At 62.9% G+C, this 56476-nt stretch carries 51 protein-coding genes and 1 tRNA gene (2 of these 52 only partly in view); 28 read left to right on the top strand and 24 right to left on the bottom strand.

From position 1 onward, the window contains the following. On the top strand, positions 1-33 hold the 3' portion of the coding sequence (locus tag ASC86_RS04550; RefSeq protein ID WP_056316631.1) for a GMC family oxidoreductase. 1623 nt of this gene lie to the left of the window's left edge; 33 of the gene's 1656 nt are visible here — the last part of the coding sequence; its start codon lies beyond the left edge, outside the window; the stop codon is at positions 31-33. A gap of 68 nt (positions 34-101) precedes the next feature. Further along, positions 102-175: transfer RNA gene (locus tag ASC86_RS04545), tRNA-Gly, on the top strand. Positions 176-182: 7 nt separating this feature from the next. On the opposite strand, the gene ASC86_RS04540 is transcribed toward ASC86_RS04545, so the two are convergent. Continuing rightward, positions 183-2087 (bottom strand): glycosyltransferase family 2 protein, encoded by a 1905-nt coding sequence (locus tag ASC86_RS04540; protein WP_244477519.1) that lies wholly within the window; start codon positions 2085-2087, stop codon positions 183-185. A gap of 99 nt (positions 2088-2186) precedes the next feature. Here ASC86_RS04540 and ASC86_RS04535 point away from each other — a divergent pair, with 99 nt between their 5' ends. After that, entirely contained in the window at positions 2187-3074 is an 888-nt protein-coding gene (locus ASC86_RS04535) for a transporter substrate-binding domain-containing protein (RefSeq protein ID WP_056316624.1), read from the top strand. A gap of 103 nt (positions 3075-3177) precedes the next feature. On the opposite strand, the gene ASC86_RS04530 is transcribed toward ASC86_RS04535, so the two are convergent. From ASC86_RS04530 to ASC86_RS04520, 3 genes are all read right to left on the bottom strand, one after another. Continuing rightward, on the bottom strand, positions 3178-3588 hold the full coding sequence (locus ASC86_RS04530) for a tellurite resistance TerB family protein (protein ID WP_056316621.1): 411 nt from the start codon (positions 3586-3588) through the stop codon (positions 3178-3180). 73 nt (positions 3589-3661) lie between these two features. Further along, on the bottom strand, positions 3662-4396 hold the full coding sequence (locus ASC86_RS04525) for a thermonuclease family protein (protein WP_082509868.1): 735 nt from the start codon (positions 4394-4396) through the stop codon (positions 3662-3664). Positions 4397-4410: 14 nt separating this feature from the next. Further along, a complete protein-coding gene (locus ASC86_RS04520; RefSeq protein WP_056316618.1) occupies positions 4411-5073 on the bottom strand; it encodes a helix-turn-helix transcriptional regulator in 663 nt (220 codons plus the stop codon). A 211-nt stretch (positions 5074-5284) separates the two neighbouring features. Between ASC86_RS04520 and ASC86_RS04515 the strand changes: the two genes are divergently transcribed. Both ASC86_RS04515 and ASC86_RS04510 read left to right on the top strand, forming a co-directional pair. Then, positions 5285-6373, top strand: a complete 1089-nt coding sequence (locus ASC86_RS04515) for a calcium:proton antiporter (protein WP_056316615.1) — start codon at positions 5285-5287, stop codon at positions 6371-6373. Positions 6374-6469: 96 nt separating this feature from the next. Then, positions 6470-7348 (top strand): DMT family transporter, encoded by an 879-nt coding sequence (locus tag ASC86_RS04510; RefSeq protein WP_082509866.1) that lies wholly within the window; start codon positions 6470-6472, stop codon positions 7346-7348. A gap of 7 nt (positions 7349-7355) precedes the next feature. Here the strand turns inward: ASC86_RS04510 and mntR are convergent, their stop codons facing one another. Next, positions 7356-7799, bottom strand: coding sequence for a manganese-binding transcriptional regulator MntR (mntR, locus tag ASC86_RS04505; protein WP_056316613.1), 444 nt, complete (start codon positions 7797-7799; stop codon positions 7356-7358). 205 nt (positions 7800-8004) lie between these two features. On the opposite strand from mntR, the gene ASC86_RS04500 reads away from it, so the two are divergent. The 3 genes from ASC86_RS04500 to ASC86_RS04490 all read left to right on the top strand — a co-directional run bounded on the left by ASC86_RS04500 (position 8005) and on the right by ASC86_RS04490 (position 11343). After that, entirely contained in the window at positions 8005-9363 is a 1359-nt protein-coding gene (locus tag ASC86_RS04500) for an Nramp family divalent metal transporter (RefSeq protein ID WP_056316610.1), read from the top strand. A gap of 72 nt (positions 9364-9435) precedes the next feature. Next, on the top strand, positions 9436-10170 hold the full coding sequence (locus ASC86_RS04495) for a class I SAM-dependent methyltransferase (RefSeq protein WP_056316607.1): 735 nt from the start codon (positions 9436-9438) through the stop codon (positions 10168-10170). A 153-nt stretch (positions 10171-10323) separates the two neighbouring features. Continuing rightward, a complete protein-coding gene (locus ASC86_RS04490; RefSeq protein ID WP_156386931.1) occupies positions 10324-11343 on the top strand; it encodes a Tim44 domain-containing protein in 1020 nt (339 codons plus the stop codon). Positions 11344-11434: 91 nt separating this feature from the next. Here ASC86_RS04490 and ASC86_RS04485 read toward each other — a convergent pair whose 3' ends face one another. The 4 genes from ASC86_RS04485 to ASC86_RS04470 all read right to left on the bottom strand — a co-directional run bounded on the left by ASC86_RS04485 (position 11435) and on the right by ASC86_RS04470 (position 18034). After that, on the bottom strand, positions 11435-12496 hold the full coding sequence (locus tag ASC86_RS04485) for a GH25 family lysozyme (RefSeq protein ID WP_056318268.1): 1062 nt from the start codon (positions 12494-12496) through the stop codon (positions 11435-11437). 195 nt (positions 12497-12691) lie between these two features. Then, positions 12692-14902 carry a 3-hydroxyacyl-CoA dehydrogenase NAD-binding domain-containing protein gene (locus ASC86_RS04480; RefSeq protein ID WP_056316601.1) on the bottom strand — a complete coding sequence of 737 codons (2211 nt, stop codon included), beginning with the start codon at positions 14900-14902 and terminating at the stop codon, positions 12692-12694. A 17-nt stretch (positions 14903-14919) separates the two neighbouring features. Then, entirely contained in the window at positions 14920-16128 is a 1209-nt protein-coding gene (locus ASC86_RS04475) for an acetyl-CoA C-acetyltransferase (protein ID WP_056316597.1), read from the bottom strand. Positions 16129-16237: 109 nt separating this feature from the next. Beyond that, positions 16238-18034 carry an acyl-CoA dehydrogenase C-terminal domain-containing protein gene (locus ASC86_RS04470; RefSeq protein WP_056316594.1) on the bottom strand — a complete coding sequence of 599 codons (1797 nt, stop codon included), beginning with the start codon at positions 18032-18034 and terminating at the stop codon, positions 16238-16240. A 365-nt stretch (positions 18035-18399) separates the two neighbouring features. Between ASC86_RS04470 and ASC86_RS04465 the strand changes: the two genes are divergently transcribed. The 5 genes from ASC86_RS04465 (at position 18400) to ASC86_RS04445 (ending at position 25327) form a co-directional block, all read left to right on the top strand. Then, positions 18400-22320, top strand: a complete 3921-nt coding sequence (locus ASC86_RS04465; RefSeq protein WP_056318266.1) for a peptidoglycan-binding protein — start codon at positions 18400-18402, stop codon at positions 22318-22320. A 266-nt stretch (positions 22321-22586) separates the two neighbouring features. After that, a complete protein-coding gene (locus ASC86_RS04460; protein ID WP_056316592.1) occupies positions 22587-23513 on the top strand; it encodes a sulfite exporter TauE/SafE family protein in 927 nt (308 codons plus the stop codon). Beyond that, positions 23513-24295: a TIGR02186 family protein gene (locus ASC86_RS04455; RefSeq protein WP_056316589.1), complete on the top strand. Its 783-nt coding sequence runs from the start codon at positions 23513-23515 to the stop codon at positions 24293-24295. The genes ASC86_RS04460 and ASC86_RS04455 overlap by 1 nt, the downstream gene beginning before the upstream one ends. 59 nt (positions 24296-24354) lie before the next feature. Further along, entirely contained in the window at positions 24355-24591 is a 237-nt protein-coding gene (locus ASC86_RS04450; RefSeq protein ID WP_056316586.1) for an Lrp/AsnC ligand binding domain-containing protein, read from the top strand. 172 nt (positions 24592-24763) lie between these two features. After that, positions 24764-25327: a dihydrofolate reductase family protein gene (locus ASC86_RS04445; protein WP_056316583.1), complete on the top strand. Its 564-nt coding sequence runs from the start codon at positions 24764-24766 to the stop codon at positions 25325-25327. Between the two features lie 9 nt (positions 25328-25336). Here ASC86_RS04445 and pdeM read toward each other — a convergent pair whose 3' ends face one another. Both pdeM and ASC86_RS04435 read right to left on the bottom strand, forming a co-directional pair. Then, positions 25337-26065 carry a ligase-associated DNA damage response endonuclease PdeM gene (gene pdeM, locus ASC86_RS04440; protein ID WP_056316580.1) on the bottom strand — a complete coding sequence of 243 codons (729 nt, stop codon included), beginning with the start codon at positions 26063-26065 and terminating at the stop codon, positions 25337-25339. A 28-nt stretch (positions 26066-26093) separates the two neighbouring features. After that, positions 26094-28622 (bottom strand): ligase-associated DNA damage response DEXH box helicase, encoded by a 2529-nt coding sequence (locus ASC86_RS04435; protein ID WP_056316577.1) that lies wholly within the window; start codon positions 28620-28622, stop codon positions 26094-26096. Positions 28623-28708: 86 nt separating this feature from the next. Between ASC86_RS04435 and ASC86_RS04430 the strand changes: the two genes are divergently transcribed. Beyond that, entirely contained in the window at positions 28709-30118 is a 1410-nt protein-coding gene (locus tag ASC86_RS04430) for an adenylate/guanylate cyclase domain-containing protein (RefSeq protein WP_056316574.1), read from the top strand. A 3-nt stretch (positions 30119-30121) separates the two neighbouring features. On the opposite strand, the gene ASC86_RS04425 is transcribed toward ASC86_RS04430, so the two are convergent. Together ASC86_RS04425 and ASC86_RS04420 are read right to left on the bottom strand one after the other, a co-directional pair. Then, the gene (locus ASC86_RS04425) at positions 30122-30757 is read right to left on the bottom strand and encodes a YitT family protein (protein ID WP_056316572.1); all 636 of its coding nucleotides are present in this window, start codon (positions 30755-30757) and stop codon (positions 30122-30124) included. Between the two features lie 185 nt (positions 30758-30942). Next, positions 30943-31908: a methyltransferase domain-containing protein gene (locus ASC86_RS04420; protein ID WP_056316570.1), complete on the bottom strand. Its 966-nt coding sequence runs from the start codon at positions 31906-31908 to the stop codon at positions 30943-30945. 116 nt (positions 31909-32024) lie between these two features. On the opposite strand from ASC86_RS04420, the gene ASC86_RS04415 reads away from it, so the two are divergent. Genes ASC86_RS04415 through ASC86_RS04405 form a run of 3 tightly spaced genes read left to right on the top strand, consistent with a single transcriptional unit; the run spans position 32025 to position 34193 of the window. Continuing rightward, entirely contained in the window at positions 32025-32291 is a 267-nt protein-coding gene (locus ASC86_RS04415; protein WP_056316566.1) for a DUF6460 domain-containing protein, read from the top strand. Between the two features lies 1 nt (position 32292). Beyond that, positions 32293-32793 (top strand): CAP domain-containing protein, encoded by a 501-nt coding sequence (locus tag ASC86_RS04410; RefSeq protein WP_056316563.1) that lies wholly within the window; start codon positions 32293-32295, stop codon positions 32791-32793. Between the two features lie 47 nt (positions 32794-32840). Continuing rightward, the gene (locus ASC86_RS04405; protein ID WP_056316559.1) at positions 32841-34193 is read left to right on the top strand and encodes an MATE family efflux transporter; all 1353 of its coding nucleotides are present in this window, start codon (positions 32841-32843) and stop codon (positions 34191-34193) included. Here ASC86_RS04405 and ASC86_RS04400 read toward each other — a convergent pair. Then, on the bottom strand, positions 34190-35275 hold the full coding sequence (locus ASC86_RS04400; protein ID WP_056316556.1) for a quinone-dependent dihydroorotate dehydrogenase: 1086 nt from the start codon (positions 35273-35275) through the stop codon (positions 34190-34192). The two genes, ASC86_RS04405 and ASC86_RS04400, sit on opposite strands and share 4 nt — an antisense overlap. Then, positions 35275-35619 carry a DUF952 domain-containing protein gene (locus ASC86_RS04395; RefSeq protein WP_056316552.1) on the bottom strand — a complete coding sequence of 115 codons (345 nt, stop codon included), beginning with the start codon at positions 35617-35619 and terminating at the stop codon, positions 35275-35277. Before ASC86_RS04395 ends, ASC86_RS04400 begins: the two co-directional genes overlap by 1 nt. A gap of 128 nt (positions 35620-35747) precedes the next feature. Between ASC86_RS04395 and ASC86_RS04390 the strand changes: the two genes are divergently transcribed. Further along, on the top strand, positions 35748-36176 hold the full coding sequence (locus ASC86_RS04390; protein ID WP_056318265.1) for a hypothetical protein: 429 nt from the start codon (positions 35748-35750) through the stop codon (positions 36174-36176). Between the two features lie 75 nt (positions 36177-36251). Beyond that, positions 36252-36899 carry a response regulator transcription factor gene (locus ASC86_RS04385; RefSeq protein WP_056316549.1) on the top strand — a complete coding sequence of 216 codons (648 nt, stop codon included), beginning with the start codon at positions 36252-36254 and terminating at the stop codon, positions 36897-36899. A gap of 160 nt (positions 36900-37059) precedes the next feature. On the opposite strand, the gene ASC86_RS04380 is transcribed toward ASC86_RS04385, so the two are convergent. Further along, positions 37060-40551 carry a PAS domain-containing hybrid sensor histidine kinase/response regulator gene (locus ASC86_RS04380; RefSeq protein ID WP_056316545.1) on the bottom strand — a complete coding sequence of 1164 codons (3492 nt, stop codon included), beginning with the start codon at positions 40549-40551 and terminating at the stop codon, positions 37060-37062. Positions 40552-40758: 207 nt separating this feature from the next. Here ASC86_RS04380 and mscL point away from each other — a divergent pair, with 207 nt between their 5' ends. From mscL to ASC86_RS04345, 7 genes are all read left to right on the top strand, one after another. Continuing rightward, a complete protein-coding gene (gene mscL, locus ASC86_RS04375; protein WP_056318264.1) occupies positions 40759-41196 on the top strand; it encodes a large conductance mechanosensitive channel protein MscL in 438 nt (145 codons plus the stop codon). 180 nt (positions 41197-41376) lie between these two features. Beyond that, positions 41377-42543, top strand: coding sequence for a pyridoxal phosphate-dependent aminotransferase (locus ASC86_RS04370; protein WP_056316542.1), 1167 nt, complete (start codon positions 41377-41379; stop codon positions 42541-42543). 89 nt (positions 42544-42632) lie between these two features. Then, positions 42633-43625, top strand: coding sequence for a UDP-glucose 4-epimerase GalE (gene galE / locus ASC86_RS04365; protein WP_056316539.1), 993 nt, complete (start codon positions 42633-42635; stop codon positions 43623-43625). 253 nt (positions 43626-43878) lie between these two features. Next, on the top strand, positions 43879-44649 hold the full coding sequence (gene rfbF, locus ASC86_RS04360; RefSeq protein WP_056318261.1) for a glucose-1-phosphate cytidylyltransferase: 771 nt from the start codon (positions 43879-43881) through the stop codon (positions 44647-44649). Positions 44650-44654: 5 nt separating this feature from the next. After that, a complete protein-coding gene (gene rfbG / locus ASC86_RS04355; protein WP_200943768.1) occupies positions 44655-45734 on the top strand; it encodes a CDP-glucose 4,6-dehydratase in 1080 nt (359 codons plus the stop codon). Then, positions 45731-46294: a dTDP-4-dehydrorhamnose 3,5-epimerase family protein gene (locus ASC86_RS04350; protein ID WP_244477518.1), complete on the top strand. Its 564-nt coding sequence runs from the start codon at positions 45731-45733 to the stop codon at positions 46292-46294. Before rfbG ends, ASC86_RS04350 begins: the two co-directional genes overlap by 4 nt. Beyond that, positions 46291-47520 carry a class I SAM-dependent methyltransferase gene (locus ASC86_RS04345; RefSeq protein WP_056316532.1) on the top strand — a complete coding sequence of 410 codons (1230 nt, stop codon included), beginning with the start codon at positions 46291-46293 and terminating at the stop codon, positions 47518-47520. Before ASC86_RS04350 ends, ASC86_RS04345 begins: the two co-directional genes overlap by 4 nt. Positions 47521-47596: 76 nt before the next feature. On the opposite strand, the gene ASC86_RS04340 is transcribed toward ASC86_RS04345, so the two are convergent. Continuing rightward, positions 47597-47905, bottom strand: a complete 309-nt coding sequence (locus ASC86_RS04340) for a chorismate mutase family protein (RefSeq protein ID WP_056316529.1) — start codon at positions 47903-47905, stop codon at positions 47597-47599. Between the two features lie 212 nt (positions 47906-48117). On the opposite strand from ASC86_RS04340, the gene ASC86_RS04335 reads away from it, so the two are divergent. Then, on the top strand, positions 48118-49329 hold the full coding sequence (locus ASC86_RS04335) for a glycosyltransferase (RefSeq protein WP_056316525.1): 1212 nt from the start codon (positions 48118-48120) through the stop codon (positions 49327-49329). A 54-nt stretch (positions 49330-49383) separates the two neighbouring features. Here the strand turns inward: ASC86_RS04335 and ASC86_RS04330 are convergent, their stop codons facing one another. Genes ASC86_RS04330 through ASC86_RS04320 form a run of 3 tightly spaced genes read right to left on the bottom strand, consistent with a single transcriptional unit; the run spans position 49384 to position 52084 of the window. Continuing rightward, positions 49384-50103, bottom strand: coding sequence for a cephalosporin hydroxylase family protein (locus ASC86_RS04330; RefSeq protein WP_056316522.1), 720 nt, complete (start codon positions 50101-50103; stop codon positions 49384-49386). 27 nt (positions 50104-50130) lie between these two features. After that, positions 50131-50976, bottom strand: coding sequence for an NAD(P)-dependent oxidoreductase (locus ASC86_RS04325; RefSeq protein WP_056316519.1), 846 nt, complete (start codon positions 50974-50976; stop codon positions 50131-50133). A gap of 25 nt (positions 50977-51001) precedes the next feature. Then, on the bottom strand, positions 51002-52084 hold the full coding sequence (locus ASC86_RS04320) for a hypothetical protein (RefSeq protein ID WP_056316516.1): 1083 nt from the start codon (positions 52082-52084) through the stop codon (positions 51002-51004). 507 nt (positions 52085-52591) lie between these two features. Here ASC86_RS04320 and ASC86_RS04315 point away from each other — a divergent pair. Next, positions 52592-53161 carry a transglutaminase-like cysteine peptidase gene (locus tag ASC86_RS04315; protein WP_056316513.1) on the top strand — a complete coding sequence of 190 codons (570 nt, stop codon included), beginning with the start codon at positions 52592-52594 and terminating at the stop codon, positions 53159-53161. A 123-nt stretch (positions 53162-53284) separates the two neighbouring features. Here the strand turns inward: ASC86_RS04315 and ASC86_RS04310 are convergent, their stop codons facing one another. From ASC86_RS04310 to ASC86_RS04295, 4 genes are all read right to left on the bottom strand, one after another. Further along, positions 53285-54454 carry a M20 aminoacylase family protein gene (locus ASC86_RS04310; RefSeq protein WP_056316509.1) on the bottom strand — a complete coding sequence of 390 codons (1170 nt, stop codon included), beginning with the start codon at positions 54452-54454 and terminating at the stop codon, positions 53285-53287. Position 54455: 1 nt separating this feature from the next. Beyond that, a complete protein-coding gene (locus tag ASC86_RS04305) occupies positions 54456-55292 on the bottom strand; it encodes an ABC transporter permease (RefSeq protein ID WP_082509863.1) in 837 nt (278 codons plus the stop codon). Continuing rightward, positions 55289-56017, bottom strand: a complete 729-nt coding sequence (locus tag ASC86_RS04300) for an ABC transporter permease subunit (RefSeq protein WP_056316506.1) — start codon at positions 56015-56017, stop codon at positions 55289-55291. Before ASC86_RS04300 ends, ASC86_RS04305 begins: the two co-directional genes overlap by 4 nt. A gap of 205 nt (positions 56018-56222) precedes the next feature. Next, positions 56223-56476 carry the final stretch of a transporter substrate-binding domain-containing protein gene (locus ASC86_RS04295; protein ID WP_056318249.1) on the bottom strand. Its footprint extends 529 nt past the window's final position, so 254 of the gene's 783 nt are visible here — the last part of the coding sequence; the start codon falls outside the window, past its right edge — the gene reads right to left on this strand; its stop codon occupies positions 56223-56225.

Raw genomic sequence — 56476 nt, 5'->3', positions numbered from 1 at the left:
CATCGTCTGGCCGATCATCTCAAGAGCGTATGAGACATCTTTTGCGGAAGCGGGTTTCGTCTTGACACCCGCGCGCGCATGGTGGAAAGCTCAAGCCCAACGCGGGTATGATGTAATGGTAGCTTGTCAGCTTCCCAAGCTGATCGCGCGGGTTCGATTCCCGCTACCCGCTCCAGCTTTCTTTACTTCTTCACCGGCTCATGCGGCGTCTTGTTCCAGACGAACGGTTTCGTGCGCAGTTCGATCACTGCGCGCCAGGCGGCAAGCGATAATGCCAGCCAATAGACCGGCGTCAGCATCCAGCGCCAGCCGACGGCGCGGCGTTCGGCCCGGCTCATTCCCACGCGTCCGAGCGCGACGAAAACTCCGTAGCTTCCGAAGATATTGACGACATCGGCGACGAACAGCCAGAAGGAAAGCGCGCTGCTCGTATGGCTGCCCTGTTCGATCATCAGCCAGCTCAGATAGACGATGAAGCCGATGACCAGCGGGTGGCAGAGGGAGGAAAACAGCATGCCGCCAATCAGCACCTGAAAGGCTAGGAAACCGCCCCAGCCCATTTCCTTGCGCAGGCGGCGCGGTTTTCGCATCTGCACCAGCCAGGTTTGCAGCCAGCCCTTGTACCAGCGCGTGCGTTGCTTCAGCCAGATGTCGAGCGTGGTCGGCGCGTCCTCGTAGGTGGGCAGCGACACGACGCGGGCGCGATATCCCTTGCGATAAAGCCGCATGCCGAGATCGGCATCCTCGGTGACGTTGTACGGGTCCCAGCCGCCGACCTGCTTCAGCGCCGCGGTGCGGAAATGGTTGGATGTACCGCCGAGCGGCAATGGCAGACGTGCGGCCGCCAGCATCGGCAGCAGGCCGCGAAAGAGCGCCGAATATTCCAGCGCAAACAGGCTGCTCAGCCAGGATTGCTCCGCATTGGTGACGAAGAGCGGGGCCTGCAGGCAGGCCGTGCGGCTGCTCATCCGGCAGAAAGCCGCATGCGCCTGCCGCAGCTGGCCGGGGGAGGGGCGGTCCTCGGCGTCATAGACGGCAAGCAGGCTGCCGCGCACGCCGGTCAATGCGTAAGTCAACGCTTTCGGTTTGGTGCGCGGATTGCGCACCGGCACGCGCACGATCTCGTATTCCGGCGGCAGCTTCATCGATTCGAGCAAGCCGATCGTACCGTCGTCATCTTCTTCGCAGACCAGCTTGATATCGAGGCGGGAGCGCGGCCAGTCGAGCCGGTTCAGCGCCTCGATCAGTTGCGGCACCACGGCCTCCTCATGATAAAGCGCCACGAGCACCGAATAGACCGGCAGCGGATGTTCCTTGGGCAGGCTGCGTGGCCGGCGGGTGTGCTGGCGGCGTTCGCGGGCCTGGGCAGATAGGAGTGCAACGAAGCGCAGAACGAAGTTGGCGAGGAAAAGCAGGCTGAGAAGAATGTGCGTGACGAGCACCGTCAGAAACGGCATGGCGTAGATGGCCGCGAGGATGCCGCTCGCCAGCATGCCCGCATAAAAACCCTGCCGGCCCCAGAAGATGATGCGGGCGCTGTAGAGCGGCATGGTTTCCGACAGTTGTCGCCCGGTTTCCGCGACCCGCCGGGTCCGTCCCGCCTGCCAGGCGGCGCGGCGGATTTCCGAGCGGGTCGAGATCGCAAGCCGTGGGCGAAGCTCCGGGTGAAGGCGTAGCCGCTCCCGAAGCGGACCCAGTTGTGAAAGCCGCGGCGCCATCACTCGGATCGGTCGGGCAAGCGGCGGCTGCAGGAGAAGCACTTCCGGCCGGCCAAGCTGGCTGTCGAGGCCCGGCAGGTCATGGACCTCGTTCGCGGCGATGTGTTTCAGGAAGGGGAGGCCGAGGGTTTCGGAGATCGCCTCGAAATAGGTGGCTTCATCGATCAGGCCGTTCGCCAGAAGCTCTTCTTCAAGCGATGTGCCGTGATCGGTGGCAAGCCGCATGGCGCGGGCGATGGCCGGCTTGCCGATACCCATTTTCAGGAGAAGCGTGCCTTCGGCCACGAGATCCGGTGAAGGCGCGGGCGCAAGGGCATCGGCGCCTGTCGGTCCCGTTGTGGGCGCGCGGGCGTCCTTTGCGGTAGCCATTCCCGAATTGTGAGGATATTCTGTGAAGCGCATGCAGCCCCGTGGCCGGCCCCGGCGTGTTTTGTGCTCAAGATGAAATGTGACCCCGGATTGATCTTAATGCGGCCTGCCCGTTGCGCATCCTTAAAATTTTATGGGTTTTTCGTTGCTTGCGTATTTTCGCTCGCAGCGTCAGTTCACGCGCAATCGCCCGCCGTCCCGTCACCGGAGGCCAAAGCGGCCGATCTGCCGCTCCTGTTCGACGCGAGAGAGCGCATCGCCAAGCCAGATCTGAGCGGGCTCGCACGTTTGCGTTTCCTGACTACGGTCGATTTCCCGCCGTTCAATTTTATCGATCAGTCAGGCCGGCTTTCCGGCTTTAACGTCGATCTCGTGCGGGAAATCTGCCGTGATCTCGAAATCGAGGACAAGTGCCAGATCCAGGCGGTTGCCTATGCTGATCTTGTTCCGGCGCTGGAAAAGGATCAGGGAGAGGCGATCATCGCCGGCATCGGCATCACGCCGGAATTGCGCCAGCGCTTCTCTCTGTCGCGTGTCTATATGGCGCTGCCCGCCCGTTTTGCCGGCAATCGCCGCGTGGTGGGTGCGGATACCACGCCAGCCGCCTTTGCCCACAAGCCGGTCGGCGTCGTCGCCGGCACCACCCATGAGGCCATGGCCCGCGCCTTCTTTCCGGGCATGGAGATCAAGCCCTTCCCGGCGCGACCGGCCATGCTGGAAGCCCTGAAGAAGGGCGATGTCGCCGGGGTGTTTTCCGATGGCGTGCAGCTGTCCTTCTGGACGGCCGGCACAGAGGCCGGCGGCTGCTGCCTGCTGATGGACGGCGCCTATTTCTCGCAGCGGTTTCTTGGCGAGGGCCTTGCCATCCTTAACCGCAAGGCCGATCCGGCCCTGACGCAGGCGCTGAACCATGCGCTGCTCAATCTGTCACGCAGCGGCCGGCTGAACGAGATCTATACGCGCTATTTCCCGACGGGAATATACTAGAGTATGTCAGGTTCAGATTGAACCAGACATACTCTCGATTCTTTTGTTTTCGTTTGTCTTTTCTGGAAAACCGGTTCCCACTTTTCCCTGACAAACTCTAAGCTTATTTACGGAAGCGGGCGATGGCCGCGCGCTCGATGGCGGCGCAGGTCAGCTTGTCGAGGCCCAGCCGGTCGCGTAGCAATTGCAACAGCCGGATTTCCTCCTGACGGAGCGCAAGATCGGCGGCGGCGATTTCGACCGCCAGTGCATAGGCCGTATCGTGGAGCCGCGCGGGCAGTGCTTCGCGCACCAGTTCCAGCGCGATATCGAGCCCTTCGGGGCCGGACAGCAGCTGGGCGCAGTCGCGGGCTATCCGCACCAACTCCTCGTCGTCAAAACCCTCGAACACCGGCAGGAAGCGGGACAGCCGGCCGATGCGCTCCAGTTCGCCATCGGTCATCGTCCGGTCGACGGCCGACATCATGACCATGACGTGGATGAGAGCTTTATGCTGGGTAAGGCTGCTGTTCATCGGTGTTCCCTTGGTTGACTGTCCGCCACTTAGGCATGGGGCGCGCCGATTGCAATCCTGACCCAGCTTGTTTTCACGGCTCCGGCGCGGCGCCTCGCGGATCGTCACCATAGAAGCCGATCTTCTTGGCACGAGCCGCGGCAACGCTGTCACCGAGCGGAGAATTGGCGGATGCCTCCGCCCAGCCGTTCTCCGCAAGCCATTGGGCGGGATCAGCGTCACTGATGCTGCAGCGGGCGGTGATCGTGCCCTGCCACTTGTCCGCGGGCACCATGCAGCGCAGGGCGCGGGCGCGCAGATATCCGCGGAAGGCAGTGCGGGCGACCAGCCCGCAAGGCCAGGCTTTCTCGCCTTCACCGCATTGGCGCTCGGCCGATTGCGGCTCGATGCCGTCGAGCTGCAGCGTGCCGTTTTCGAACTGGATCGTGCCGGCCGAAAGCGCCGTCGGGTGGCGCAGCACCTGCAGCTCCGGCTCGGCTTTGGCGACGAGCTCAGAAAGCGGCGCGCGCGCCTCGACGCGGGTCAGCGGCTCGGCCGTCACCGCCTCCGGCATGCCGAAACTTTCGGGCTCGATGCTGCGGGTCGGTTTGTTTTCCTCCTGTCCGGCGACATCGGGAACGGTGTTTTCGGGCTCGGGAAGAGTCCCGTCGTCTTCCGCCGCCGGTATGTCATCCGGCGTTTCCAGCGTGAAATCCGGCGTCGCGGCACTTTCCCGCCCCTGGATCGTGGCTTGGCCGCCCATCAGGATCAGCACGGTGAGGCCGATAGCGGCAAGGCCGCCCAGGAATGTCAGCAAATGCCGCTTCATCGCGGAAAACGATCCTATTGGCTGGCCCAGATGATCCGCGCGATCCATTCGATCTCGTTCATGTCGAAGGTGCGGTTCGGGTGTTCGGGGTTGAGCGACAGGAGTTCGATGCTGCGCGGGGTCTGCCGCATAAGCACCTTGGCCATGACCTCGCCTTCGCCGGTCTTGACGACGACGCGGTCGCCGCGGCGGATCTGGGCGCCCGGCTCGACGATGAGCACGTCGCCGTCGCGGTAGAGCGGCAGCATGCTGTCGCCCTGGATTTCCAGCGCATAGACGCCGCCGCGGGCATCCGGCGGCGCGGGAAAATCCACCACGTCCCAACCCTGGCCGGCGGGAAAGCCGCCATCGTCGAAAAAGCCGCCCGCGCCGGCCTGGGCGAAGCCGAGCAGCGGGATCGACGAGCTTTGCGGCGGAAAGCTGCCTTCCGGCAAGCTGCCGGCGGGCTCCGGCCGCAGGAATTCCATGAACTGGCCGATGGTCGCGCCGGTGGCGTCGAGCACCTTGGCGATCGATTCCGTCGAGGGCCAACGCTCGCGGCCATCGACGGAATGGCGCTTGGACTTGTTGAATGATGTCGGATCGAGGCCGGCGCGGCGGGCAAGGCCGGATGGCGACAGCTGGTGCCGCTCGGCCAGTGCGTCGATCGCGCCCCATATCCGGTCATGTGAAAACATCGGTGCGCCTCCTGCGACGGTAAAGCCGGATGCTCTCCTTTTTGGGCACGCCACATTCTAGCGAAGCAGTCGCCGGCAGTAAAGCGGAACAGGAAAATAATCCTGTTCCCTCACTTGCCTTCCTGCGGGTAGGATCACGGCCCTTTCGATTGAAATGCGGAAGCCGGCCCCTATACTCGTTTTGCCGAAATCCCGCCCGCGAGGCCTGCCGTTGCCCGTCTCCGTAAGATCCGAATTCCTGCTTCTGTTGGCGGTGCTTGCCGCCGTCGCCGGGCTGTATCTCGAGCATGAACTGCTGGCGGCGGGAAGGCTTGCAGCCCTTGCCGGCGCGGGCCTGCTGGTCGTCGCCATCGTCATGGCCTCGATGCGGGTCGCCCACCACGCGGAGGTGCTGGCCGCTAAGGTCGGCGATCCCTATGGCACGATGATCCTGACGCTGTCGGCCGTCGTGGTCGAGGTCGTCATCCTCGCGATCATGATGGGCAAGGAAAGCTCGCCGACGCTGGTGCGCGACACGATCTATTCGGCGGTCATGCTGGATGTGAACGGCATTCTCGGCCTTGCCGCCCTGCTCGGCGGGCTCAAACACGGCGAGCAGCCCTATAACGATGATTCGAGCCGCACCTACAGCGTCATGATCCTGACGGCGATGGGCATTTCCATGGTGGTGCCGGAATTCGTGCCGGCGGCGAAATGGCACTATTATTCCGCCTTCACCATCGTCGCGATGATCACGCTCTATGCGCTGTTCCTGCGCATGCAGGTGGGGGTGCACAGCTATTTCTTCAGCTACAGCTATCCCAAGCGCGCACCGCGAAAGACGGCAAGTACAGCGCCGCGAAACGATCCGGTCTCCGTCTCCATCGCAACGCTGGTGGTCGGCGTGATCGTCATCGGCGTGCTGGCCGAGGTGATGTCGGGACTGCTGACGGAAGGGCTGAAGGGCAGCGGCGCGCCGCCCGCCATGGCGGCCATCGTGGTTGCCGCCATTTCCGCAGCCCCCGAGATCATGACGGCGATGCGGGCAGCCCTTGCAAACCGTATGCAGGCCGTCGTCAATATCGCGCTCGGTGCGTCGCTCTCGACCGTCATCCTGACGGTGCCGGTGATGGAGGCGATCGCGCTCTACACCGGCCAGCCCTTCGTCATGGCCATGAGCCCGGTGCAGACGGTGATGGTCGCCATCACCCTCATCGTCGCCGCGATCAATCTCAACGACGGCGAAACCAACGCGATCGAGGGCATGACCCATTTCGTGCTGTTTTCCACCTTCGTCATGCTGTCCGTATTGGGTATCTGAACCCGGCAAGTTTTCGCCACATTAAGGGCCCTTTCGCGGCCGCTTGCGCCGGAGTATCAGGGTTAAGGCGCGCATCTGCGCCGGGGGAAGCCTTCCGTGAACAAGTCCGTCCTGTCCGGCATCGTGCTGACGATGTTTTCCTATTTGATGTTTTCGGTGCAGGACGCCTCGGTCAAGTGGCTGGTGGCGGCGATCCCCGTATCGCAGATCCTGTTTACGCGCAGCGTCACGATCCTTGCGATCTGCCTGGCGGTCGGCCGCCGGCAGGTCGTCGTCGATGCCTGGCATTCGCCGGTGCTGAAGCCGATGTTCCTGCGCAACATCCTGCTGCTCGCCGCCTGGCTTTCCTATTACAACGCCGCCCGCGAGCTTGGCCTCGCCGAACTGACGACGTTCTACTATGCCTCTCCGATGCTGATCACCATTCTCGCCGTGCCGATCCTCAAGGAGGATGTGCCACTGCTGCGCTGGGTCGCCGTCGTCGTCGGCTTCGTCGGCGTGCTCGTCGCCTGCGATCCCATGGGAACCGGCCTGAAGCTCAGCCTGCCGGTGCTGCTTGCGCTGCAGGCGGCAACGTTCTGGGCGATTGCCACCGTGCTGCTGCGCAAGACGGCGCTGCAGGAGCGCAGCCTGGTGCAGATGACGCTGTCGAGCAGCTTCTTCATCGTCTTCACTGGCCTCGCCATGACCGTCTACTGGGTGCCGCCGACGCTGGCCGACGTCGCGCTGATGACGGGGACCGGGGTGATCGCCGGCATCGGTCAGTACGCGATGTTCGAGGGCATGCGCCGCGCGCCGGTTTCGGTGCTGGCGCCGTTCGAATATTCCTCCCTCGTCTGGGCCTTCATCCTCGGCTTCCTGATCTGGGGCGATATTCCCGATAGCGGCGTGATCTTCGGCGCCGGGCTGATCTTCTCGGCCGGCATGATCGTGCTGTTCGGCGAACGCTTCGGCCGCCGCTTGCGGGTCGGCTGAGCTTTGATCAGCTCTTGCGGGCGATGAACGCGCGGAAGGCTTCCAGCGTTTCCCGGCTGACATGGTGCTCGATGCCCTCGGCGTCGATGCGCGCCGTCTCCGGGCTGACACCGAGGCAGCGCAGGAAGGCTTCCACCGTCTGGTGCCGCGCGCGGCTTTCCTCGGCCACCTTTTGCCCAGCCTCGGTCAGGAACACGCCACGATAGGGTTTTCGCGAGACGAGGCCGTCGGCGGCAAGCCGCGCCAGCATCTTGGCGACCGTCGGCTGCGCGACGCCGAGACGGGCGGCGATATCCACCTGCCGCGCCTCGTTGCCATCCTCGATCAGGTCGGCGATCAGCTCGACATAATCCTCCACCAGCGCACCGCGCCGCGCCTCGCGGGTTTGCCGGAAACCCTCGGAATGAATGTCCGCATCGGGAAGCGGGCGGGGGGTGGAGCGGCGGGCCAAATCTCTTCTTTCGGTGAGACATCACGGTTGCTGTTTCATAGCATGGGCGAAGACTTTTCCTAACCCTTTGTCTTTTTGTCCACGGCGGCGGCATTTGACCGGGCGATAAAAAGCCTCATCGATACAATATAGCATATTGCATAATGTTGAGCCCTAGCGTAGTTTTTGGAGACCAACCCGATTTCGCCCTCCCGGAGACCAGAGCATGTCCAATTCCGACGCCGCCATTTCCGCTTCCGAAGGCTGGCGCGTGACGGATACGCCGGAGGCGCCACGCCTGAGCCTGCCGGAGGTGAACTCTACCGTCACCGTTCCGCAAGGCGGCACATGGCTGCGTCGGATGTTCGCCTTCATGGGGCCGGGCTATATGGTCTCGGTCGGCTATATGGACCCCGGCAACTGGGCGACGGACATCGCCGGCGGTTCGCAGTTCGGTTATACGCTTCTCACCGTCATCCTGCTTTCGAACCTGATGGCCATCGTGCTGCAGGCGCTGGCCGCCCGGCTCGGCATCGCGACGGGCCGCGACCTGGCGCAGGCCTGCCGCGACAGTTATCCGCGGCCGGTCAATTTCCTGCTCTGGTTTGCCTGTGAAGCCGCGATCATCGCCTGCGACCTCGCCGAGGTGATCGGCACGGCGATCGCGCTGAACCTGCTGTTCGGCATCCCGCTGATCGGCGGCGCGCTGATCACCGCGCTCGACGCTTTCCTCGTCCTGTTCCTGATGCAGAAGGGTTTTCGTTATCTCGAAGCCTTCATCGTCGCGCTGCTGATCGTCATCGCCGGCTGCTTCCTTGTGCAGATCGTCGCCGCAGCACCACCGCTGGCGGGTGTGTTGGGCGGCTTCGTGCCGTCGAGCGAGGTGGTGACCAATCCGGCGATGCTCTATATCGCCATCGGCATCATCGGTGCGACCGTCATGCCGCATAATCTCTACCTCCATTCGTCGATCGTGCAGACCCGCGCCTATGAGCGCACCGAGAAAGGCAAGCGCGAGGCGATCAAGTTCGCGACCCTCGACAGCACCATCGCCCTGATGCTGGCGCTGTTCATCAATGCCGCGATCCTCATCCTGGCCGCCGCCGTCTTCCACGCCAACGGCCGCACCGATGTCGCGGAAATCGAGACGGCTTACGAACTCCTGTCGCCGCTGCTCGGGCTCGGCATCGCCTCCACTTTGTTTGCCGTGGCGCTGCTCGCCTCGGGCCTCAACTCCACCGTGACCGCGACCCTTGCCGGCCAGATCGTCATGGAAGGCTTTCTGCGCCTGCGCCTGCCGCATTGGGCGCGCCGGCTTGTAACCCGCGGTCTCGCCATCATCCCGGTCGTCATCGTCACATGGCTCTACGGGGAAAAGGGCACGGCCGAGCTTCTGGTGCTGAGCCAGGTGGTGCTGTCGATGCAGCTGCCTTTCGCGGTTATCCCGCTCGTCCACTTCGTCTCGGACAAGCGCAAGATGGGCACCTTCGCCATCCCGAAATACGTCTCCGTCATCGCCTGGCTGATCGCCTCGATCATCGTCATGCTCAACCTGAAGCTTCTTTTCGAGACGTTCTTCAGCTGAAGGCAGCGCCTCTTGCCCGGTCCTTCATTCCATGAAAAGTGCATGGATGAAAGACAAGAACAGAGGCATGTTATGAAGCAGAACATCTACGACGACCCGACCTTCTTCACCAATTACAGCGCCATGCCGCGCTCGACGGGTGGCCTGGAGGCGGCCGGCGAATGGCCAGTCCTGCAGGCGATGCTGCCGGATCTTGCTGGAAAGCGGGTGCTCGATCTCGGCTGTGGTTTCGGCTGGCATTGCCGCTATGCCCGCAGCGCCGGTGCCGCATCCGTGGTCGGCGTCGATCTCTCGGAAAACATGCTGGCCCGCGCCCGCGCCATGACCGACGATGCCGCGATCGACTACCGCCTGATAGCGATCGAGGACATGGATTTCCCCGCCGAAAGCTTCGACGTGGTGCTGAGTTCGCTGGCGTTTCATTATTTGGCGGATATCGCGGCCGCCTTTGCCGCCGTGCGCCGCGTGTTGAAAACAGCAGGCCGCTTCGTCCTCTCCGTCGAGCATCCGGTCTTCACGGCACGGGCCGAGCAGAACTGGTTCTACGGGCCGGACGGCGACATCCTGCACTGGCCGCTGGATGATTATCAGGCCGAAGGCATCCGCCATGCGAGCTGGCTCGCCGATGACGTCGTCAAGTATCACCGCACCGTGGCGAGCTGGGTCAACACGCTGATCGACAGCGGCTTTGCCATTTCGAGGGTCGCCGAACCCGGCGTCACGGAAGAGGCCATTGCCGAGCGCCCGGACCTCCGGCACGAAAACCGCCGGCCGATTTTCCTGCTGATGTCCGCAACCGCAAACTGACGTCTTTTCCGTGCCTTGGCACAACCTCAGAGCGGAACAAAACCCCGCTTTACCGTGAAAAGAGACCTCCGAACCTTATTTTTGGAGGCCCCCATATCTATATCCCAGCAAGGGCGCGCGGATGTTCTGCGCGAAAAGGATAAAGGGATGCTGATGCGACGTTTTGGACGAACTCTTGCGATGTTGGCGATCGCGATGATGACCACCCTGATGGTGGTCGATCTGGCGGAGGCTCGCCGCGCCGGCGGTGGTTTCGGCAGCCGCGGCTCACGCACGTTTTCCCCCGCACCCGTCACCCGCACCGCGCCCAACAATGCCAATTCCATCGACCGCACCATGACGCCGCGGCCGGAAGGCCAGTCGGCGACGCAGCCCGGCTTCAACCAGCCGGGGGCGGCGCAGACCCGCCCCGGCGCCCAGCGTCCGGGCGGCCTCTTCGGCGGTTTCGGCGGATCGATGCTCGGCGGCCTGATGATGGGCGGCCTGATCGGCATGATGCTCGGCGGCGGAATGGGCGGCGGTATCGGTTTCCTCGGCCTTTTGCTGCAGGTGGCCCTGATCTTCGGCGCCATCACGCTTGCCATGCGTTTCTTCGGTCGCCGCCAGCAACCGGCCTATTCGGCGGGGCCGCAGTCCGCGACCGGCAATGGCCCGCTCCATCGCGAGCAGGCCTATGGTGGCACTTCCGCAGCCAAGCCGTCGTTCAAGATCCCGCAGATCGGCGGCGGCTCGGCCGCGCCGAAACAGGCAGTCGCAGACACCGACGAGATCGGCGTCGGTGGGGATGATCTCAGCCGCTTCGAGACGATGCTGAAGGAGGTTCAGGCCGCCTACGGTGCCGAGGATTACGCTACCCTTCGCAAGCTGACGACGCCGGAAGCCATGTCCTATCTGGCGGAAGAACTGAGCGACAACGCCACCAGCGGCCTGCGCAACGAAGTCCGCGACGTGCATCTCGTCCAGGGTGACGTCGCCGAGGCCTGGAACGAAGAAGGCCGTGACTACGCCACCGTCGCCATGCGCTACGAAAGTATCGACGTCATGCGCGACCGCAATACCGGCCGTGTTGTCGAGGGCGACCCGGACAAGCTGACGGAAGCCGTCGAACTCTGGACCTTCGTACGCCGCCCCGGCGGCGAATGGCAGGTTTCGGCTATACAGGGCGCTTCTTAAACGTCAGGACTGCAAGAAACACAAAGGCCGGCGGGATAAACTCCGCCGGCCTTTCTGCTTTTCTGAAACCGTGAAAGATCGGCCGGGGTTCTCAGCCGGCCTTGGCATCTACCCAGGCGTGCCAGTCTTCCTCGCTGCCACGGAAGACATTGAGGTCGATACGGCCTTCGACGCCACGGGAGAGGCCCGAGCCAGAATACTGCCAGAACACCCACTTGCGGTTCGGGTAGCGCTTGGACGGATGCGCGGCGACCGAGCGCAGCCAGAAGGGATGGTTCGGGAACTCGCCGGTCAGGTTGTCCTCGTAGAAATCCGGTGCGGTGTAGATAATCGGGCGCTGACCGTAGTGCTGCTCCAGCTTGTCCATGAACACGCGCATTTTTTCCAGCACCGTGGCGCGGGAAAGACGGCGCTTGCAGCTCGATTCTCCATTGTATTCGACGTCGATGACCGGGGGCAGGGCGCCCGCCTCGCGCGGCACGTTGCGGATGAACCAGTCGGCCTGCTCGCCGGCCGTACGGCACCAGTAGAAGAAGTGATAGGCGCCGCGCTTGACGCCGGCTTCCTTGGCCTTGCGCCAGTTGGTCTTGAACATCGGATCGAGATGATCGCCGCCGTCGGTCGCCTTGATAAAGGCGAAGTTGGCGCCCTGCGTGCGCAGCTTCATCCAGTCGATATCGCCTTGCCAGCGCGAAACATCGACGCCGTGAACGGCATGCTTGCGCGGCGAGGCCTTGCCGAAATTGATCGGATGCGCATCGCGGAAGCTGTGGCCGTATATCTGCAAGCGGCCGCCGCGGCGCGGCTTGATGATCGCAGGCTCCGCCTCGATCTGGGGCAGGTTCGGTGTCAGCATGGCGACGGGGCGGTCTTCGGGTAGCGGCATGCCGGCGGTTCTGTTGACGTCGCCGAAAGCCTGCGGCTCCGGCATCTGGCCGGCCCAGGCCAGCGCTTCCGGCTCGGCCTGCTGCGCTGGCGCTGCCTGCGCCGCGGCCTGCCCGACGGATGCAGCCGGAATGACGGCGGGCACGATCGAATTCGTCGTTTCCTTGGAGGTCAGGCCGGCCGAAAGGCTTTCCGGTCCTGAACTGGAGGTGCAAGCCGACAGAGCGACGCAGCAGAGAAGGAGTGCTGTGGCAGCCGAAAGACGCATGACAAACCCGTAAGCAAAACAAAAACCGAGCGGCATCCGCGCCGCCAAAACCTTTTGGCGCGAATTGCTAACGGAGTTTTACCAAAAAAGGCTGAATGCAATCTTTACAGCGTGACCGAAACGCCACGGCCTGTGCGATCTTCAAAAAAAGCGGGCTACGAGAGCCCGCTTTTCCATTTGGTAACGGATACGTGATCAGGCCGCAGCCTGCGTCCTGTAAGGATCGAAGCGGCCGTAGAAGGTCTGGCCCTTGGCGGCCATGTCCTTCAGAAGCGCGGTCGGCTTGAAGTGATCGCCATAGGAGGCCGCCAGCTTTTCGCACATCTCGACGAAGGTCTTGACCCCCATGCCGTCGATATAGGACAGCGTGCCGCCGGTATAAGGCGCAAAACCGAAGCCGAGGATCGAGCCGACATCGGCCTCGCGCGGATCGGTGACGATGCCTTCCTCGACCGTGCGGGCCGCTTCCAGCGCGATGGTGCCGAGGAAGCGCTGCTTCAGCGTCTCGACATCGAAGTTTTCTGCCGGCTTCTGCGGGAAGAGGTCCTTGAGGCCGGGCCACAGGAACTTCTTGGCGGGCTTGGCCGGATATTCGTAAAAGCCCCTGCCGTTCTTGCGTCCGCGACGGTCGAGATCGTCGACCATCTTGTTGATCAGCGCCATGTGCTTCGGATCGACGGAGGCCTCGCCGAGATCGGCAATCGAGGCCTTGAGGATCTTTTGGCTCAGATCGACGGCAACTTCGTCGTTGAGCGACAGAGGGCCGACCGGCATGCCCGCCATCTTGGCGGCATTTTCGATCATCGCCGCCGGCACGCCTTCGATCAGCATGTCATAGGCTTCGTGGATATAGCGGAAGACGCAGCGGTTGACGTAGAAGCCGCGGGTGTCGTTGACGACGATCGGCGTCTTCTTGATCGCGGCGACGAAATCGAGCGCGGTCGCCAGCGCCTTGTCGCCGCTTTCCTTGCCGAGGATCACTTCCGTCAGCATCATCTTCTCGACCGGCGAGAAGAAGTGGATGCCGATGAACTGGTTCGGGCGCCTGGAGTTTTGGGCCAAGCCGGTGATCGGCAGCGTCGAGGTGTTGGAAGCGAAGATGGCATCGTCGCCGATCACGGCTTCGACCTTCTCGATCACGTCCTTCTTGACCTGACGATCTTCGAACACAGCCTCGACGACCAGCTTCACATCCTTGAGATCGTTGTAATCGGCAGACGGCGTGATCAGCGCCAGCAGGGCTTCACCCTGTTCCTGCGTCATCCGGCCCTTGCCGATGGAATCCTTGACCAGACCTTCCGAGTGCGTCTTGCCCTTTGTTGCCGCCTCGATATCGCGGTCGATGAGGATGACGGGGATGCCGGCTGCCGCCGTCACATAGGCGATGGACGCGCCCATGAAGCCCGCGCCAACGACGCCGACAGTCTTGAACTCGCTCTTTGGGACACCGGCCGGGCGACGTGCGCCCTTGCCGAGTTCCTGCATCGAGATGAACAGCGAGCGGATCATAGAGAAGGCTTCGGTGGTCTGCAGGACTTCCGTGAAGTAACGCTGCTCGACCTTGAGCGCGGTATCGAACGGCAGCTGCAGGCCTTCATAGACGCATTTGACGATGGCGAGTGCGCCCGGAAAATTGCCGTTGGTCTCGCGGCGCAGGATGGCGGAAGCGGCCGGCCAGAGCTGGGCCGCAGCCGGTGTCCAGATGCCGCCGCCCGGCGCCTTGAAGCCCTTTTCATCCCAGGGCTGGACCGGCTTCAGGCCGTTCTTCAGCATGGCCTTGGCGGCATCGATCAGCTTGTCGGGATCGGCAAGCTCATGCACGAGGCCGAGCGCCTTGGCGCGCTGCGGCGTTAGCGCAGAGCCGGTGGTCATCATCTGCAGGGCATCCTGCGCATTGGTGAGGCGCGGAACGCGCTGCGTGCCGCCGGCGCCGGGGAAGATGCCGACCTTGACTTCCGGCAGGGCGATCTTGACCGATTTGGAATTGGAGGCAACGCGACCATGGCAGGCAAGCGACAGCTCGAACGCGCCACCCATGCAGGTGCCGTTGATTGCCGAGACCCACGGCTTGCCGGAGGTTTCCAGCTTGCGAAAGAGGCCGGTCATCTGGCCGCAGAGGTCGAACAGTTTTTGTGCGGCACCTTCCGGGTCGCGGGCCTTCTCTTCGTTGTAGAAGGTGAACATGCCCTTGATCATCGACAGGTCTGCGCCGCCCGAGAAGGTGGACTTGCCGGACGTGACGACCACGCCCTTGATGGCGGCATCGGCAACCGTCTGGTCGACGATGGCATCGAGTTCGCGCAGGACATCGGCCGTGAACACGTTCATCGACTTGTCCGGCATGTTCCAGGTGACGAGCGCGATGCCGTCCGCGTCGGTTTCGACGGTGAAGTTGGTATAGCTCATGTCTTTCTCCCGAAACCTTAGACGCGTTCGATAATCGTTGCGGTGCCCATGCCGGCGCCGATGCAGAGTGTGACGAGCGCGGTGTTGAGGTCGCGCCGCTCCAGTTCGTCGAGCACCGTGCCAAGGATCATCGCACCGGTCGCGCCGAGCGGATGGCCAAGCGCGATTGCGCCGCCATTGACGTTGATCTTGTCATGCGGAATGTCGAAGGCCTGCATATAGCGCAGGACGACGGCGGCGAAGGCTTCGTTGAGTTCGAAAAGATCGATGTCGGAAAGCTTCATGCCGGAGCGCTTCAGGAGCTTTTCCGTGACATCGACCGGGCCGGTCAGCATCAGCGCCGGATCGGAGCCTATATTGGCGAAGGCTTTGATGCGGGCGCGGGGCTTCAGGCTCATACTCTCGCCGCCCGCCTTCGAGCCGAGCAGCACGCCGGCCGCGCCATCGACGATGCCCGACGAATTGCCGGCGTGATGCACGTAGTTGATGCGCTCGATTTCCGGATGCGCCTGAATACCGACGGCCTCGAAGCCGCCCATTTCGCCGGGCATCTGGAAGGAAGGGTTGAGCGAGGCGAGGTTCTGCATCGTCGTGGTCGGACGCATGTGCTCGTCCTTGGCCAGGATGACGATGCCGTTCTGGTCCTTCACCGGAACGACGGAGCGGTCGAAATAGCCGTTGTCCCAGGAATGGCCGGCGCGCTTCTGGCTTTCGACGGCATAGGCATCGACGTCATCGCGCGAGAAACCGTATTTCGTGGCGATCAGGTCGGCGGAAACGCCCTGCGGCATGAAATAGCCGGGGAAGTTGACCGACGGGTCCATGTACCAGGCGCCACCCGACATGCCCATGCCGACGCGCGACATGCTTTCGACGCCACCGGCAATGACGATGTCATCGGCGCCTTGCGCGATCTTGCCGGCCGCGAAATTGACGGCATCGAGACCGGAGGCGCAGAAGCGCGAAATCTGCATGCCCGGAGCCTTGTTGGAATAACCGGCTTCGAAGGCCGCAGCCTTCGGGATGACCGCGCCAGCCTCGAACACCGGATCGACGCAGCCCATGATGATGTCGTCGACGGTCGAGGTGTCGAGCCCGTTGCGGTCGCGCAGTGCCTCCAGCACCTTGGCGGCGAGGCGCGGCGTCGGCACTTCGTGCAGCGCCCCATCCTTCTTGCCGCGCCCGCGCGGCGTGCGCACGTGGTCGTAAATGAAGACTTCGGTCATCGTGTCATCTCCCTTGAGCAGCTGTCGCCGCTATAATCCGTGTTTATTTGTCGCCTTGGCGTGCGCGGGGTCAACCCTCCCCACGAAGGGGGAGGGGTCTTTTACGACCTCAGAACGCGGCCGCGTCCAGTGCCATCAGTGTATCGGCGCCGGCTTCGATGCGGGCCTTGCGGAGCGCCGTTTCCGGCAGGATGCGTTCCATGAAGAACTTTGCCGTCACCAGCTTGTTCTTCAGGTAGTCGGCGCGGGCGCTGTCGCCGGAGGCCAGCGCGTCTTCCGCCGCCTTGGCGATCTTTGCCCACATATAGCCGAGAACCACGAGGCCGGAGAGGTGCATATAGTCGGTCGAGCCCGCACCGGCATTGTCCGGCTTGGCCATGGCGTTCGACATGAACCACATGGTCGCCGCCTGCAGGTCGTTCAGGCCCTTCTTCAGCGCCTTGGTGTAAAGCGTCAGCTTTTCGTCATTGCGGTTTTCTTCGCAGAAATCGCCGATTTCCTTGAACAGCGCCATGATCGCGCGACCGCCGTTGAGGCCAAGCTTGCGGCCGACGAGATCGAGCGCCTGGATGCCGTTGGCACCTTCATAGATCATGGCAATGCGCGCATCGCGCACATACTGGCTCATGCCATGCTCTTCGATATAGCCATGTCCGCCGAAGACCTGCTGGGCCATGACAGCGTGGTCGAAGCCCTTGTCGGTCAGGACGCCCTTGAGGATCGGGGTCATCAGGCCGAGGATGTCGTCGGCTGCCTGCCGGTCCTTCTCGTTGTCGCCGCGATGGGCGATGTCGGATTTCAGCGCCGTCCACAGCGTGAAGGCGCGACCGGCTTCGTTGAAGGCTTTGATCGTCATCAGCGTCCGACGGATGTCGGGATGCACGATGATCGGATCGGCCTTCTTTTCCGGCTCCTTGGCACCGGAGAGCGAGCGGCCCTGAATGCGCTCGCGGGCATAGTTCGCGGCGTTCTGGTAGGCCACTTCAGCAACCGAAAGACCCTGCAGGCCGACGCCGAGACGGGCCTCGTTCATCATCACGAACATGGCGTTGAGACCTTTGTTCTCCGCGCCGATGAGATAGCCCGTGGCTTCGTCATAGTTCATGACGCAGGTCGAGTTGCCGTGGATACCCATCTTGTGCTCGATCGCACCGCAGGAAACGCTGTTGCGCGCGCCGAGCGTGCCATCGGCTTCCACCATGAACTTCGGCACGATGAACAGCGAAATGCCCTTGACGCCTTCCGGTGCGCCCTCGATGCGGGCAAGCACCAGATGCACGATATTGTCGGACATATCGTGCTCGCCGGCGGAGATGAAAATCTTCTGGCCGGAAATCTTGTAGGAACCATCGCCCTGCGGCACGGCCTTCGAGCGCAGCAGGCCGAGGTCGGTGCCGCAATGGGGCTCGGTCAGGTTCATCGTGCCGGTCCAGGTGCCTTCGACCATCTTCGGCAGATAGGTGGCCTTCTGCTCATCGGAACCGTGGACGAGGATCGCGGCGATCGCACCCTGCGTCAGGCCGGGATACATGGTCAGCGCCATGTTGGCAGACGACATATATTCGCCGACGGCGGTGTGCAGCGTGTAGGGCAGGCCCTGACCGCCGAATTCTTCCGGCACGGCAAGACCGAGCCAGCCGCCTTCGCGATAGAGATCGAAGGCCTGCTTGAAGCCCTTGGGTGTTGTGACCGTCGCGTCGTCGTTGCGCTTGCAGCCTTCCTGATCGCCGGAGAGATTGACGGGGAACAGCACTTCCTCCGCAAGTTTGGCGGCCTCGCCGACGATCGCTTCGATCATGTCGGGGGTCGCATCGGCGAAACCGGGAAGATTGTTGTAACGCTCGATGCCGAGCACGTCGTTCAGGATGAAGAGGGTATCTTCGACCGGAGCCTTGTAGATGGGCATGTCTTTTCGTTCCTCGCCTGCAAATCCGAAAGGGGTTTCCTCGTAACCTTTGACATCATGCTACAAAACTTTGACGTTTGCGTAAACGTCAAAAAATGCGTGTCCCGCATTTTGCGCTGCACTGCGCGTCCGCGACGGCGTCTCTCCTCCCGCAAACAGAATGCGACCAAATCGTTAAAAAATTTCCGCGGCAGTTAACGGCTTGTTTACCACGTTTGGCGAAAGTGCGTGGTGAAACGGTCAATGCTGCTCCAGTCCTGTCTCCGCGTCGTCGCAGTCTTGTCCGGATCGGCAGCAGACCGGCATGGCAGATCGCCAGCCTTCGAAGCGGCCGGTCATGGCCGATGGAAGAGGCGAAGATTAAGATGAACGGATCGCGACCGCATAATTCCGGCTCTGGCACCCCGTCTTACGGCGGCGGCGAGCGTTCGTCGCTGGATGCGCTGAACCGGACGATCGAAGGTCTCGAATCGCGCATAGAAGGATTGATGGGCAACGCCGCCCGCGAGCCGAAATACCGGGCGCCCGAACGGGACGTTCCGCAGCGCCCCGATCCCGTATCCGAAATCATGCAGCGCCAGCGCGCCCTTGCGGCAAGCCGCGACGAGGTCGCCGGCCGTGGCGAGCGTTATGCCACGCAGGCCCGCCAGCCGGCGCCGCGCAACGCCTATCCCGACGAGCGGCGCACCTCGCCGCTGCGCGAAGCGCTCGCCCAGCGCGAGGCTCTTGCGCAACGCGACGCTCTTGCCCAACGCGACATGGCGCAGCGCGCAGCGGCCCCCGCTGCCGTTCGCGCGCCGCTGCGCGATCCCGCTCCCCAGCGGGAAACCTTCAGCCGTCCGGTCGAGCCGCGGCAGGATGCCGCCGTCGCCGACATCGCCCAGGCGCTGCTCGGCCTGCGCAAGGAACTGAAAGCCGATATCGCCGACGGCCTGTCGCGCGAGATGACGGCGCTGCGCAACGAAATCCGCGGCATCACCGCCGAAGCCGCGAAGGGCGAGGCCGGCCTTGCCGACATCCGCGGCGACCTGCAGTGGCTTTCCGAAAGCATCGCCCAGCTCGGCCGTCAGGCGCCGCCGGCCCAGGCCGACGCGCTGAAGGTGGAATTCGACGAGTTGCGCACCCTCATCGACGGACTTGCCCGCGAAGACGGCATGCGCCGCATGGAAGACCGCTGGAGCGCGGTCGAGGACCGGCTGTCGCATTTCGATTCCAACCGCGACGACGAGCTGGTGGCGCTCGCCTACCGCCTCGACGAGATCAAGTCGCAGATCGGCGGCATCAACAGCACCTCGGCCATCCACGCGCTGGAAGACAAGCTGGTTTCCATGGCCCAGGCCGTGGAAATGCTCAGCCGTCATGTGCAGCCGGATGACAGCCGTTTTGCCTCGCGCTTTGCCGATCTCGACATGCGCCTCGACGAGATCAGCCGCGCCATCGTTTCCAGCGGCCGCACGGCATCGAGCATCGATGCCGCCGCCGTCGATCGTGTCGAAAACCGCCTTGCCGATCTCGCCCACCAGATCGACATGCTGTCGCGCCCGGCCGACAACGGCGTGTCGAACCGCATCGAAGCGCTCGCCGTCCGGGTTGAGCAGCTTGCCAATGAAGAAGCGGCCGTTCGCCTCGAAGAACGTCTCGACCAGCTGTCGCTGATGTTCGAGCGCTCGCAGAAGAACGTCCAGCCCGATCTCACCGGCTATCTCAGCGATATCTCCCGCAAGATCGATGCGCTCGATCAGGGCGATGTCAACGAGGCGCTGGCCGAGCGTCTGGACGATCTCGCCCGCCGCATCGATGCGCTGGATGCCCCGACGGAAGCCTATCCGATCGGCGATCGCTTCGCGCGTCTGGAAGGCCAGCTGGCCGATATCGCCATCCGTCTCGAAGAGACCCATGCAGCCCCTTACGACGACAGCACGGCGCTGCGCGGCCTGCAGGATCAGATCGCCAATCTTTCCGCCCTCGTCAGCGAGCCGCGCCCGGTTGCATCAGCCGTTGCAAGCCTGCCGGCCGATCTCGAAAACCGCATGGGCGCGCTGGAAGATTATCTGGCGACCAGCGACGAATACATCATCGAAGCCGCCCGCCAGGCGGCCGAAGCGGTCATGGATGCCTATCAGCGCTCCGGCGGCATGCCCTCGGCTTCCGCCGGTAGCGATATTGCCGCGATCTCGGCGCTCGCCGGCGATCTGAAGGTTCTGGAAGAACTCAGCCGCTCCAGCGAGGAGCGCACCGCGCGCACCTTCGAAGCGCTGCACGAAACCCTCGTCCATATCGCTGAAAAGCTCGAACGCCTCGAAGACGGCGGCTATCGCGACGAGGCTCCCCGTCCGTTCGGCATGCGTGAGGCCGGCTTCGTGCCGCCGCAGATGCCGAAGGCGGCCGAGCCGGATTACGAAGACCCTTTCGCACAATATAATGATCAGGAGCCCCTGAAGCGCGACATGCGCGAACAGGCAAGCTCGGTTTCGCCCTCGGTTCTGATGCAGACGGCGGCGGATGAGGATGTGGTCACGGCGCTCCGCGACGAGGACCATATCGCCGAAGACGGCGCTATCTCCACCGAAGCCCGCCCGGTCGCGAAGAAGGGCCTGCTCGCAGGCCTCGCCCAGCGTTTCGCCGGCAAGCGCAACGAGGTTGCACGCGCCGACAGCCGCCAGACGGTCGAGCCGACGCCGTCGATCGATGCTGCCGATACGATCGCTCCCGATGTCGCCAACCAGTTGCTTGAGCCCGGTTCGGGCATGCCGGATGTGAAGAAGATTCTCGAGCGCGTGCGCGCCGGTCAGGCAAACCGCGGCGATATCGCGCCCGGCGAAGCTGACAAGGCCGATTTCATCGCCGCCGCGCGCCGTGCCGCCCAGCTTGCGGTCGAAGAATCCGATACGCTCGGCCAGCGTGGCCGTGTCGCCGCGCCGGCTTCCCCGGTCGGTGGCGCCTTTGCCCGCCATCGCCGCCCGATCCTTATGGCGGTCGGCGCCGTGTTGCTCGCCATCATGTCCTATCCGCTGGTCAACACGCTGATCCGTGGCGAGCGCGCTCCGGTCGCAGCCCCGGTTGCCATCGAACAGCAGGCCGAGGCGCCGGTCCAGGCCGAAATCCCCGCGCAGGTCGAAACGAAGAATGCCGCCGTTGCTCCGGCCACGGAGGAGGTCGCGCCGCTGTCGACCCTGCAGCCGCAGGATGGCGACCTCGAACCGGCAACGCCCGAAAACGCCGCACAGCCTGCTGCCAAGTCGCTCGAAGACGGTGCCGCGATCACCGAGCCGGCACCGATGGCAGCCGCAACGGCGACGCAGGAGCCTGCCAAGAACGGCGCCGATCTGCTCACGTCCCCCACGGACACCGCGATGGCGCCGGGCAGCTTCACAGCCACGCCGCCGCAGCCGGACAATGCTTTCGCCGCCCCGGCAAAGCCGGTCGAGCCGGTCGCCGTTCCCGCCGAAATCACCCAGCCGGCGCTGGTCGAGGCCGTCAAGGGCGGCGATCCGCTCGCCTATTTCGAAGTCGGCGCGATCTACACCGAAGGTCGCGGCGTCAAGGCAAACCTTGCCGAGGCCGCCAAATGGTACCAGCGCGCCGCCGATCAGGGCCTCGTTCCGGCCGAATACCGACTGGCGACGCTCTATGAAAAGGGCACCGGCGTTTCCCGCGATCTCGAAAAGGCCAAGACGCTCTATATGGATGCCGCCCGGAAGGGCAATGCCAGCGCCATGCACAATCTTGCCGTCATCCTCGCCAACGGCGGTGAAGCGGCGCCCGATTTCGCAGAGGCCGGCAAGTGGTTCGCCAAGGCGGCCGATCTCGGCCTGCGCGACAGCCAGTACAATCTCGCGATCCTTTATGCGCGCGGCAATGGCGTGAAGCAGGATCTGGCGGAGTCCTACAAGTGGTTTGCGGCTGCTGCCAAGAGTGGCGACACCGATGCCGCCCAGAAGCGCGAGGACGTCGCCAAGGCGATGAAGCCCGAGCAGCTGAAGGACGCCAAGGCCCGCTTCGAAGCGTGGAAGCCTTTGGACGTCGATGACAAGGCCAACAACGTCGTCGTACCGGACGCCTGGCTCGGCAAGAGCCCGACGACCGCCACCGTCGACATGTCCAAGGCGATCCGCAACATCCAGGCGATCCTCAACAACAACGGTTTTGATGCCGGCAAGCCGGATGGTAAGATCGGCACGAAGACGACGCTCGCCATCAAGGCCTTCCAGAAATCGATCGGTCAGGAGCCGAACGGCCAGATCAACGACGCCCTCGTTCGCGAACTTCTGAAGCGGAACGGATAAGCGACGCCTGCGGCCCCAATAATGCCGCAGAGCAACCGGAAAAGTTTGGCCCAATAGGCCAGGATGTCGGATGTGCTTGCCCTGCCTTGGCGGCGGGGCGGGCGCATTTGCGGCAGGCCGATGATTTAAGCGGGTATGAACCCTCTCTTCATTCATGGACGGCTATCATGGTCGCCGCGGTTCAGCCCTTCCGGGCAAAAAAGAATTTGGATGCGGTCTCGCAGGCATAACGGGCGAGGTGGTATCGGCTTATCGGGGTTCGAGTTGTGACGATCTACCTGCCTATTGCGGAATTGTCGGTCAATATCCTGATCATTCTCGGCATGGGCGCGGCCGTGGGCTTCCTGTCCGGCATGTTCGGCGTCGGCGGCGGCTTCCTGATCACTCCGCTCCTGATCTTCTACAACATCCCCCCCGTCGTCGCGGTCGCCACCGGTGCAAACCAGGTCGTGGCGTCCTCGATTTCCGGCGCGATCACCCATTTCCGGCGCGGCACCATCGATATCAAGCTCGGCACCGTGCTGCTCTGCGGTGGTCTTGCCGGGGCGACCGTCGGCATCTGGCTGTTTGCGCTGCTGCGCCGGCTCGGCCAGCTCGATCTCGTGATTTCGCTCGCCTATGTGCTGCTGCTCGGCACCGTCGGCTCGCTGATGCTGTGGGAAAGCATCAATGCCCTGCGCCGCGCTGCCCGCAACGAACAGGTCCAGCTCAAGCGGCCCGGCCATCACAACTGGGTGCATCGCCTGCCGCTGAAGATGCGCTTCAAGAAATCCAAGATCTACCTGAGCGTTATCCCGGTTGCGGCACTCGGTTTCTGCATCGGCGTGCTCACCTCGGTCATGGGTGTCGGCGGCGGTTTCATCATGGTGCCGGCGATGATCTATCTCCTGCGCATCCCGACCAATGTCGTGGTCGGCACCTCGCTGTTCCAGATCATCTTCGTGTCCGCCTATACGGTGATCGTGCAGGCGACGGCGAACTATACGGTCGATATCGTGCTTGCCTTCGTGCTGATGGTCGCCGGCGTCGTCGGCGCGCAATATGGCGTGCGCGTCGGCCAGCGGCTGCGAGGCGAACAGCTGCGCGCGCTGCTGGCGCTGCTGGTGCTTGCCGTCGGCATCCGGCTTGCCGTCGAACTCGTCATCCCGCCGAAGGAAATCTATTCGGTCGTTTCCGCGGGGCTCGGCTACTGATGCGCATCCTTGCCGCCCTTTTCCCGCTCCTGCTTTTCGTTGCAGCCCCTGCGCAGGCCGAGCCGCAGGATTTCCCCGAAAAGCTCGATATCGGCATCTCCACCGACGAGATCGCCATCACCTCGGATTTCCGCGGTGCCGATCTCACCATCTTCGGCGCCATCGATGGCTTCAACGCCAATCTGCTGGCCCAAGGCAAATACAACATCGTCGTGGCGCTCGAAGGGCCGAAGGAAAGTTCGACGGTGCGCAAGAAGCAGCGCATCTTCGGCATCTGGATCAACACCAGCTCGATGACCTTCGAACTGGTGCCGGAATCCTACTCGTTGTCGAGCACCCGCGATATCGAGACCATCGCCCCGCCCGACCAGATGAACAATATGGGCATCGGCGTGAACCATATGCCGCTGACGCCGGTGGGCTATATCGGCGACGGCTCGAGTGTCGGCGAGTTCAGGGATGCCTTCCGCCGTCTGCGCGAGGCGACCGGCGTCTACCAGCGCGACCCCGGCGGCGTGCAGTTCATCAGCTCCAGCCTGTTCAAGGCCTCGGTGCGCCTGCCCGCGGATGTGCCGAACGGCGTGCATGTGGTGCGCGCCTATCTTTTCCGCGAGGGCGTGTTCGTTGCCGCGAAGGCTTTGCCGCTTCGGGTGGTCAAGACCGGTCTCGAAGAGGCAATCACCCAGGCCGCCCATAAAAGGCCGTTCCTCTACGGCATCGTCGCCGTGCTTCTCGCCCTCGTCACCGGCTGGGTCGCCAGCGTTGTCTTCCGCCGCGATTGATCCGCTTTGCGAGCGGCCGAAAACGCGCTATTCCGACGGAAACATCAGGAGAGTGATCCATGAAGCCGATTTTCGTTCAGCTGCAATGCGCGCCGGGCAAGACCTACGAGGTCGCAGACGAGATTTATCGCAAGGAAATCGTCTCGGAGATGTATTCGACCAGCGGCGACTACGACCTGATGATCAAGGTCTATGTCGATGAGGACCAGGATATCGGCAAGTTCATCAACGACAACATCGCCACCGTGCCCGGCATCAACCGTTCGCTGACGACGCTGACCTTCAACGCCTTCTAAGACGGCAGCAAGGCCCGATATCTCCTTCCCTGTTCCAACGGCTGTAATGCCGTGGCTTCCGGCCACGGCATGTTTTCGCGCGTCTCCAGCCGATTGCATTTCAGGAGCACTTTGTTATGATCGACTGATTGCAATATGCAATCGGATTGGCGACAGCTCGGAGGAGAAGGTCATGCGCAAGCTCATCGTCTGGAATCTCATGACGCTCGACGGCTATTTCGAAGGTACCAAGCCTTGGGATATCGGGTTCCACACACTCGTCTGGGGCAACGATCTGGAGGAGTTCAGCCGCCAGCAACTCGGTCATGAATGCGACCTGCTGGTCTTCGGCCGCAAGACCTATGAAGGCATGGCTGCCTACTGGACGACGGCGGAAGAGGAAGACGAAATCAAGACCCAGATGAACGGCATCGCCAAGATCTGCGTCTCCCGCAGCTTGACGGAAGCAACGTGGAACAACACCCGTCTTGTCCATGATCCGGTCATGGAACTGACGAAACTCAAGCAGCAGCCGGGAAAGACCATCTTCATCTTCGGCAGCGCCGAACTGGTGGACAGCCTGCTGGACGCCGGCCTCATCGACGAAATCCGCCTCTGCCTCGTGCCCGTCGTGCTCGGCGGCGGCAATCCGCATTTCAAGCCATCCGGTCATTCGCGGCCGATGGCCTTGCTGGAAGCCCGCCCGTTGGAAAATGGGGGCGTTATTTTGCGTTACAAGGTCGGTGCTGCAGCTTAGCGGGTGGTCTCAGCCTACCAGGTTTCCAAACGGTACCGAGTAGATCCGGTCGCGCCCGAGCATATGAGCGACGAGGCGAGGGCGGTCGAAGAGGCCGGTGAGCGCTTTGTGGCGCAGATCCAGCCCGCCGGTGGTGACGCCGAAGGCGGGCATGATCATCCGCGTGCCATCCGTCGCGAAACAGGCGCGGCGGACGCGTTTTTCGCGGCGCACGACGGTCGCGGCCGGGTGGAGATGGCCGGCGATTTCGCCCTCAGCATTGTCAGCCGACGGCTCATGGCGAAACACCAGATTGGAGAGGTGCAGCACATCCATCGAGATGCCGGGTAGGGTCGCGGCGCCATCCGGGTCATGATTGCCGTTGATCCAGACCCATTCGCGCCCCCGCGCCATGTCCTCGATCATCTGGCGGAATTGGGATGGCATCAGGCTTGAGCCGACCCGGTCATGGAAATTGTCGCCGAGGCTGATGACGATCTTCGGATCGTGCCGGGCAACGATCGCGTCGAGGATGCGCAGCGTCGCGAGCGTATCGTAGGGCGGCAGCATCATGCCGCGGCGGGCGAAGGCCGAGCCTTTTTCCAGATGCAGATCGGAAACGACGAGCACGCCGAGATCGGGCAAATGCAATCCGCCTAGCGGGTCGCAGAAGCCGGCGATCCCGTTGATCTCGATCCGCTCCGACAGTGCCGGATAGGCGGCGGATGCGGTCCTGTTGGCGAAGGCAAGGCGGTGCATGCGGTCCAGTCGTTGTCTCTAGCGGCGCTCAGTGGCCAGCCATGATTTCGTTCATCAGTTCATCTGCCGCTTCCGCCAGCAGGACATCCTGCGCATCGCCGGCGACGGTTTCGCGGCCGATTTCCAGCATGATCGGCACGGCCAGCGGCGAAACCCGGTCCAGCCGTTGGTGGCGGATATGGCTCTTGATTCGCATCAGCATATTCCCAAGCCGGCCGATATCCAAAAGCCCGGTCGCCGCATCGTTGCGGGTGGCTTCGAGCAGGATGTGGTCGGGCTCATGGCTGCGCAACACGTCGTAGATGAGATCGGCCGAAACCGTCACCTGCCGGCCGGTCTTTTCCTTGCCGGGATGCCGCTGGTCGATGAGCCCGGCAATGACGGCGCAATTGCGGAAGGTGCGTTTCAAAAGGAAGCTTTCGTTCAGCCACGCCTCGAGATCGTCGCCGAGCATATCTTCGTCGAACAGTTCGGAAAGCGATGGCTTACCTTTTTTGAACGCGGCGCCCATGTCGTCCAGACCCCAGATCGCCAGCGAATAATCCGTGGCGACAAAGCCGAGGGGTTTCAAGCCTGCCCGATCGAGACGGCGGGTCAGCAGCATGCCGAGCGTCTGGTGCGCCAGCCGGCCCTCGAAGGCATAGGAGACCATGAAATGCCGCTTGCCGTGCGGAAAGGTCTCGATCATCAGTTCGTCCTCCTTCGGCAGGCGGGAGAAATCCTTCTGCAGCGAAAGCCAATCCCGCACCTGCTCCGGCAGGCTCGCATGCCGGCTCGGGTCCGCCAGCATTTTTCGCACCTGCGCGGCGAGATAGGTGGAGAGCGGAAACTTGCCGCCGGCGTAAGACGGCACTTTCGGATCGAGCGTATAGCCCTGGCTCACCAGGCATTCGTTTTCGCGAATGCCTTCGAAGCGCAGCACCTTGCCGGAAAACAGGAAGGTATCGCCCGGCGACAGCATTTCGAGAAAATATTCCTCGACCTTGCCGAGCGACATGCCGCCGCGACCAAGGGTGCCGCGGGCATTGCGCTTCACCAGACGTACATTGAGCATCGGCGATTCGATGATCGTGCCGATATTCAGCCGGTATTGCTGGGCGACCTGCGGGTTGGAAACGCGCCAAAGCCCTTCCTTGGTCTTTCGAATTTTGGCGTAGCGTTCATAGGTGCGCAGCGCATAGCCGCCGGTCGCCACAAAATCGATAATGCGTTCGAAGGTCTCCCAGGAAAGATCGACATAGGGCCAGGCACTGGTGATCTCAGCGTAGAGATCGAGCGGATCGAAGGGGGCGGCGCAGGCCATGCCGAGCACGTGCTGGGCCAGCACATCGAGCGCGCCACGCCCGACCGGCGGCGTATCCTGCGCGCCCAGATAATTGGCATCGAGCGCCGCCTGGCACTCCATCACCTCGAAACGATTTGCCGGCACGAGGAGGGCGCGGCTCGGCTCGTCCATGCGGTGGTTGGCGCGACCGATGCGCTGGGCAAGCCGGCTTGCCCCCTTTGGCGCGCCGACATGGATCACCATATCGACATCGCCCCAGTCGATGCCGAGATCGAGCGTCGAGGTTGCGACGACGGCGCGTAGCTTGTTTTCGGCCATGGCCGCTTCCACCCGCCGCCGCTGGGCGACATCGAGCGAGCCGTGATGCAGCGCGATCGGCAGATTATCGTCGTTGATGGTCCAGAGTTCCTGGAAAAGCCGCTCTGCCTGGCTGCGGGTGTTGACGAAGAGCAGGGTCGTCTTCGTATCGCGTATCGCCTCATAGACCGCCGGCATGGCATAGGTTGCCTGGTGGCCCGACCACGGCACGCGCTCTTCGGTCTTCAGGATACTGATTTCGGGCTTGGCACCCCCCGTCACGGTGATGAGCCCGGCATGCCGGTTTTCATCCGGCACCTGTGCCACCAGCCAGCGCTGCAGGTCCATGGGGTCGGCGACGGTAGCGGAAAGGCCGATGGTCTGCAGGTTCGGCTGAAGCCGCCGCAACCGCGAAAGTCCGAGCGACAGCAGGTGCCCGCGCCTGGAGGTGACGAGCGAATGCAGTTCGTCGAAGACGACGTATCGCAAATCCTTGAAGAAACGCTCCGCCTCGCCGTTGGCGAGGAGAAGGGCAAGCTGTTCCGGTGTCGTCAGCAGGATATCGGGCGGGTTGAGTTTCTGGCGCTGGCGCTTGGCCTGCGGCGTGTCGCCGGTGCGGTTTTCGATGCGCACCGGCAGGCCCATTTCGGTCACCGGCTTCATCAGGTTGCGTTCGATATCGACGGCCAGCGCCTTGAGCGGCGAGATGTAGAGCGTGTGAATGCCGGTAAAGGCCGATCCCGGGGGTATCTTGCCGCGCTCCGTCAATGACACCAACGAGGGCAGGAAGCCGGCGAGCGTCTTGCCGGCGCCGGTCGGCGCGATCAAGAGCATGCTTTCGCCGCACTGAACCCGTGAGAGCAGATCGAGCTGATGGGCGCGCGGGCTCCAGCCCTTTTCCGCGAACCAGCGCAGGAAGGGAGCGGGAAGTGTGATGGGCTCATAGGTGGCCCTTGCGGAATCGATCTGGTTCACGCGAACAAATGTAGATCAAACCGCGCGGAATTGAAGGGTCATCAGAAATTCGGTGCCCTTGTGTGCGGTTGGGTGTAGGATACACCATGAGCGAAGCCCAGTCTCTTTTCACGATGCTGCGCCAGATCGCGCAGCCCGCTATCGTCGATGCCATCGAGCGCTTTGTCAGGGATGCGCCCGACCGCCGGCTCTGCCGTGTCAACCCGCTCGCCTTCGCCGCCGAGCATGGGCTGGACGAGGAGCAGACCATCAACGCGTTCCTGCATGCTTCCCAGCTTGGCCTGTTCGAATTGTCCTGGAATGTGCTGTGCCCCGGTTGCGGCGGTGTGCTCGATGCCAATACTTCGCTGCGCACCGTCCAGAGCGACACCTATAGCTGCGCGCTGTGCGCGGCGGGCTATGAGCCGACGCTCGACGAAATGGTTGAGGTGACCTTCACCATTAGCCCCCGCATCCGTCACATCGAGGCCCACAATCCCGAGCAGCTGTCGCCGACCGAATATTTCCGGCAAATCTACTGGGGGTCGGGCATCGAACTGCCCGAAGAAGGTTTTGAAGCCAAGGTCGATGAATTCGTGCTGGAAGCGCTCGAACTGCCGCCGGGGGAAAAGGCCGTCATCTCGCTGCAGCTTCCGGCCGAATTCGTGATCATCTTCGAGCCGGTGACCCATGCGGCCCAGTTCATCGACGTGAAAGGCTCGCCCACCCGCGAGAGGCAAAACCTGACCATGATCTTCGACCGCGGCTTCCGTCACAGCGAAACGCTGGAGATGCAACCGGGGCCGCTGCGCCTCTCGGTCGAAAACCATACCGAGGTTCGCACGCTGCCGTCCGTCTGCGTCGCCAATGAAGCCCTGCACGACCTGCTCGGCCGCCGCCGTCCGTTCCTGACGGCAAAGCGCCTGCTCTCCAACCAGACGTTTCGCGATATCCACCGCACCGATACGGTCGAAGTCGATCAGCGCCTGAAGATCACCAGCCTGACCTTCCTGTTCACCGATCTGCGCGGATCGACCGAGCTTTACGAGCGGGTCGGCGATCTCGCCGCCTTCGATCTGGTGAAGACCCATTTCTCGATTTTGCGGGATATTGTCGGCGCGCAGGCCGGTGCCGTCGTGAAAACTATCGGCGATGCGGTGATGGCCACCTTCCCGGTGCCGAGCAGCGCGCTGCTTGCGGCGATGCGCATGCGCGATGCCATGCGCACGCTCAACGACGAGCGCGGCAGCGAGGACCTGCTGCTGAAGATCGGCATTCACGAAGGCCCCTGCATTGCGGTCAGCCTCAACGAGCGGCAGGATTATTTCGGGCAGACGGTCAACATCGCCTCCCGTGTGCAGCATCTGGCGACCTCAAGGGAGATTTTCGCGACCGGGGCCGTGCTCGACGATCCCGGTGTTCTGCAGCTTCTGGCCGGTCGAGGGCTCAATCCGCTATCGCAAAGCGTTGCGCTGCGGGGCGTCGCCGATGAGGTCAGGGTCTTTTCTATCCCCTGATCCTCAGAGCGCGATGTAGCGGTCGGCGCGATGGTTGACGGCCACGAACAGGTTCAGCACCACGGCACCGAGTACCGAATAGAACACGACCGGCGGCGTCGTGACGAAGAAGGCGGCCGCCAGCACGCAGAGGTCGATGCCGAGCTGCACCAGGCCGGCGCGGATGCCGAAACGCTCCTGCACGTAGACGCCGAGAATGCCGACGCCGCCGAGGCTGGCGCGGTGGCGATAGAGCGCCAGCACCCCATAACCCAGAAGCAGGCCGCCGAGCAGCGCCGCCCAAGCGGGATGCACCGAGGCGATCTTGAAGACATCCGCCTGAATATTGGTGAGCAGCGAGGTGATGCCGATGGCGATGAAGGTCTTTACCGTGAAGGCCATGCCGAGCTGCTTCCAGGAGAGATAGAAGAACGGCAGGTTGAGCAGGAAGAAGGCAAGGCCGAAATTCACGCCGAAGGCATAGTGCAACAGGAAGGCGACACCCGCCGTGCTGCCGGTGAGCAGGCCGGCGCTTGCCAGCACGTAAAGCCCGAGCGACGCGACGAGGCTGCCGGAAAAGATGCCCTGCACGTCTTCGACCGCCGTATGGCGCGTCGCGCTGGTGTTCCAGAAGCCAAGGGCACTCATAAGCTGGGTCATCGCGCGATCTCCGGATGCGGCAGGCAAAAAGGGCAGTCCGGCGGGACCGGCTGCTGATGTCGAGATTGATTTTTCCGGGGAAACCGGTGTTCGCCCTTCAGCGAATGAGCGGATTTTCAGGCTTTTCGCCGATGCAATCAAGCAAAATATGTAAGCAATGCTGACCTATTTTGAAATAGCAAGAATCATGCGCCGGGCTTGCCCTTCGCCGCAAGAAACAGAATGCCGAAAACCGGCTTTCCGCCATCATCGCGAATGGCCGTGCGGCTGATTTCGGTAAGGGCAAAGCCTTTGTCCTCGGCAAGCCCCCGGACATAGGCTTCGCTATGCGCATAGCGTAGCGAAGGACGCAGCGCGAACCTCGTTTCCGACGTGCTTTCGCCGGCTTCCAGATCCTCGACGGAAAAGGCAAACAGCCCGCGATCCGAAAGCAGCCGGTCGACGATCTCAAACACGCCTTCGAGATTGCCGAGATACATCAGCACGTCGGCGGCGCTGACGAGATCGGCACGGCCAGCCTTGCGCTCCGCATCGAAAAGCCCGCAGGCTTCCGCGGAAAGCGAAAGATCGGCCTGTCCCAACCGGTCGTAAAGCTTCTTGGCTTCGGCTTTGGCCAGCATGTTGGCGGAAAGATCGACACCTTCGAGAGTATCGGTCGCTTCCCTGATTTCCGAGCCAAAAAGGCCGGTGCCGCAGCCGAGGTCGATCGTGTGGGCAAAGCGGGCCTTGCCGGCATGGTTGGCGATGAGCGCTGCAAGCTTCCGCGGCACGGTGTAGTTCAGCCGCTCGACCAGCGCTGCGTCGAACCGGTCGGCATAATCGTCGAACAGCCGCTCGACATAGGAACTTGGCGGCTGCTCGGGGGTCTCGGCATCCCCCAGCAGCGCAAGCTTCAGCCCGGCGCCGAAGATATCGTCGGGATTAAGTTCCAGCACCCGTTTCAGCGCCTTTGCCGCGGCCTCTTTCCCGCCGGATTTTTCCTCATAGTCGGCGAGCCGGAACCAGCCTGCCGCCCAGTCGGGCACCAGTTCCAGCGCCTGGCGCATCAGGTCTGCGGCATCCGCATGGTCGCCGGTCTCGGCGAGCATGTTAGCATATTCGGCGCGGCGGTCGGCGATCAGGTCGCCGGAGGACAGCTGATGAAGGTTCATGGGGTACCTCTGGTCCCGGAAGACTGAAATGGCAAGCGGGATTTTCCCGGCGAAGGCTGGCGTCTTGCCCCGAGGGGCGCGGCAGCTTATGGGGATGGTAAACAGGAGATTTCCAGATGGCCGATGGCCTCAACAGAATTCTGGGCGATTCGCCCGGCCGGGTGATCGTCAAGCTGCTCGTCGTTTCGATCGTCGTCGGCTTCATCATGTCGGTGCTCGGCTTCACGCCCTATGACCTAATCTATGGTATCAGGGATTTCGTCCTCGATCTCTGGCGTTCCGGCTTTGCGGCGCTCGGCCGTGTCGGCGATTATCTCCTGATCGGCGCCGCGGTGGTCATCCCCGCCTTCATCATCATCCGGTTGTTCAGCTACAGACGTTGATATGCAAAACCTTGTCCCCCGGCGCGGCCTCCTGAAGGCCGGCGCTTTTCTCTCGCTTGCGGCCCTTGCTGGCTGCGTCAGCACTAAACCCGAAAAGCCCTCCGGCAACGGCAGCGACCAGACCGAGGCGACGCTCGGCTATGTCAATGCGCTGCGCAAGGAAAAGGGCCTGTCGCCGCTTTCCAACGACCCGGTCGCTGCGGCCGCAGCGCTTTCGCAGGCAAGCCGCATGGCGAAAAACGGCAAGATGAGCCACCTGATCGGCTTCCGCGACAGCTTTCTCGACCGGATGAAGGGACAGGGTGTTGCCCTGCCGGCTGCGGAAAACATCGCCGCCGGGCAGGACGACGCCGAAAGCGCCTATCAGGCCTGGTATCGCTCGCCGAAACATCTGGAAAACATGCTGGGCAGCGGTTATCGCGGCTTAGGGGTAGCGGTCGTCAGAAATCCCGCTTCCGGAAACCGGCCTTATTGGGCCATGGTGCTTTCCTCTTCCGGTTGATTCCCCGATGTGGGCTCCGGGCAGGATAACCGAACGGAACCACGCCGATGACGACAGCCGAAAAGATCGATGACAATGCCCATGGTGCCGGGCCGTTCCTCGTCACCAACCGGCTGATCCTATCGATCGCCATCCCGATGACGCTCGGTTTCCTCACCACGCCGCTGCTGGGGCTGGTGGATACCGCCGTCGTCGGCCGTCTCGGTCAGGCGACGCTGCTGGCCGGTCTAGCGGTCGGCGCCATCCTCTTCGACCTGATCTTCACTACCTTCAATTTCCTGCGCGCATCGACGACCGGGCTTGTGGCCCAGGCCTTCGGCCGCGGCGACCGGGCGGAAGAGCAGGCCGTCTTCTGGCGGTCGATGGTGATCGCCGTCGTCAGCGGTATCGCCATCGTGCTGATCTCGCCGCTTGTGCTCTCGGCCGGTCTCTGGCTGCTGGCGCCGGGGCCGGAGGTGGCCGAGGTCACCCGCACCTATTTCCTCTATCGCATCCTCTCCGGCCCCTTCGCGCTCGCCAATTATGCCATTCTCGGCTTCGTGCTTGGTCGCGGACAGGGCACGACCGGCCTTCTGCTCCAGACGCTGATCAACGGCGTCAACATCGTGCTGTCGATCTTCCTCGGCCTCCATCTGGGCTGGGGCGTGATGGGCGTGGCGCTCGCCACCGTCACCGGCGAGACCATCGGCGCGATCGTCGGCTTCGCCATCGTCTGTTCCCGTTTCGACCGCGCGATTGCACCGACCTGGGCCGAAATCTTCTCCATGGCGCGGCTGAAGCCGCTCTTCGGCCTCAACCGCGATATCATGATCCGCTCCTTCGTGCTGCTGGCCGCCTTCACGCTGATGACGCGCATCGGCACGAGCTTCGGCCCGGTGACGCTGGCCGCCAATGCCGTGCTGATGAGCATCTTTCTGCTGGCCGGCTATTATCTCGATGGTCTTGCCAACGCGGCCGAGCAATTGACGGGCCGTGCGATCGGCGCCCGTTTCCGCCCGGCTTTCGACCGGGCATTGAAGATGACCGCCACATGGTCGCTGGCGCTGGCCGCAATGACGACCGTCGCCTTCTTCATCGTCGGTGATCGGTTGATCGATACCTTGACGACGGCGGCCGATGTCCGCGCGGTCGCCTACGAATACATGCCCTGGGCCGCGATCACGGCGATCACCGGCGCGCTCGCCTTCCTGATGGATGGCGTCTTCATCGGCGCCACGTGGTCGCGGGATATGCGCAACATGATGCTGCTCGCCTTCGCCGGCTATGTCGCGGCGCTATTGGTGCTCGTGCCGCTGTTCGGCAATCACGGGCTTTGGGCCGGGCTCAATCTTTTCCTGCTCTTCCGCGGCGTCTTCCTGCTGGCGCTGGTGCCGCGGCGGGCGAGGGCGAGCTTCGCTTAAAAGCGGCTGGCCCACTGATCCGTCTTGCTGCCGCGGATGTCCGATATCGAGGACAGATTTTCGCGGTCGCAAATTTCCGAAAGCCCGCGGATGATGCGGCTGGCCAGCAACGGCCCTTCATAGACCATGCAGGAATAGAGCTGCACGAGATCGGCGCCGGCCCGGATTTTCTCCGCCGCCGTTTCCGCCGAGGAAACACCGCCTACGCCGATGATCGGCAAGTCAGGCCCGACGCGCTTGCGCATCTTGGCGAGAACGGCGGTGGAACGGGCAAACAGCGGCTTGCCGGAAAGCCCGCCGGCCTCCTTCGCCTGCGTCTGGTCCTTCAGCCCGTCGCGCGACAGCGTCGTGTTGGAAACGATCAGCCCGTCGAGCTTGTGGTCGAGCACTTCGGCGGCGATGTCGTCCATGCCTTCCTCGGTGAGATCGGGCGCGATCTTGAGGAACACCGGCACATGCCGTCCATTCTTTTTCGCTTCGTCGTCGCGGGCGGCGAGCACGGCGGAAAGCAGCGCGGCAAGGCTTTCGCGCGCCTGCAGGTCCCGCAGGCCCGGCGTGTTGGGCGAAGAGATATTGGCCGTGAAATAGCGGGCGAGCGACGCGAAACGGCGGATGCCCGCGACATAATCGGCAATGCGGTCGGCACTGTCCTTGTTGGCGCCGATATTGACGCCGATCAGGCCATTGCCGCGCAGCTTCGAAAGCCGCTCATAGGCCGCCTCATGGCCGGCATTGTTGAAGCCGAGACGGTTGATCACGGCTTCATCGTCCACCAGCCGGAAGATGCGGGGCTTGTCGTTGCCGGCCTGCGGCTTCGGCGTGATGGTGCCGATCTCGGTGAAGCCGAAGCCGAGCTTCAGGATTTCCTCCGGCACCTCGGCGTTCTTGTCGTAGCCTGCGGCAAGCCCCAGCGGATTGGCAAAAGTCAGGCCGGCGATCGTCTGCGTCAGCCGCGGATCGGCTGGCACGCTGCAAGCTGGCACCAGCCCGGTTTTCAGCGCCTTGATCGAAAACCCATGGGCGGCTTCGGGATCGAAAAGAAACAGGCCGCGGCGGCCGAGCGACTGGAAAAGATCGAGCATCAGGCAAGCTCCGGAAAGATATGGGCGCCATCGCTGCCGAGCGGCAGCGGCTTTTCCCAGAGGACGGCGGAAAGCGGCAAGGTGCCGTAGAGATGGGGAAAGAGATCACCCCCGCGGGACGGCTCATAGACCAGCGCTTCCCCAAGCGTTCCGCCGTCGACGGCGACGAGCATCAGCCTGTCCTGGCCGGCAAAATGGCGGGCGGCGGTTTCCACGGCTTGAGCGGCTGTCGAGAAATGGATGAAGCCATCGGCGTGATCGACCGGGGCGCCCTTGAATTCTCCACTTTTCAGCGCATCTTGCCACAGAGTTGTCGGAACGATTTTGTAGATGATCCTGGACATGCCGCCACCTCCTGACCGGGGGATATCGCAGCCGGATTGCCGCAATTGCGGCCGAAAGTCCACTAGTGCGAGGGCATTGGGTGCAGATTTTGGGCAGGAGAGACGTTATGAACAGATTGCTTTGGCCGATGCTTGCCGTGGCGGGTCTCGCTGGTGGCGTCGCCGCCGTCGTGCCGGTGGAGGCGCAGGAGCCCGCTCCGGGCCGCTACAGCATGCAGCGCACAGATAGCGGCATCGCCCGGCTTGATACGGAGACCGGCGAGGTCTCGCTCTGCCAGGAGAAGGACGGGCAGATGGTCTGCCGCATCGCCGCCGATGAGCGCACCGCCTTCGAACTGGAACTCGATCTCCTGACCAAGCGCGTTGAAACCTTGGAAAATGCCCTTCAGAATGGCCAGTTCAGCGCGAAACCGCGCCTGCCGACCGATGAAGAGATTGACCAGACAATGGGCATCATGGAAAGAATGATGCGAAGCTTCATGGGGATCGTGAAAGATCTGGAGGGCGAGGAGCGCAAAGTGCCAAACTCGCTGGGCGAGGAGCCCCAGAAAACCTGAAACGGCTTTCCGATCCATGATGCCGGTCCGCGGAGAGATGTCCGCCGGCCCGTCAAGCTCTTGGGAGGGAGCGCCATGACATCGGGATTGACCATCATCATCGCGGACGACCATCCGCTGTTTCGCGGCGCCATGCGCCAGGCGCTCACGGGCATGGACGGCAATGCCGAGATCGTCGAGGCCGGAGACTTCACCGCCGCGCGGCAGGCGGCGATCGACCACCCCAATGCCGACCTTCTGCTGCTCGACCTCACAATGCCCGGCGTCAGCGGCCTTTCCGGGCTGATCGCGCTACGCGCCGAATTCCAGAGCCTGCCGGTCATGGTGGTCTCCGCCCATGACGACAATGCGACGATCCAGCGGGCGCTGGAACTGGGAGCGAGCGGCTTCCTGTCGAAATCGGCGGGACTCGAGGAAATCCGCCAGGGCATCGACACCGTCATGGCTGGCAACATCTTCACCCCCGCGGGCTTCGAAAGCGGCGTGGAGCACGAGCCGGAAGTGGCGGAATTGCTCCAGCGGCTGCAGACCCTGACGCCGCAGCAATCCCGCGTGCTCGGCATGCTGGGCGAGGGGCTGCTGAACAAACAGATCGCCTATGAACTCGGCGTCTCCGAAGCGACGATCAAGGCGCACGTCTCGGCGATTTTGCTGAAGCTCAACGTCGATAGCCGCACGCAGGCGGTGATCCAGCTCGGCAAGATCGCAGCTGTTGCTGCGTAACGCACTTCCCTTCCCGCCTGCGGGGAGAAGGTGCCCGGAGGGCGGATGAGGGGGACTTCCGCGCATTCGGAATTTGCCGCACCACCCCCTCATCGCCTCGCATGCGCTCGACACTTCTCCCCGCGGGGGAGAAGGGGGCAAAAGGCGAAATGGCGCTGCGCTACTCCGCCGCCGCCTTCAACGCCACGGAAAGCTGCGTCAACCACGCCCTGAGCGCCGCCGGCCGTACCGGCTTGTTCTGGATGGCGATGCCATCGCGTTCCGCCGTCGCGCGCACCTCGGGCGAACGATCCGCCGTCACCAGCAATGCCGGCAAGACCGCGCCGAAATGGTCACGGATCGCGCGGATTGCATCAGTGCCGGTGGCGTTGTCGAGGTGATAGTCGGCGATGATCGCATCCGGCCGCGCCTTTGCGCCGGCCTGCCAGTCTGCCAGCGATTGCACCGTCTCCACCCGGCAGCCCCAGCCTTCAAGCAGCAGCATCATGCCTTCGAGAATGCGCGGCTCGTTGTCGATGCAGAGCACGGAAAGCCCGTGCAGAGGTTCGGCGATACGCGTGGCGGCCGGGCTTGCCGGGCCTTTCACCGCCTTCGCCGTCCTGTCGATCGGCATCACTACCCGGAAGCGCGTGCCCTTGCCTTGCTTCGATTGCAGATCGACGGCGTGGTTCAGCACGCGGGAAATGCGATCGACGATCGACAGGCCAAGGCCCAGCCCCGAAGCGGTCCTGGCGCCTTCATCAAGCCGGGCGAATTCCTTGAACACCGTGCGGAATTTCGAGGCCGGAATGCCGATACCGGAATCCAGCACCTGAATGACGGCATTGTCACCCTCCCGCCGCACCCCGACCAGCACCTTGCCTTTCGGCGTATATTTGATCGCATTGGACACGAGGTTCTGCACGAGACGGCGCAGGAGATTGGGGTCGCTCCGCACCGAAAGCGAGGTCGGCATCACCGTGAGCTTCAGATCGGCGGCGCGGGCCACCGGGGCAAAATCGGTCTCGATGCGCCGAAGCAGATCATCGAGCGGCACGGATTGCAGCCGCGGCTTCATCGCACCGGTATCGAGCCGCGAGATATCGAGCACGGCCCCGAGAATGGTTTCCACCGATTCGAGCGAAGAATCGATGTTTCGGACCAGCAGGCTGTTTTCCGAATCGCCGAGCCGTTCGACCAGCGACGAGGAATAAAGCCGCGCGGCGTTCAGCGGCTGCAGGATGTCGTGGCCGGCGGCGGCGAAGAAGCGGGTCTTGCCGATATTGGCCTCTTCCGCCGCCGCCCGCGCTTCGGCGACTTCGCGGTTGACGCGCGTCAGTTCCCCGGTGCGCTCGGCGACGCGCAGTTCCAGCGTCTCGTTCGCCTGCTTCAGCGCGATATCGGCAGCGACGCGCTGGGTGATGTCGGTATAGGTGGTGACGATGCCTTTGTCGGGCATGGCATTGGTGCGCACCTCGATGATGCGCGCCCCGCCGGCAAGCTCCAGCAGGAAGGGCTTGTCGAGGGTGAGGAAGTTTTCGACCAGCGCCTTTTCGTCTTCGCGGGCGATATCGCCGCGCGCCGTCAGCATCGAGATGATCTCGGCCAGCGGAAAACCGACCTGACCGGCGGCTTCCGGCAGGTCGAGCAGCTGCCTAAAACGCCGGTTCCAGATGATCAGGTTGTTGAAGCTGTCGAAGACGGCGATGCCCTGGTCCATCTGCGAAAGCGCCGTCTGCAGCATGTCCTGATTGTATTGCAGCGCTTCGCTGGCCTGATCGAGCAGCCAGGCGGTATCGACCGGCGTATCGTCCATGCGCTGCAAGACGAGAGACAGCACCAGCCGCGCCGAGGACGAGCCGATGGCGCTGCCGAGCAACTGTTCGGAAAAATGCACCAGCGCCATGTCGGCCGGCTGGTGGTCTTCCAGCCATCGGCCGTTCTGGCGCTCATAGCTGTGGAAGGAGCGCAACATGCGCTCCTCGCCGAGATAACGCGCAATCGTCGTCTTGAGGTCGAGCACCGTGATCTTGGTCTTGCGGCCGCGGAAGGCGCGTTCGGTGCGCGACTTGCGGCGGATGAAGACACCGGCCTGGCTGCGCTCGATCGGTTTCGGCAGGCGCGAGAGAGAAAAGACCATGTAGGCGATGGTATTGACGAGCAGGCTGAGGGTCGAGGCATTGACCAGCGGGTCGGCGGCCGGACCGGAGAAGATATCCGTGAACGGAAAGAGGAAACCGAGCACGGTCGCCGCGACATGGGAATTGTCCGGACCGCCGAGGCTCGGCAGGAAGAGCAGATAGGCCCAGACGACGAAGCCGAGCGTCATGCCGGCAATCGCGCCTCGGGCATTGCCCTGATGCCAGAGCAGTCCGCCGAACAACGCCGGCGCCATCTGGGCGATGGCGGCAAACGAGAGCAGACCAAGTGAAGCCAGACCGGCGCTCATATCGGCGGATCGATAGTAGCCATACCCCAGCAGCAGCACGCCGAAAATCGCCATGCGGCGGACATTGAGAAGCAGGGTCGAGAGATCGCGCACCCCGCCGCGCCGCGTCAGGTTACGCCGCAGCACCACCGGCATGACGATGTCGTTGGAGATCATGATCGACAGCGCCACCGAAGCGACGATCACCATGGCGGTTGCAGCCGAAAAGCCGCCGATGAAGGTGATCATCGTCATGACCGGCACGTCGAGCTTGATCGGCAGGTTCAGGAGATAGAGGTCGGAAACGCCGCCGCCGTTGAAAATCAGGATGCCGGCAATCGCCACCGGCAGCACGAAGAGATTGATCGCCACCAGATAGAGCGGAAAGAGAATGCCGGCGACACGGAGTTCGTTGGCCGTGCGGTTCTCGACGACCGTCACATGGAATTGCCGCGGCAACAGGATGATGGCGAGCGCCGAGAGCGCCACCAGCATGATCCAGCGCGGCATCGGCGTCTCGTAGCTGAGCGCCGACATCACCTGCTGGTTTTCGACGGCGCGCGCCCAAAGATCGGTCGGGCCGTCGAAGACGAAAAAGATGATGTAGAGGCCGGCCGTCACCAGCGCCAAAAGTTTCACCAGCGATTCCATGGCGATCGCCAGGATCAGGCCGTCCTGATGCTCGGTCGCATCGGTGTGGCGCGTACCGAAGACGATGGCGAAGCAGGCGAGGAACAGCGTCACCAGCAGCGGCAGGTCGATGAAATTCTGGCCGGAGCCGATGCCGTAGGTGCTGGTATCGACCATCGCCGCCACTGAGCTTGAAACGGCCTTCAGCTGCAGCGCGATATAGGGGATGGCGCCGACCAGCGAGATCAGCGCGACGATGGCTGCGACCGTCGGGTTCTTGCCGTAGCGCGCGGCGATGAAATCGGCGACAGAGGTAAGTTTTTCGGCTTTGGCAAGCGCGATGATCCGGCGGATCACCGGCAGGCCGATGGTGAACATCAGGATCGGGCCGATATAGATGCCGGTGAATTCGAGCCCGCGCTCGGCGGCAAGGCCGATGCCGCCGAAATAGGTCCACGAGGTGCAATAGATCGCGAGGCTCAGCGCATAGACCAGCGGTCGGCCCCGGCCTGCGGGCGTGAAGATGCGCGCCTTGCGATCGCCGTAGCTTGCCACGGCAAACAACAGCAACAGATAGGCAAATGCCGCGGCAAAGACGACCGGACCGGAAAGCATGCTGCTCCTCATTGCACTTTGAACGTCGAGCATAGGACAAGAGTGTTGCGAAGAAAATCAGGGCGGTCTTCGCCTTAAGTCCAAGAGACATTGTCGGGGATTGCTGCCTCTCAGGCGAAAATGGCGATGTTTTTGCTTTTCTTTCCCGCAACGCGCGATAGGTTTGCGAAAGCGGGGCGAGGCTCGCGCATGAACAAGGAGAGCGGGATGCTGAACGAATTCAAAGAATTCATCGCGCGCGGCAATGTCATGGACCTAGCGGTCGGTGTCATTATCGGCGCGGCCTTCAATAAGATCGTCGAATCGGTCGTCAACGATCTGGTGATGCCGATCGTCGGTGCGCTGACCGGGGGCGGCTTCGATTTCTCGAACTATTTCCTGCCGCTCAGCGCCAATGTCACGGCAACCTCTCTGGCTGCCGCCCGCGAGCAGGGCGCCGTTTTTGCCTATGGCAATTTCATCACCGTTCTCATCAACTTCCTGATCCTCGCCTGGATCATCTTCCTGATGATCAAGGGCGTGAACCGCATGCGCAAGTCGATGGAAGCCAAGGATAAGGCCGGCGTGCCGGAAGCCGCTCCGCCGCCGGCAGACGTGCAGCTCCTGACGGAAATCCGCGATCTCCTAAAGACCCGCGCCGCTTAAGACGGAAAAACGCACCGGCACGCGCGGCGTCGAGACGATGCGCGTGCCGACGCGGCAAACATCACAAAGTTCGATCGATGCGTCACCGATTGTCGCGTGATCCAAGCGATCAAAGCCGTTAGAACCGACATCGTTTTGTGATTTGCGCGCTTTTGCGCGCAGCCTTGCCGGAGCTTTTTGATGAACGTCCTTGCCAGCCTCAGCCCCCGTTCGCTCGCAGCCCCGGAAAGCGGCATTGTCGAGCTGGTCAACTATGCGCGGGGACGCGAGGGACTGATTCCGCTCTGGGTCGGCGAGGGCGATCTGCCGACGCCGGATTTCATCACCCGCGCCGCGCAGGCATCGCTTGCCGCCGGCGAGACTTTTTACACCTGGCAACGCGGCATTCCCGCGCTGCGCGAAGCACTCTCGCGCTATTACCAGCGCCATTTCGCCAAAACCCTGTCGGCGGAGAATTTCTACGTCACCGGCTCTGGCATGCAGGCGATCAAGCTCGCCATTGAGGCGGTGAGCGCGCCGGGCGACGATATGGTCTATCTGTCGCCGGCCTGGCCGAATTTCGCGGCCTCCGCTGAGCTTTCGGGCGTGCGGCCGATTTCGGTGCCGCTCGACTTCACCGGCGGCAAATGGCAGGTCTCGATCGACCGCCTTGCCGCCGCAATCACGCCCAAGACCCGCGCCCTCTTCATCAATTCGCCCTCCAATCCGACCGGCTGGACCGCGACCAAGGAAGACCTCGCCGCCATTCTCGGCCTTGCTCGCCAGCACGGTCTCTGGATTATCGCCGACGAGATTTACGCGCTCTATTCTTACCAGGCCGCCCGCGCACCGTCGTTCCTCGATGTCATGGACGAGGGCGACCGCATTCTCTTCGTCAATTCCTTTTCGAAGAACTGGTCGATGACTGGCTGGCGGGCGGGCTGGATCGTGGCGCCCGCCGAAATCGGCCAGGTGCTGGAAAACCTGATCCAGTATTCCACCTCCGGCGTCGCGCAATTCATTCAGGCGGGCGCGGTCGCAGCCCTCGATGAAGGCGATGGTTTCGTGGCCGAGAATGTCGCCAAGGCGACACGCGCGCGCGAACTGCTCTGCGATGCGCTGATCGCCACCAATCGAGTCGAGACCCTGAAGCCCGACGGTGCGATCTACGCCTTCCTGAAGATCGACGGCGTCGCGGATGCGCGAAAGGCCTGTTTCGACATCGTCGACAAAACCGGCGTCGGCCTCGCTCCGGGAACGGCGTTCGGCGAAGGCGGCTCGCTGTTCATGCGCGCCTGCTTCCTGCGCGATCCAACGCAGGTTTCGGTGGCGGCCGATCGGCTGGCCGGCTATATCGCCTCGCTTTGAACGCGATTTTTGCCTTTAAGATTTCATTAATCTTGTGAAAGCCGGCTGAACCGGCTTTTATCCCGGCGATTCGACGGTAGGAGCTTTACATGGCGGTTTTGGTAACGGGCGGCGGCGGTTATATCGGCAGCCATATGGTCTGGGCTTTGCTGGATGCCGGCGAAGAGGCTGTGGTCATCGATCGCCTGTCGACGGGGTTCCGCTGGGCCATCGCCCCGGAGGCACGTTTCTACGAGGGCGATATCGCCGATACCGAGTTGATGCGCCGCATCTTCTCCGAAAACAACATCGACGCGATCATCCATTTCGCCGGCTCGATCGTCGTACCGGAATCGGTTGCCGATCCGCTCGGATACTACGAGAACAACACGGTCAAATCCCGCGCCCTGATCGCCAGCGCCGTCGAGGCGGGCATTCCGCATTTCGTCTTTTCCTCGACAGCCGCCGTCTACGGCACGCCGAAGGTGCTGGAGCCGGTCACCGAAGACCTGCCGCTGATGCCGGAATCGCCCTACGGTTCGTCGAAGCTGATGACCGAAATCATGCTGCGCGACACCTCCGCCGCGCATGATCTCACCTATACGGCACTGCGCTATTTCAACGTTGCCGGTGCCGACCCGAAGGGCCGCAGCGGCCAGTCTTCCGCCGTCGCAACCCACCTCATCAAGGTCGCCTCCGCCACGGCGCTCGGCAAACGCGCCTCGATGAACGTCTTCGGCACGGACTATCCGACGCCGGACGGAACCTGCGTCCGCGACTATATCCACGTCACCGACCTCGCCCAGGCGCATCTGATGGCGCTGAAGCGCATGCGTGCCGGCGGCGGTTCGCTGGCGGCCAATTGCGGCTACGGCCGCGGTTTCTCCGTTCTCGAAGTGCTGGAAACGGTCAAGAAGGTCAGCGGCGTCGATTTCCCGGTGACCTATGCCGAACGCCGCGCCGGCGATCCCGCCATGATCGTCGCCAATCCGTCGCTCGCCAAGGCCGAACTCGGCTGGGTGCCGCAATACGACGATCTCGACGGCATCGTCGAAAGCGCGCTCGATTGGGAGCGCCATCTCATGCGCAAGAACAGCTACTAGAGTATGTCAGGTTCAGATTGAACCAGACATACTCTAGATTCTTTTGTTTTCGTTTGTCTTTTCGGGAAAACCGGTTCCCACTTTTCCCTGGCAAACTCTAGCTCCAGTTTGACGACAGTTTCAAAGGGTAGGGTATCGGCCAGAATAGCTTAACTGGACCCGATATCATGGACTTTGCCCGCCACACGACCCGCAGGAAACCGCTGCCGCCCCGGCACGGTGCGCGTCGTTCGGCATCATGGTGGGCGCGCGGATGAAGGCTGTCATCCTGGCCGGCGGGCTTGGCACGCGTATTTCCGAGGAAACCCATCTAAGGCCGAAGCCCATGGTGGAGATCGGCGGCCGGCCGATCCTCTGGCACATCATGAAAATGTACTATGCCCACGGCGTCACCGACTTCATCGTCTGCTGCGGCTTCAAGGGCTATGTCATCAAGGAATATTTCGCCAATTACGGCCTGCACATGTCGGATATCACCTTCGACTTTGCCGAAAACAGTATCGAATTCCACCGCAAGAGCGCCGAAAACTGGCGGGTGACGCTGGTCGATACCGGCGAGAATTCGATGACCGGCGGCCGCCTGAAACGCGTCGCCCGCTACCTCAAGGACGATGACGCCTTCTGCTTCACCTACGGCGATGGCGTCGGCAGCATGGATATCGGCCGTGCCATCGCCTTCCACCGCGACCACGGCAAGCTCGCAACGGTCACCGCCTGCCGGCCGCCGGCGCGCTACGGCGCATTGCAGCTCGATGGCAGCGAGGTCCAGGGCTTCGTCGAAAAGCCGGAAGGCGAGGGCGGTTTCATCAATGGCGGCTTCTTCGTGCTTTCCCCCCGCTGCATCGATCGCATCGAGGGTGACGGTACCAGCTGGGAAGCCGAGCCACTGACGAGCCTCGCCCAGGAAGGGCAATTGCAGGCCTATGTCCATGACGGCTTCTGGCAGCCGATGGATACGTTGCGTGACAAGAATCATCTCGAAAGTCTGTGGCAGAGCGGTGCGCCGCCCTGGAAATGCTGGTGAGGTCCATGAAAAACGAATTCTGGCGCGGCAAGCGCGTATTGATCACCGGTCATACCGGCTTCAAGGGCAGCTGGCTCGCCTTCTGGCTGAAACAGCTCGGCGCCGAGGTCTCCGGCCTGTCGCTGGCGCCTCAATCGGAGCCCTCGCTGCACCGGCTCCTGGGCGGCGCGATCGAAGGCGCCGATATCGTCGATATCCGCGACCGTGCGGCCGTGACGCATCAGGTGCTGCGCAGCAAGCCGCAGATCGTCTTTCACCTCGCCGCGCAGGCGCTGGTTCGGGCGAGTTATCGCGATCCCGCCGGCACCTACGAGACCAATGTCAGCGGCACGGTCAACCTGCTCGATGCGCTCCGGCTCTCGGAAGATATCCGCGCCATCGTCGTGGTGACGACCGACAAGGTTTATCACAATCCCGAAACCGGGCTCGCCTTCATGGAAACCGATCCGCTCGGCGGTCAGGACCCCTACAGTGCCTCGAAGGCGGCGGCCGAGATCGTCACGGCGAGCTATCGCACCTCCTTCTTCGCCGCCCGCAATATCGGCATCGCCACGGCGCGCGCCGGCAATGTCATCGGCGGCGGCGACTGGGCCGAGGACCGGCTGATCCCGGACGCGGTGCGCGCCTGGCAGGCGCGCGAAACGCTCTACGTGCGTCGCCCGCGCGCCGTGCGCCCCTGGCAGCACGTGCTGGAGCCGCTGGGCGGCTACATGAAACTTGCCGAACGGCTGTTCGACGCGCCGGAGGGCGTCGAAAGCTACAATTTCGGCCCGAACCACTCCGAGGCTGCGTCGGTCGGCACGGTGCTGAAGCTCGCCGAACGCCATTTCGGCAGCGGTGCCGTTCGGCTGGGCGATGGCAGCGAGGGACCGCATGAGGCCGGCTATCTGGTGCTCGACAGCGCCCGCGCCCGCGAGGACCTGGGTTATATCCCGCGCTGGCGGCTCGCGGAGACCGTGCGCCGTACCATGGAATGGTACCGCGCCGAGGCCGAGGGCCGTTCCGTGACCGAGCTTTGCCTTGCCGATATCGGCGATTTCATCGGCGCGTCCGAAGCCGCGGAACCCTTGAGGGCAGCGGGGTGACATCACGTTTCGAAGGGCAGGAGACGCCGCTTGCGGGCCTGATCCTGATGAGCCGCCGCCGTCTTTCCGACGAACGCGGTTTTCTCTCTCGCCTCTTCTGCCCGGATGAGCTTGCCGAACATGGCTGGCATGGCCCGGTGCGGCAGCTCAATGAAACCGGCACGGTGCACAAGGGTACGGTACGGGGCCTGCATTTCCAGCGCCCACCGCATGCCGAAATCAAGCTCGTGACCTGCACCCGCGGCCGCATTCTCGATGTCGCCGTGGATTTGCGCGAGGGATCGCCCACCTTCCTCCAGCATTTCGCCGTCGAGCTTTCGGAAGACAACGATGCCTCGCTCCTCATCCCGAAGGGCTTTGCCCATGGTTTTCAGGCGCTGACGGATGATGTCCGGCTGATTTACGCCCATTCCGAGCCCTACGCGGCGGAAGCCGAGGGCGGGCTTTACCCGGAAGACCCGGCGCTTGCCATCGGCTGGCCGCTCGCCGTGCAGCGGCTTTCCGCGCGTGATGCGGCCCACCCTTTGCTGACACCGGATTATTTGGGGATGGCCGCATGAAGTGCCGTCACTGTGGCTCCGGGCATATGGTGCCCTTCCTCGATCTCGGCACCGCGCCACCGTCGAATTCCTACGTGCCGCTCGATGAGCGCCACAAGCCGGAACTCTGGTATCCACTGGTCATCCGCTGCTGCCGCGAATGCCGTCTGGTTCAGACGGAGGATTTCGCCGCCCGCGAAACCTTCTTTTCCTCGAGCTATGCCTATTTCAGCTCTTTTTCCACCTCGTGGCTGAAGCATGCCGAAACCTACGTCGCCGACATGCAGGCGCGCTTCGGCCTCACCGTAAGCTCCCATATCGTCGAGATCGCCGCCAACGACGGCTACCTCCTGCAATACGCCAAGGCCCGCAACATCCCCTGCCTCGGCATCGAGCCGACGGCAAGCACGGCGGCGGCTGCGCGTGAAAAAGGGCTGGAGATCGTCGAGGATTTCTTCGGCGCCGAGCTTGGTGCGCGGCTTGCGGCGCAAGGTCGCGCTGCAGATCTGACGGTCGCCAACAACGTGCTCGCCCATGTCCCTGATATCAACGACTTCGTCGCCGGTTTCACCGCGATCCTGAAACCGGATGGCGTCGCGACTTTCGAGTTCCCGCACCTCGTCAATATGGTCAGGGAAAACCAGTTCGATACCGCCTATCACGAACACTATTCCTACCTGTCGCTGATCGCCGTTATCAGCATCTTCGAAAAAAACGGCCTGACCGTTTTCGACGTCGAAACCACGCCCTGGCATGGCGGCAGCTTGCGGGTCTTCGCCCAGCGCAGCGATACCCGACGCCGGGACATCGCGCCCGCTGTGGCGGCAGCGCTTGCTGCCGAGCGTGAGGTGGGCGTGCTGACGGATGCCTATTACACCGCCTTCCAGGCCCGCGCCGAGGATGTGCGTGACGGTTTCCTGAGCTTTCTCATCGAGTGCCGCCGCGCCGGCCTCAAGGTCGCCGCCTATGGCGCTGCGGCCAAGGGCAACACGCTGTTGAATTTCGCGGGCGTCAAGTCGGACCTGCTCGCCTTCGTCGTCGACAAGAACCCCGCCAAGCAGGGCACTCTTCTGCCCGGCAGCCGCATCCCTGTGGTCACCGAAGACGTGCTCAGAACCGAAAAACCGGAAAGGGTAGTTATTCTGCCATGGAACCTTCAGGACGAGATCAGACGGCAGCTTTCCTATATCAGCGACTGGGGTGGAAAGTTCGTGACGGCGGTGCCGACGCTGACGGTGCATCCCTGATCGCCGCGCCGCTTGCAAGCGCGCCGACTGAGGCACAAGTCCCGAAGCCGGCCGCCACCAAGGCCGGCTGAACGGCCTATTCGTCGTCGCTTTCGCCGAGATAGACCTTTTCCCGGACGATCGAATGGCGGATCAGCCGAGCCCAGATGTCCTCGTAGAAATCGGGATCGAGCCCGGCGGCTTCCGCATTGGCGCGCGCGTTGCGGCGCACTTCATCGACGCGCACGGGGATGTCGGCCTTGAGGCCGGCTTCCTTCTTGATCTCGGCGGCGCGGTCGATATAGCCGAAGCGCTGCCGGAAAAGCTGCATCAACTCCTTGTCCACACGGTCGATTTCGGCACGGATGTCCGTCATCGAAAGGCAGTTTTCCGGGGTCTTGGGCATGCTGGTCTCCGACTTTCACGAGGCGTGCGGCGCAGGGCGCGGCCCGCCTTCGGCTACGCTGCTTATCAAGCCTCTCCCGTTCTGGAAAGGTCTGGAGTTTGTCAGGGAAAAGTGGGAACCGGTTTTCCCGAAAAGGCAAACGAAAACAAAAAGACCCCGAACAAGCTTCGGGAAAGGCCTTGGCGCTACGGTGTCGCAAACGGAGAGATTGCATGTTCCCCCAGCCGAAACTGACGGTTTGCGTGCCGTCGCGCAACCGCCAGCGCTATTTCCAGGAAACCATCCGGAGCCTGCTGGCCAATCTGCGCACGGACGTCCAGTTCGTCTTCGCCGACAATTCCGACGATCCGTCGATCATGAACGATTTCATGAAGGACGTGGCCGGCGATCCCAGGGTGACGTTCATTGCCTCGGAAGAACGGGTCTTCTCGATGGTGGACAATTGGGAGCGCTGCCTGAAGGCCGCGACCGGCGAGTTCATCTGCGTCATCGGCGATGACGACTATGTCGATATCGACGTGATCGATCTGATCGCCGATATCAAGATCAGCGAGCCGCAGGTCGATATCATCGCCTGGTCGCGCCTCTCCTATCACTGGCCGGACAATCGCCCGCGCAAATCCACCGTCCCGGTTCCCATGGGTGCGACCTATTTCAAGGTCGACAAGGACGTCCTGCGCACCCAGTTCTACAACTGGACCAACGATGCGGCCACGCCGAACAACCTGTTTTCGATTTATCACGGCGCCGTCTCGCGCCGGATGATGGAAAAGATCCGGATGAAGTTCAACGGCCGCTATTTCGAGCATCCGGTCGTCGATTTCGAAAACAGCTGCAAGCTGCTCGCGACCGCCGATACCTTTATCTATGTCGAGCGACCGTTCTCGGTGCTCGGCTCGTGTGCGCAGAGCAATTCCGGCCGCATTTCGACGGCGGCGGACCTGCAGGCCATGTACGATCAGTTCATGGCCGATATCGGCCGCAGCATCGATGACGATGCCTATATGAAGGATTTCCCGTTTCCCTTTTTTCTCGGCAATACCGCGGCGATCGGGCTTTGCCAGCAGTGGTTCAAATATACCTATGGCCAGAAAGCGCCGGTTGGCTGGGAAAAGAATTTCGCCCGCGCCTGCGCCCGAAATTGCTCCATCGCCCGTGACCGGGAGAATTTCGAGCTGATTGCGGCCGGCTACCGGCGTGCGCTCGAAAACTGGCACGGCGGCCGCTACCTGCCGCATTTCGATCCCGTCTTCAAGGAGCCGAAGACCCGACTGTATTTCGGGCTGCGCAACGAGATGCTGTATATCGACGAAGACATCGCCGGTGTGCGTACCCCGGCCGAGCTTCTGCATGTCGTCCAGCATTTCCTCGTGCCGATCTCGGGGGTGCAGCACAAGGCCATCCTGCAAAAGGCCATTGCCTGATACAAAAAAGGGGCGCCGAAAGCGCCCCTTTTTTGTGATAATGGCTGTGCGGCCTTACCGCATGCGCTTCAGGTAGCCATGCGGCGCCACCGAAATCAGCAGCCTTTCGTCGATCGACATGTCGATCTCGAATTCCGGGTGGGATTTCAGCCATTCGTGGACGGCGGTCTTCGGGTTGGCGCCCTTGTCCCAGGGGCGGTCGGGATAGCTGCCGGCCGGTACGTCTTCGATGAAGGTGTCGAAAACGACGCAATAGCTCGAAACGGTCACGAGGTCACCATAGGCTTCCAACTCCGCAAGCACATGATCGTGGGTGTGATTGGAATCGAGGCATACCAGTACGGACTTCTTGTCCTTCGCCGCCGCGCGCACCTGCTCGATCACGGCCGGATCGATCGAGGAGCCCTCGATCATGGCGATGCGCCGATAGAGCGGATGCTTCTCGATCTCGACGCGGTTATGGGCGCGGATGTCGATATCAATGCCGAGCACCGAAGCCTCCGGATTGCCGCCGCAGATCGCGTTCAGCTCCAGCATCGAGGCGGAGAAGATCAGCGAGCCGCCATGGGCGATGCCGGTTTCGATGATGAGGTCCGGCTGGGTCTTCCAGATCAGTTCCTGCATAGCGACGATATCCTGCGGATACTGGATGATCGGCCGGCCGAGCCAGGAGAAATTGTAGGAATATTTGGGCGCGACGGAGGCGGTCATGAAGCTATGGGCGGCGGCGCGCATATCCTCGGTCGTATCGCTGGAGATGGTGTCTGAAGCCATTGGTTTTGCTTTCACTGGGATTTCGGATCAGCCGGCCTTGCGGGCCGGCTCTAGAAGTTGGCGGAGCTTCGTCGTGTCGCCCCAGAATTCCATCGGTTCGTAATCGGGATAGGGATAGTGGCCGAGGTTGAGATGCACATCCCAGCCCAGAGCCTTCGCCCATCCTGCCACGAGATCGCGCACCGCGACCGGCTTGCCCGACGAGATGTTGACGATGCCGGAATCGGGATGATCAAGCGCCAACGAAACGATCAGCTCCGCCAGTGTCTCGACTGCCAGAAAGTCGCGCAATTGCGCACCGCCGGACATATCGAAGACTGCCGCGCCGCGCTGGTGGGCATCCTGAAACAGCGGCCAGAGCGATTTCGGGTTCTGGCCGGGGCCGTACATGTAAAAGAGCCGCCCCCAGGTCAGCGCGAAGGGCAGGGTTTGCCGTAGCTGGGAAAGCTGCCGCTGCAGGGCATGCTTGGCAAGGCCGTAGGGGTTGTCCGGCAGGCAGGCGGCAGTCTCGTTCAGTGCGCCCGACTGCATGCCGTATTCGAAGCAGGTGCCCGAGATGAAAAGCGAGCGCAGCCCGCCCTCGACGGCGCGCTTCAGGAAGCTGAATTGCCGGGGCAGTTCGGTCTCGACATGGTGAGGGGAGCGGTAGTTCGGCAGGCCGTCCCAGGCGAGATGGATGAGTACATCCGGTTGCCCCATAGCTTCGAAGGGATTGGCGCGATTGGCCATGTCGAGCATCTTCCAGCGCACGCCGGGTAGGGGGGCATGGCCGGTATGGCGGGAAAACGCTGTTATCGTATCCGTGCGGCGTGCGAGAGCGGTGAGCACATGCCTGCCGATGAAGCCGGATGCGCCGGTGACAGCGACCTTCACCGCATCGACCCCGGAAAGCCGCCGGTCATTGCGTAGCGCCAGCGCAGATGATGTGCACGGACGGCATCATGCTTTTCACGACATCGTAGAATTCGGGCGCCGTCTGCGCGCCGCCGATGAAGCGATCGACGAGCAGTGCTTTGTCCTGCAGGCCACGGCGCTGGTCCGCTTTGACCTCGGCATATTGCGGCCGGAAACGGGCCGCCAGCCGGCCGTCCTCGAAGCGCTGGAGTGCTGCGAAATAGCCGTTGCCCTTCCTGCGAAAGCTGTCGAAATCCTGCTCCAGCAGGCAATCGATGGCGCAGGCGCGCACGAAATCATCCGAGCCGCCGCCCCATTCGTTGCCGAGGTCGCGCAGCACCTGGAACTGCACCTCGGCTACCGCACCCGTCAGGCCGAGCCCGGCATGGAAGGGGAAATCGCCCGGCACTGCAGCAACCGCGGGCGCGACATAGCCGGAGATATTCAGCACCGAGAGCGGCCGGCTGCAGAAGGCAAGTTCTTCCGCGAAAATCAGCGTCTTGGCCGCCCATTCGTATTGGGGGAGCGGCGTCGACCAGGATTGCGGTGCGGGCACGGCCAGAATGGCATCGACGACCGAACGGCGGATGGCGGCATGATGCACGCCGAAGGGCATTTTCGGAACGTTGAGGCTACCCTTCCAGTAGAAGAAGGCCATCAGCATCGCCGTCTTGTCGAAGCGGTCGATGTGATAGCGGGTGGGGAGGGCGATGGAGGCGGCCTTGCCGGGCTCGGCCGCGCGGTCGATCTGCAGCACCGTCCAGGCGAGCGCGTCGGTCTGCGGCGAGCTGCGTTCGAGATAGTCGACCATGTCAACGAGATCGGGCTCGATCATGTCGCCGGCGTTGACGAGCGTCACCCAGTCTCCGGTCGCAGCCGCGATCGCCTCCCGCCAGAGGGCCTGCCGGGAAATGTCGGCATCGGTGGTGACGCGCCGGATGCGGCTGTCGGTCTTCTCGACGGAGGAGTGAGGGCCGGCGAGTACGATCTCGATATTCGCCTTTGCGTCGGAAAGCAGGGCGGCGACCAGCAAGGACGGGTCGGCTGAGCCGGCCTCCAGCGGAATGCAGATCGAAAGTCGTGTCATGACCGGTCTCCAGCGCGTGTCCGGTCGGTTTGCCGGGTCACGCGAAAATCGTCGTTGCGTCACGGCCGGTCGGGTCGTCCCCTATCCCGGCCGCGCCCAGGATATCGCCTGCGGTTTTCGGGCGGTGGCCCCGTTCGCGGCACTGGTCACCCCGGCAAACAAGTAGCTTCATCGGGAGGAGGGTGCGGTCCTGTCTCCGGCATGAAGCCATTGTTTGCCGGGGTGTGAGAGAACCCTAGGCCGGTAAGCTTGAGCGAGGCTTTGCTCGCATTTTCATCGAGTTTGACGGTTGTTTGAGTCTGATTTTCTTAAAAATGCCGATTGTGTAAAATTGTCGGTATCGGCTTAAGCGGCCTCTAAACTGTGTGGGCTAATGTCCAGATCACAGGAACGAAACCGGCAACGGTTTTGCGGCATGAAGCACTTCCTCCCTCGGGATGAACCCGAAAAACAAATCCGACGCCACCCGGACAGGGGCGAGACGCCGGGCAAAACAGGGACAGTATCATGTTGAGCAAAGTTTTTTCGGTCGCGACCGCGATCGCCATGGGCCTTGCAACGGCCGGCCCCGCCGATGCCATGACCATTTCTTCCGCAGCCCGCTCGGTCGCCGCCGGCATTCCAATGCAGATGGCCGCTGCCGGCCTCAGCGAGCGCGCGGCCTTCTCGCGCCAGCTCTTCTGCCTCGAATATGCCGATGTTTGTGGCGCAGAACGCGCCCGCACCGTCGCCCTCACCAACAAGCTGCGCACCCAGCTGGCTTCCGTCAATCGCTCCGTGAACCGTCAAATGCCTGAGATCCGCGCTCGCCGCGAGTTTCTGTCGCTGACGGCGATGTCGACCGGTGGTGAAGATCACGCGATGATGAAGCGCCGCCTTTTGATCAAGGCTGGCCTGCCGGCTGCGACACTGACGCTTGCGACCGTCAGCAATGACGAAGGCCGCCGCCATTCCGTGCTGATCGTCGCCACCTCGCAGGGCGAGATGATTCTCGATCACTATACGTCGGATATCGTGAAGCGCCGCGACAGCGGCTACGGCTTCGCCTCGGCGGAAGCCTTCAGCTTCTTCGAATAGACTGACGATTGCGGGCCGCACATCGGCGGCCCCTGAGATGACCCGAGGCAAGCCTGCCTCAGGACGAATTTGCCTGAACTGTCCCGACTGGCCGCAGGAATGTCCCTTCCTGCGGCTCTTTTTTTATTCAGGCTTCAGATAGGTTTCCGCCAGTTCGGTCCAGAAGGCGGCGCCGATCGGCAGGAGATCGTCGTTGAAGTTGTAGCCGGGATGATGCAGCGGCTTTTCCTCACCGGTCACGCGCGAGCCGAGGAAGAAATAGGTGCCGGGGCGGCCGTCGAGCATATAGGCGAAATCCTCGCTGCCCATGAACGGACGCTCCAGATCGACGACGTTTTCGGGCCCTGCGAAACGGATGGCGAGATCGCGCACGAAATCCGTCTCCGCCTTGTGGTTGATGGTCGCGTTGTAGCTGCGCAGGTAATCGACCGTCGCGGTCATGCCAAAGCTTTCCGCCTGGTTTTCGGCGATAAGGCGAATGCGCCGCTCCAGTTCGTCGCGCACCTTCGGGTCGAAGGAGCGGATGCCGACGACGATCTCGGCGCGCTCGGGAATGATGTTGCTGGCCGAGCCGCTGTGGAACGAGCCGACCGTCACGACAGTCGGGTCCATCGGATGGATGTTGCGCGAGACGATCGATTGCAGCGCCATGACGATCGAGGCGCCGCAGACGATCGGGTCTGCGGTTTCCTGCGGTTCGGCCCCATGGCCGCCGCGGCCGTGCACGGTGATGCGGGCTTCATCGACCGCCGCCATGATCGGACCTTCGCGCAGCGCAAACTGTCCGAAGGGCAGGCCGGGCTCGTTGTGAAGCGCAAAGACGGCATCGCAGGGGAACTGGTCGAACAGCCCGTCATCGATCATCAGCTTGGCGCCACCGAAATTCTCTTCGGCCGGCTGGAAGATCAGATGCACGGTGCCGTCGAAATTCTTGCGTTCGGCAATCGCGCGGGCGGCACCCAGCAGCATGGTCGTGTGGCCATCATGGCCGCAGGCGTGCATCAGGCCGGGCGTCTTCGAGGCATAGGGCAGGCCGGTTTCCTCGTGGATCGGCAGGGCATCGATATCGGCACGGATGCCGATGGTGCGCTTGCTGGTACCGTTCTTGAGGGTGGCGACGAGGCCGGTGGTGGCAAAGCCCTTGGTGACCGTATAGCCCAGCGCCTCCAGCTTGCCGACGAGGAATTCCGAGGTGCGGAATTCCGAAAGGCCGAGTTCGGGATGGGCGTGCAACTCGTGGCGGATATCGACGAGTTCGGGAATGGCGTTGGTCAGATTCACATTTGCATTCATGTCAGGCACCACGGGTTGGTATGCGATTTTCGAGTTTGCGGAAGAGAATAACAAGGATTCCTGTCAGGCACATATAGATCAGTGCCAAAAGCAGCAGCGGTTCATAGGTGAGGAAGGTATCCTGCCGCACCTTGGAAATCACGGCATAGACGTCGATGACGGTGATCGTCGCCACAAGCGGGGTGGATTTGAGCTGCAGCACGGTTTCGCCGTTCAGCGTCGGCAGCGCCCGGTGAATGGCGCGCGGCAGCCAGATCCGCCGGAAGGCGGTCCAGCGGCTCATGCCGAAGGCGCGGGCGGCTTCCAGTTCGCCGGCCGGCACGCCGGCAAAGGCGCCGCGCATGACCTCGCCCTCGTAGGCGGCAAACGAGATGGTCAGCGCCGCCACGCCATAGGGCCAGGATTCGCGCAGGTACGGCCAGAGAAACGAACTGCGGATTGCCGGAAACTGCGGAAAGAGCGAGCCGAGGCCGTAATAGAGCAGCCAGAGCTGCAGCAACAGCGGCGTGCCGCGAATGACGGTGCAGAAACCCTTGGCCAAGGCCTTCAGCGGCCACGGCCCGGTGACCTGCGCGAGCCCGAGCGGCACGGCGAAGAGAAAGCCGAGAAACGCCGTGCTGAACAGCATGACGAGCGTCACGACGATGCCCCAGCCGAGCTTCGGCAGATATTGCGGTAGCCAGTCCCAGCGCATGAACCATGCCGCCGACAGCACGAGAGCGGCGAAGATCGCCATCAGCAGGATGCGGTGCGGCTGGAAGAGGCTAGCCGCGGTCGGCAGGTCTTCCGGCGTGTACGCCATGGCATGGGTGGTTTCGTCGGGCGCCGGCGTCGTCATGCGGCCTCCACCAGGCCGCGCCGGGCGCGACGTTCGATGATGCCGATGAAGAAATTGGAGACCAGCGTCAGGGCCAGATAGAGCACGCCGGCCGCACAGAAGAACAGGAGATAGGCCTTTGTCGTCCCGGCCGCCTGTCGGGTCACCAGCGTCAGCTCCGAGAAGCCGACGACGGCGAGCAGGGCGGTGTCCTTGGTGGCGATCAGCCAGAGATTGGAAAGGCCGGGAATGGCGTAAGGCAGCATGGCCGGCAGGGTAATGCGGGTCATGACCTTGATGGGCGACATGCCGAAGGCTCGCGCCGCCTCGATCTGGCCGGCGGGCACGGCCTTGATCGCGCCGCGCAACACCTCGGTCGAATAGGCCCCCTGCACGACGCCGATGACGAAGATGCCGGCGGCAAGCCCGCTGATATCCACGCTCGGCAAGCCGCCAAGGGCGAGCAACTGGTTGATGAGATCGGTGCCGGCGTAATAGAGCAGCAGGATCAGCACCAGCTCCGGCACGGCGCGCACGATGGTCGTGTAGCACTCCATCAGATCCTTGACGATCGGCCCGCCATACAGCTTGCCGAAGGCGCCGCCGACGCCGAGCAGAAGCCCGAGCGAATAGCCGCCGACGGCGATCTGGATCGAGTTGAAGAGGCCGGAAAGCAGGACGCTGCCCCAGCCGGGCGGGGAAAGCGCAAGCAGGCTCCAGTTGATGAAGGGTGCTGGATCGGCCATCGGGTCCTCAAATTTCTTCTTCGTTTCGGGGATTGCCCCTCACCCTGGCCCTCTCCCCGCCTGCAGGGAGAGGGGACGATCGAGTCTGCCGCTTGTTCCTTCCACCGCTGGCCCGAGGGATCGTGAAGGCGCGGCATATCCCTTCTCCCCGCGCGCGGGGAGAAGGTGCCCGACGGGGCGGATGAGGGGCTTAACGCCCCAACCATCAACCGCCGTAGATGTCGAAGTCGAAATACTTCTTGGAGAAGGCATCATAGGTGCCGTTTTCGCGGATCGCCTTGATGGCGGCGTTGAGCTTGGCCTTCAGGTCGTCCTCGCCCTTGCGCAGCCCGATGCCGACGCCGGCGCCGAGGATGGCGACGTCGTCCTTGACGTTGCCCTTCAGCTCGCAGCAATCCTGGCCCTGGTCGGACTTCAGGAAGGCGCCGAGCGCGATGGCGTCGGCCTGCACCGCATCGA

Origin of the sequence: Rhizobium sp. Root1212 (assembly GCF_001424985.1) — a bacterium.
Classification (GTDB): domain Bacteria; phylum Pseudomonadota; class Alphaproteobacteria; order Rhizobiales; family Rhizobiaceae; genus Pararhizobium.
Note: the sequence above shows the minus strand (reverse complement) of the source record. Positions and strands in the feature narration are given on the sequence as shown.

Bases quoted from the DNA above. Each gene is read 5' to 3' on its own strand.
- ASC86_RS04415 (WP_056316566.1), top strand. From the start codon at position 32,025: ATGGCCGATGGCCTCAACAGAATTCTGGGCGATTCGCCCGGCCGGGTG.
- ASC86_RS04520 (WP_056316618.1), bottom strand. From the start codon at position 5,073: ATGTTTTCACATGACCGGATATGGGGCGCGATCGACGCACTGGCCGAG.
- ASC86_RS04450 (WP_056316586.1), top strand. From the start codon at position 24,355: ATGAAGCCGATTTTCGTTCAGCTGCAATGCGCGCCGGGCAAGACCTAC.
- ASC86_RS04410 (WP_056316563.1), top strand. From the start codon at position 32,293: ATGCAAAACCTTGTCCCCCGGCGCGGCCTCCTGAAGGCCGGCGCTTTT.
- ASC86_RS04315 (WP_056316513.1), top strand. From the start codon at position 52,592: ATGTTGAGCAAAGTTTTTTCGGTCGCGACCGCGATCGCCATGGGCCTT.
- ASC86_RS04485 (WP_056318268.1), bottom strand. From the start codon at position 12,496: ATGCGTCTTTCGGCTGCCACAGCACTCCTTCTCTGCTGCGTCGCTCTG.
- ASC86_RS04420 (WP_056316570.1), bottom strand. From the start codon at position 31,908: ATGAACCTTCATCAGCTGTCCTCCGGCGACCTGATCGCCGACCGCCGC.
- ASC86_RS04530 (WP_056316621.1), bottom strand. From the start codon at position 3,588: ATGAACAGCAGCCTTACCCAGCATAAAGCTCTCATCCACGTCATGGTC.
- ASC86_RS04475 (WP_056316597.1), bottom strand. From the start codon at position 16,128: ATGACCGAAGTCTTCATTTACGACCACGTGCGCACGCCGCGCGGGCGC.
- rfbF (WP_056318261.1), top strand. From the start codon at position 43,879: ATGAAGGCTGTCATCCTGGCCGGCGGGCTTGGCACGCGTATTTCCGAG.
- ASC86_RS04300 (WP_056316506.1), bottom strand. From the start codon at position 56,017: ATGGCCGATCCAGCACCCTTCATCAACTGGAGCCTGCTTGCGCTTTCC.
- ASC86_RS04310 (WP_056316509.1), bottom strand. From the start codon at position 54,454: ATGAATGCAAATGTGAATCTGACCAACGCCATTCCCGAACTCGTCGAT.
- ASC86_RS04430 (WP_056316574.1), top strand. From the start codon at position 28,709: ATGAGCGAAGCCCAGTCTCTTTTCACGATGCTGCGCCAGATCGCGCAG.
- ASC86_RS04500 (WP_056316610.1), top strand. From the start codon at position 8,005: ATGTCCAATTCCGACGCCGCCATTTCCGCTTCCGAAGGCTGGCGCGTG.
- ASC86_RS04345 (WP_056316532.1), top strand. From the start codon at position 46,291: ATGAAGTGCCGTCACTGTGGCTCCGGGCATATGGTGCCCTTCCTCGAT.
- ASC86_RS04330 (WP_056316522.1), bottom strand. From the start codon at position 50,103: ATGGCTTCAGACACCATCTCCAGCGATACGACCGAGGATATGCGCGCC.
- ASC86_RS04370 (WP_056316542.1), top strand. From the start codon at position 41,377: ATGAACGTCCTTGCCAGCCTCAGCCCCCGTTCGCTCGCAGCCCCGGAA.
- ASC86_RS04390 (WP_056318265.1), top strand. From the start codon at position 35,748: ATGCTTGCCGTGGCGGGTCTCGCTGGTGGCGTCGCCGCCGTCGTGCCG.
- ASC86_RS04495 (WP_056316607.1), top strand. From the start codon at position 9,436: ATGAAGCAGAACATCTACGACGACCCGACCTTCTTCACCAATTACAGC.
- ASC86_RS04320 (WP_056316516.1), bottom strand. From the start codon at position 52,084: ATGACACGACTTTCGATCTGCATTCCGCTGGAGGCCGGCTCAGCCGAC.
- ASC86_RS04395 (WP_056316552.1), bottom strand. From the start codon at position 35,619: ATGTCCAGGATCATCTACAAAATCGTTCCGACAACTCTGTGGCAAGAT.
- ASC86_RS04465 (WP_056318266.1), top strand. From the start codon at position 18,400: ATGAACGGATCGCGACCGCATAATTCCGGCTCTGGCACCCCGTCTTAC.
- pdeM (WP_056316580.1), bottom strand. From the start codon at position 26,065: ATGCACCGCCTTGCCTTCGCCAACAGGACCGCATCCGCCGCCTATCCG.
- ASC86_RS04425 (WP_056316572.1), bottom strand. From the start codon at position 30,757: ATGACCCAGCTTATGAGTGCCCTTGGCTTCTGGAACACCAGCGCGACG.
- ASC86_RS04525 (WP_082509868.1), bottom strand. From the start codon at position 4,396: ATGAAGCGGCATTTGCTGACATTCCTGGGCGGCCTTGCCGCTATCGGC.
- ASC86_RS04490 (WP_156386931.1), top strand. From the start codon at position 10,324: ATGCGACGTTTTGGACGAACTCTTGCGATGTTGGCGATCGCGATGATG.
- mscL (WP_056318264.1), top strand. From the start codon at position 40,759: ATGCTGAACGAATTCAAAGAATTCATCGCGCGCGGCAATGTCATGGAC.
- ASC86_RS04540 (WP_244477519.1), bottom strand. From the start codon at position 2,087: ATGGCTACCGCAAAGGACGCCCGCGCGCCCACAACGGGACCGACAGGC.
- ASC86_RS04405 (WP_056316559.1), top strand. From the start codon at position 32,841: ATGACGACAGCCGAAAAGATCGATGACAATGCCCATGGTGCCGGGCCG.
- ASC86_RS04535 (WP_056316624.1), top strand. From the start codon at position 2,187: ATGCGGCCTGCCCGTTGCGCATCCTTAAAATTTTATGGGTTTTTCGTT.
- ASC86_RS04480 (WP_056316601.1), bottom strand. From the start codon at position 14,902: ATGAGCTATACCAACTTCACCGTCGAAACCGACGCGGACGGCATCGCG.
- ASC86_RS04305 (WP_082509863.1), bottom strand. From the start codon at position 55,292: ATGACGACGCCGGCGCCCGACGAAACCACCCATGCCATGGCGTACACG.
- ASC86_RS04445 (WP_056316583.1), top strand. From the start codon at position 24,764: ATGCGCAAGCTCATCGTCTGGAATCTCATGACGCTCGACGGCTATTTC.
- ASC86_RS04455 (WP_056316589.1), top strand. From the start codon at position 23,513: ATGCGCATCCTTGCCGCCCTTTTCCCGCTCCTGCTTTTCGTTGCAGCC.
- ASC86_RS04380 (WP_056316545.1), bottom strand. From the start codon at position 40,551: ATGCTTTCCGGTCCGGTCGTCTTTGCCGCGGCATTTGCCTATCTGTTG.
- ASC86_RS04335 (WP_056316525.1), top strand. From the start codon at position 48,118: ATGTTCCCCCAGCCGAAACTGACGGTTTGCGTGCCGTCGCGCAACCGC.
- ASC86_RS04340 (WP_056316529.1), bottom strand. From the start codon at position 47,905: ATGCCCAAGACCCCGGAAAACTGCCTTTCGATGACGGACATCCGTGCC.
- galE (WP_056316539.1), top strand. From the start codon at position 42,633: ATGGCGGTTTTGGTAACGGGCGGCGGCGGTTATATCGGCAGCCATATG.
- ASC86_RS04400 (WP_056316556.1), bottom strand. From the start codon at position 35,275: ATGCTCGATCTTTTCCAGTCGCTCGGCCGCCGCGGCCTGTTTCTTTTC.
- ASC86_RS04470 (WP_056316594.1), bottom strand. From the start codon at position 18,034: ATGCCCATCTACAAGGCTCCGGTCGAAGATACCCTCTTCATCCTGAAC.
- ASC86_RS04385 (WP_056316549.1), top strand. From the start codon at position 36,252: ATGACATCGGGATTGACCATCATCATCGCGGACGACCATCCGCTGTTT.
- rfbG (WP_200943768.1), top strand. From the start codon at position 44,655: ATGAAAAACGAATTCTGGCGCGGCAAGCGCGTATTGATCACCGGTCAT.